This is a genomic window from Streptomyces sp. NPDC001709, from assembly GCF_053596375.1.
Genome location: NZ_JBSFGB010000025.1, coordinates 1 through 55,882, shown reverse-complemented (window position 1 = coordinate 55,882; position 55,882 = coordinate 1). Strand labels below are relative to the sequence as shown.

Annotated in this window: 55 protein-coding genes and 4 tRNA genes (1 of these 59 cut by a window edge); 17 read left to right on the top strand and 42 right to left on the bottom strand. The window is 69.1% G+C overall.

The annotated features are described in order from the left end of the window. The 9 genes from rplB to ACWC0C_RS31165 form a co-directional block, all read right to left on the bottom strand. Nucleotides 1-639 carry the 5' portion of a 50S ribosomal protein L2 gene (rplB, locus tag ACWC0C_RS31205; RefSeq protein WP_018543909.1) on the bottom strand. Its footprint begins 198 nt before the window's first position, so only the first 639 of its 837 coding nucleotides appear in the window; its start codon is at nucleotides 637-639; its stop codon lies off the left edge, out of view. Nucleotides 640-679: 40 nt separating this feature from the next. Continuing rightward, a complete protein-coding gene (gene rplW / locus ACWC0C_RS31200) occupies nucleotides 680-1,099 on the bottom strand; it encodes a 50S ribosomal protein L23 (protein ID WP_449196274.1) in 420 nt (139 codons plus the stop codon). Further along, nucleotides 1,099-1,752: a 50S ribosomal protein L4 gene (rplD, locus tag ACWC0C_RS31195; protein ID WP_153539286.1), complete on the bottom strand. Its 654-nt coding sequence runs from the start codon at nucleotides 1,750-1,752 to the stop codon at nucleotides 1,099-1,101. The genes rplW and rplD overlap by 1 nt, the downstream gene beginning before the upstream one ends. Before the next feature lie 8 nt (nucleotides 1,753-1,760). Then, nucleotides 1,761-2,405 carry a 50S ribosomal protein L3 gene (gene rplC, locus ACWC0C_RS31190; protein ID WP_014674369.1) on the bottom strand — a complete coding sequence of 215 codons (645 nt, stop codon included), beginning with the start codon at nucleotides 2,403-2,405 and terminating at the stop codon, nucleotides 1,761-1,763. Nucleotides 2,406-2,421: 16 nt separating this feature from the next. Continuing rightward, on the bottom strand, nucleotides 2,422-2,730 hold the full coding sequence (gene rpsJ, locus ACWC0C_RS31185) for a 30S ribosomal protein S10 (RefSeq protein ID WP_003948644.1): 309 nt from the start codon (nucleotides 2,728-2,730) through the stop codon (nucleotides 2,422-2,424). 469 nt (nucleotides 2,731-3,199) lie between these two features. After that, complete coding sequence (locus tag ACWC0C_RS31180) at nucleotides 3,200-4,309, bottom strand: hypothetical protein (protein ID WP_450867400.1); 1,110 nt, start codon at nucleotides 4,307-4,309, stop codon at nucleotides 3,200-3,202. 41 nt (nucleotides 4,310-4,350) lie between these two features. Continuing rightward, nucleotides 4,351-4,590: a hypothetical protein gene (locus ACWC0C_RS31175; RefSeq protein WP_450867398.1), complete on the bottom strand. Its 240-nt coding sequence runs from the start codon at nucleotides 4,588-4,590 to the stop codon at nucleotides 4,351-4,353. Then, entirely contained in the window at nucleotides 4,587-5,573 is a 987-nt protein-coding gene (locus tag ACWC0C_RS31170) for a hypothetical protein (RefSeq protein ID WP_450867396.1), read from the bottom strand. The genes ACWC0C_RS31175 and ACWC0C_RS31170 overlap by 4 nt, the downstream gene beginning before the upstream one ends. A 98-nt stretch (nucleotides 5,574-5,671) precedes the next feature. Next, entirely contained in the window at nucleotides 5,672-6,157 is a 486-nt protein-coding gene (locus ACWC0C_RS31165) for a hypothetical protein (protein WP_450867394.1), read from the bottom strand. 197 nt (nucleotides 6,158-6,354) lie between these two features. Between ACWC0C_RS31165 and ACWC0C_RS31160 the strand changes: the two genes are divergently transcribed. After that, nucleotides 6,355-7,590, top strand: a complete 1,236-nt coding sequence (locus tag ACWC0C_RS31160) for an MFS transporter (RefSeq protein ID WP_450867392.1) — start codon at nucleotides 6,355-6,357, stop codon at nucleotides 7,588-7,590. On the opposite strand, the gene ACWC0C_RS31155 is transcribed toward ACWC0C_RS31160, so the two are convergent. Beyond that, nucleotides 7,568-7,756: a DUF397 domain-containing protein gene (locus ACWC0C_RS31155; RefSeq protein ID WP_449196284.1), complete on the bottom strand. Its 189-nt coding sequence runs from the start codon at nucleotides 7,754-7,756 to the stop codon at nucleotides 7,568-7,570. The two genes, ACWC0C_RS31160 and ACWC0C_RS31155, sit on opposite strands and share 23 nt — an antisense overlap. Beyond that, nucleotides 7,753-8,601 (bottom strand): helix-turn-helix domain-containing protein, encoded by an 849-nt coding sequence (locus tag ACWC0C_RS31150; protein WP_449196285.1) that lies wholly within the window; start codon nucleotides 8,599-8,601, stop codon nucleotides 7,753-7,755. The genes ACWC0C_RS31155 and ACWC0C_RS31150 overlap by 4 nt, the downstream gene beginning before the upstream one ends. Before the next feature lie 137 nt (nucleotides 8,602-8,738). On the opposite strand from ACWC0C_RS31150, the gene ACWC0C_RS31145 reads away from it, so the two are divergent. Further along, nucleotides 8,739-9,158: an ATP-binding protein gene (locus ACWC0C_RS31145; RefSeq protein ID WP_450867391.1), complete on the top strand. Its 420-nt coding sequence runs from the start codon at nucleotides 8,739-8,741 to the stop codon at nucleotides 9,156-9,158. Between the two features lie 122 nt (nucleotides 9,159-9,280). Here the strand turns inward: ACWC0C_RS31145 and ACWC0C_RS31140 are convergent, their stop codons facing one another. From ACWC0C_RS31140 to rpsL, 7 genes are all read right to left on the bottom strand, one after another. After that, nucleotides 9,281-9,964 (bottom strand): hypothetical protein, encoded by a 684-nt coding sequence (locus ACWC0C_RS31140; RefSeq protein WP_449196287.1) that lies wholly within the window; start codon nucleotides 9,962-9,964, stop codon nucleotides 9,281-9,283. After that, nucleotides 9,961-10,410 (bottom strand): hypothetical protein, encoded by a 450-nt coding sequence (locus tag ACWC0C_RS31135; protein WP_450867389.1) that lies wholly within the window; start codon nucleotides 10,408-10,410, stop codon nucleotides 9,961-9,963. The genes ACWC0C_RS31140 and ACWC0C_RS31135 overlap by 4 nt, the downstream gene beginning before the upstream one ends. Before the next feature lie 37 nt (nucleotides 10,411-10,447). Then, entirely contained in the window at nucleotides 10,448-12,874 is a 2,427-nt protein-coding gene (locus tag ACWC0C_RS31130) for a glycoside hydrolase domain-containing protein (protein ID WP_450867387.1), read from the bottom strand. Between the two features lie 584 nt (nucleotides 12,875-13,458). Beyond that, nucleotides 13,459-14,652 (bottom strand): elongation factor Tu, encoded by a 1,194-nt coding sequence (gene tuf / locus ACWC0C_RS31125; RefSeq protein ID WP_449196290.1) that lies wholly within the window; start codon nucleotides 14,650-14,652, stop codon nucleotides 13,459-13,461. Nucleotides 14,653-14,808: 156 nt separating this feature from the next. Further along, entirely contained in the window at nucleotides 14,809-16,935 is a 2,127-nt protein-coding gene (gene fusA / locus ACWC0C_RS31120; protein WP_449196291.1) for an elongation factor G, read from the bottom strand. 39 nt (nucleotides 16,936-16,974) lie between these two features. After that, nucleotides 16,975-17,445, bottom strand: a complete 471-nt coding sequence (rpsG, locus tag ACWC0C_RS31115) for a 30S ribosomal protein S7 (protein ID WP_003992340.1) — start codon at nucleotides 17,443-17,445, stop codon at nucleotides 16,975-16,977. A gap of 2 nt (nucleotides 17,446-17,447) precedes the next feature. Beyond that, a complete protein-coding gene (gene rpsL, locus ACWC0C_RS31110; RefSeq protein ID WP_003948652.1) occupies nucleotides 17,448-17,819 on the bottom strand; it encodes a 30S ribosomal protein S12 in 372 nt (123 codons plus the stop codon). Nucleotides 17,820-18,275: 456 nt separating this feature from the next. Between rpsL and ACWC0C_RS31105 the strand changes: the two genes are divergently transcribed. The 6 genes from ACWC0C_RS31105 (at nucleotide 18,276) to ACWC0C_RS31080 (ending at nucleotide 25,825) form a co-directional block, all read left to right on the top strand. Beyond that, on the top strand, nucleotides 18,276-19,001 hold the full coding sequence (locus ACWC0C_RS31105) for a Crp/Fnr family transcriptional regulator (RefSeq protein ID WP_449196292.1): 726 nt from the start codon (nucleotides 18,276-18,278) through the stop codon (nucleotides 18,999-19,001). A 237-nt stretch (nucleotides 19,002-19,238) separates the two neighbouring features. After that, the gene (locus tag ACWC0C_RS31100; protein ID WP_450867385.1) at nucleotides 19,239-20,123 is read left to right on the top strand and encodes a hypothetical protein; all 885 of its coding nucleotides are present in this window, start codon (nucleotides 19,239-19,241) and stop codon (nucleotides 20,121-20,123) included. Then, nucleotides 20,120-22,306 (top strand): hypothetical protein, encoded by a 2,187-nt coding sequence (locus ACWC0C_RS31095; protein WP_450867384.1) that lies wholly within the window; start codon nucleotides 20,120-20,122, stop codon nucleotides 22,304-22,306. The genes ACWC0C_RS31100 and ACWC0C_RS31095 overlap by 4 nt, the downstream gene beginning before the upstream one ends. A gap of 25 nt (nucleotides 22,307-22,331) precedes the next feature. Next, a complete protein-coding gene (locus ACWC0C_RS31090) occupies nucleotides 22,332-23,702 on the top strand; it encodes a PE-PGRS family protein (RefSeq protein WP_450867383.1) in 1,371 nt (456 codons plus the stop codon). After that, the gene (locus ACWC0C_RS31085; RefSeq protein WP_450867382.1) at nucleotides 23,699-24,193 is read left to right on the top strand and encodes a Pycsar system effector family protein; all 495 of its coding nucleotides are present in this window, start codon (nucleotides 23,699-23,701) and stop codon (nucleotides 24,191-24,193) included. The genes ACWC0C_RS31090 and ACWC0C_RS31085 overlap by 4 nt, the downstream gene beginning before the upstream one ends. Nucleotides 24,194-24,910: 717 nt before the next feature. Further along, nucleotides 24,911-25,825, top strand: a complete 915-nt coding sequence (locus ACWC0C_RS31080; RefSeq protein ID WP_450867380.1) for a M48 family metalloprotease — start codon at nucleotides 24,911-24,913, stop codon at nucleotides 25,823-25,825. 69 nt (nucleotides 25,826-25,894) lie between these two features. Here ACWC0C_RS31080 and ACWC0C_RS31075 read toward each other — a convergent pair whose 3' ends face one another. From ACWC0C_RS31075 to ACWC0C_RS31030, 10 genes are all read right to left on the bottom strand, one after another. Continuing rightward, the gene (locus ACWC0C_RS31075) at nucleotides 25,895-29,794 is read right to left on the bottom strand and encodes a DNA-directed RNA polymerase subunit beta' (protein WP_449196298.1); all 3,900 of its coding nucleotides are present in this window, start codon (nucleotides 29,792-29,794) and stop codon (nucleotides 25,895-25,897) included. Between the two features lie 97 nt (nucleotides 29,795-29,891). Further along, nucleotides 29,892-33,377 carry a DNA-directed RNA polymerase subunit beta gene (gene rpoB / locus ACWC0C_RS31070; protein WP_449196299.1) on the bottom strand — a complete coding sequence of 1,162 codons (3,486 nt, stop codon included), beginning with the start codon at nucleotides 33,375-33,377 and terminating at the stop codon, nucleotides 29,892-29,894. A gap of 593 nt (nucleotides 33,378-33,970) precedes the next feature. After that, on the bottom strand, nucleotides 33,971-34,354 hold the full coding sequence (rplL, locus tag ACWC0C_RS31065; protein WP_449196460.1) for a 50S ribosomal protein L7/L12: 384 nt from the start codon (nucleotides 34,352-34,354) through the stop codon (nucleotides 33,971-33,973). A 107-nt stretch (nucleotides 34,355-34,461) separates the two neighbouring features. Then, a complete protein-coding gene (gene rplJ / locus ACWC0C_RS31060; protein WP_449196300.1) occupies nucleotides 34,462-34,992 on the bottom strand; it encodes a 50S ribosomal protein L10 in 531 nt (176 codons plus the stop codon). Nucleotides 34,993-35,291: 299 nt separating this feature from the next. Next, nucleotides 35,292-36,245, bottom strand: a complete 954-nt coding sequence (locus ACWC0C_RS31055) for a hypothetical protein (protein ID WP_450867379.1) — start codon at nucleotides 36,243-36,245, stop codon at nucleotides 35,292-35,294. 164 nt (nucleotides 36,246-36,409) lie between these two features. Beyond that, nucleotides 36,410-37,135, bottom strand: a complete 726-nt coding sequence (rplA, locus tag ACWC0C_RS31050; RefSeq protein WP_449196302.1) for a 50S ribosomal protein L1 — start codon at nucleotides 37,133-37,135, stop codon at nucleotides 36,410-36,412. A gap of 101 nt (nucleotides 37,136-37,236) precedes the next feature. After that, a complete protein-coding gene (gene rplK, locus ACWC0C_RS31045; protein ID WP_449196303.1) occupies nucleotides 37,237-37,671 on the bottom strand; it encodes a 50S ribosomal protein L11 in 435 nt (144 codons plus the stop codon). A 168-nt stretch (nucleotides 37,672-37,839) separates the two neighbouring features. After that, nucleotides 37,840-38,706 (bottom strand): transcription termination/antitermination protein NusG, encoded by an 867-nt coding sequence (nusG, locus tag ACWC0C_RS31040; RefSeq protein ID WP_449196304.1) that lies wholly within the window; start codon nucleotides 38,704-38,706, stop codon nucleotides 37,840-37,842. A gap of 80 nt (nucleotides 38,707-38,786) precedes the next feature. Further along, nucleotides 38,787-39,074 carry a preprotein translocase subunit SecE gene (gene secE, locus ACWC0C_RS31035; protein ID WP_450867376.1) on the bottom strand — a complete coding sequence of 96 codons (288 nt, stop codon included), beginning with the start codon at nucleotides 39,072-39,074 and terminating at the stop codon, nucleotides 38,787-38,789. A gap of 106 nt (nucleotides 39,075-39,180) precedes the next feature. Continuing rightward, a tRNA-Trp gene (locus ACWC0C_RS31030) sits at nucleotides 39,181-39,253 on the bottom strand. Nucleotides 39,254-39,517: 264 nt separating this feature from the next. On the opposite strand from ACWC0C_RS31030, the gene ACWC0C_RS31025 reads away from it, so the two are divergent. Both ACWC0C_RS31025 and ACWC0C_RS31020 read left to right on the top strand, forming a co-directional pair. Beyond that, nucleotides 39,518-40,744, top strand: coding sequence for a pyridoxal phosphate-dependent aminotransferase (locus ACWC0C_RS31025; RefSeq protein ID WP_450867375.1), 1,227 nt, complete (start codon nucleotides 39,518-39,520; stop codon nucleotides 40,742-40,744). Between the two features lie 128 nt (nucleotides 40,745-40,872). Then, entirely contained in the window at nucleotides 40,873-41,913 is a 1,041-nt protein-coding gene (locus tag ACWC0C_RS31020; protein WP_450867373.1) for an adenosine deaminase, read from the top strand. A 130-nt stretch (nucleotides 41,914-42,043) separates the two neighbouring features. Here ACWC0C_RS31020 and ACWC0C_RS31015 read toward each other — a convergent pair whose 3' ends face one another. Further along, complete coding sequence (locus tag ACWC0C_RS31015; protein WP_450867372.1) at nucleotides 42,044-42,655, bottom strand: TetR/AcrR family transcriptional regulator; 612 nt, start codon at nucleotides 42,653-42,655, stop codon at nucleotides 42,044-42,046. A 104-nt stretch (nucleotides 42,656-42,759) separates the two neighbouring features. Here ACWC0C_RS31015 and ACWC0C_RS31010 point away from each other — a divergent pair, with 104 nt between their 5' ends. Continuing rightward, a complete protein-coding gene (locus ACWC0C_RS31010; RefSeq protein ID WP_450867371.1) occupies nucleotides 42,760-43,392 on the top strand; it encodes an NAD(P)-dependent oxidoreductase in 633 nt (210 codons plus the stop codon). A gap of 36 nt (nucleotides 43,393-43,428) precedes the next feature. Here ACWC0C_RS31010 and ACWC0C_RS31005 read toward each other — a convergent pair whose 3' ends face one another. From ACWC0C_RS31005 to ACWC0C_RS30965, 9 genes are all read right to left on the bottom strand, one after another. Beyond that, entirely contained in the window at nucleotides 43,429-44,484 is a 1,056-nt protein-coding gene (locus tag ACWC0C_RS31005) for a UDP-N-acetylmuramate dehydrogenase (RefSeq protein WP_450867369.1), read from the bottom strand. 533 nt (nucleotides 44,485-45,017) lie between these two features. Beyond that, nucleotides 45,018-45,407 carry a DUF3291 domain-containing protein gene (locus ACWC0C_RS31000; RefSeq protein ID WP_450867367.1) on the bottom strand — a complete coding sequence of 130 codons (390 nt, stop codon included), beginning with the start codon at nucleotides 45,405-45,407 and terminating at the stop codon, nucleotides 45,018-45,020. 35 nt (nucleotides 45,408-45,442) lie between these two features. Further along, nucleotides 45,443-47,029, bottom strand: a complete 1,587-nt coding sequence (locus ACWC0C_RS30995) for a DHA2 family efflux MFS transporter permease subunit (RefSeq protein WP_450867365.1) — start codon at nucleotides 47,027-47,029, stop codon at nucleotides 45,443-45,445. Nucleotides 47,030-47,141: 112 nt separating this feature from the next. Then, nucleotides 47,142-47,711, bottom strand: a complete 570-nt coding sequence (locus ACWC0C_RS30990; protein ID WP_449196313.1) for a TetR/AcrR family transcriptional regulator — start codon at nucleotides 47,709-47,711, stop codon at nucleotides 47,142-47,144. A gap of 145 nt (nucleotides 47,712-47,856) precedes the next feature. Further along, nucleotides 47,857-48,285, bottom strand: coding sequence for a MaoC family dehydratase (locus ACWC0C_RS30985; protein WP_449196314.1), 429 nt, complete (start codon nucleotides 48,283-48,285; stop codon nucleotides 47,857-47,859). A 7-nt stretch (nucleotides 48,286-48,292) separates the two neighbouring features. After that, nucleotides 48,293-48,745: an FAS1-like dehydratase domain-containing protein gene (locus ACWC0C_RS30980; RefSeq protein WP_449196315.1), complete on the bottom strand. Its 453-nt coding sequence runs from the start codon at nucleotides 48,743-48,745 to the stop codon at nucleotides 48,293-48,295. A 164-nt stretch (nucleotides 48,746-48,909) separates the two neighbouring features. Continuing rightward, complete coding sequence (rpmG, locus tag ACWC0C_RS30975) at nucleotides 48,910-49,074, bottom strand: 50S ribosomal protein L33 (protein ID WP_003948671.1); 165 nt, start codon at nucleotides 49,072-49,074, stop codon at nucleotides 48,910-48,912. 90 nt (nucleotides 49,075-49,164) lie between these two features. After that, a tRNA-Met gene (locus ACWC0C_RS30970) sits at nucleotides 49,165-49,237 on the bottom strand. A gap of 46 nt (nucleotides 49,238-49,283) precedes the next feature. Then, nucleotides 49,284-49,356: transfer RNA gene (locus tag ACWC0C_RS30965), tRNA-Thr, on the bottom strand. 301 nt (nucleotides 49,357-49,657) lie between these two features. Between ACWC0C_RS30965 and ACWC0C_RS30960 the strand changes: the two genes are divergently transcribed. The 3 genes from ACWC0C_RS30960 to ACWC0C_RS30950 all read left to right on the top strand — a co-directional run bounded on the left by ACWC0C_RS30960 (nucleotide 49,658) and on the right by ACWC0C_RS30950 (nucleotide 52,211). Then, nucleotides 49,658-49,786, top strand: coding sequence for a hypothetical protein (locus ACWC0C_RS30960; protein ID WP_450867362.1), 129 nt, complete (start codon nucleotides 49,658-49,660; stop codon nucleotides 49,784-49,786). Nucleotides 49,787-49,991: 205 nt separating this feature from the next. After that, on the top strand, nucleotides 49,992-51,257 hold the full coding sequence (locus tag ACWC0C_RS30955; protein WP_449196316.1) for an amidohydrolase family protein: 1,266 nt from the start codon (nucleotides 49,992-49,994) through the stop codon (nucleotides 51,255-51,257). A gap of 297 nt (nucleotides 51,258-51,554) precedes the next feature. Then, on the top strand, nucleotides 51,555-52,211 hold the full coding sequence (locus ACWC0C_RS30950; RefSeq protein WP_450867360.1) for an NAD(P)H-binding protein: 657 nt from the start codon (nucleotides 51,555-51,557) through the stop codon (nucleotides 52,209-52,211). 134 nt (nucleotides 52,212-52,345) lie between these two features. On the opposite strand, the gene ACWC0C_RS30945 is transcribed toward ACWC0C_RS30950, so the two are convergent. The 3 genes from ACWC0C_RS30945 to ACWC0C_RS30935 are packed head-to-tail and all read right to left on the bottom strand — an operon-like array spanning nucleotide 52,346 to nucleotide 53,222. Then, nucleotides 52,346-52,558: a hypothetical protein gene (locus tag ACWC0C_RS30945; protein ID WP_399077419.1), complete on the bottom strand. Its 213-nt coding sequence runs from the start codon at nucleotides 52,556-52,558 to the stop codon at nucleotides 52,346-52,348. Between the two features lie 41 nt (nucleotides 52,559-52,599). After that, nucleotides 52,600-52,824: a hypothetical protein gene (locus tag ACWC0C_RS30940; RefSeq protein ID WP_449196318.1), complete on the bottom strand. Its 225-nt coding sequence runs from the start codon at nucleotides 52,822-52,824 to the stop codon at nucleotides 52,600-52,602. A 44-nt stretch (nucleotides 52,825-52,868) separates the two neighbouring features. Next, the gene (locus ACWC0C_RS30935) at nucleotides 52,869-53,222 is read right to left on the bottom strand and encodes a DUF6233 domain-containing protein (RefSeq protein WP_449196319.1); all 354 of its coding nucleotides are present in this window, start codon (nucleotides 53,220-53,222) and stop codon (nucleotides 52,869-52,871) included. A 173-nt stretch (nucleotides 53,223-53,395) separates the two neighbouring features. Here ACWC0C_RS30935 and ACWC0C_RS30930 point away from each other — a divergent pair, with 173 nt between their 5' ends. After that, entirely contained in the window at nucleotides 53,396-53,878 is a 483-nt protein-coding gene (locus ACWC0C_RS30930; RefSeq protein WP_450867357.1) for a carboxymuconolactone decarboxylase family protein, read from the top strand. A 259-nt stretch (nucleotides 53,879-54,137) separates the two neighbouring features. Next, nucleotides 54,138-54,632, top strand: a complete 495-nt coding sequence (locus ACWC0C_RS30925; RefSeq protein WP_450867355.1) for a hypothetical protein — start codon at nucleotides 54,138-54,140, stop codon at nucleotides 54,630-54,632. A gap of 297 nt (nucleotides 54,633-54,929) precedes the next feature. Here ACWC0C_RS30925 and ACWC0C_RS30920 read toward each other — a convergent pair. Further along, nucleotides 54,930-55,011 (bottom strand) — tRNA-Tyr (locus ACWC0C_RS30920). Between the two features lie 224 nt (nucleotides 55,012-55,235). On the opposite strand from ACWC0C_RS30920, the gene ACWC0C_RS30915 reads away from it, so the two are divergent. Continuing rightward, on the top strand, nucleotides 55,236-55,724 hold the full coding sequence (locus ACWC0C_RS30915) for a YajQ family cyclic di-GMP-binding protein (RefSeq protein ID WP_073940588.1): 489 nt from the start codon (nucleotides 55,236-55,238) through the stop codon (nucleotides 55,722-55,724). Nucleotides 55,725-55,882: the final 158 nt, after the last annotated feature.

Below are 55,882 nucleotides of genomic sequence, written 5' to 3'. Positions count from 1 at the left end.
CCGCTTACGGCCGGCCTTACCCCAGTTGATGTTGCTCTGCTCGGCGTTGCCGACCTCACCGACGGTGGCGCGGCAGCGGACGTCGACGAGACGGATCTCGCCGGACGGCATGCGCAGGTGGGCGTAGGCGCCCTCCTTCGCGAGCAGCTGCACGGAGGCACCGGCGGAGCGGGCGAACTTGGCACCGCCACCGGGACGGAGCTCGATCGCGTGGATCGTGGTACCGACCGGGATGTTGCGGAGGGCCAGGTTGTTGCCCGGCTTGATGTCGGCCCCGGGACCGTTCTCGACGCGGTCACCCTGCTGCAGGTTGCGCGGCGCGAGGATGTAGCGCTTCTCGCCGTCGGCGTAGTGCAGCAGCGCGATGCGCGCGGTGCGGTTGGGGTCGTACTCGATGTGCGCGACCTTCGCCGGCACGCCGTCCTTGTCGTGACGACGGAAGTCGATCACTCGGTAGGCGCGCTTGTGTCCGCCACCCTGGTGGCGAACGGTCACACGACCGGCGTTGTTACGGCCGCCCTTGCTGTGCAGGGGACGGACCAGCGACTTCTCCGGCGTGGACCGCGTGACCTCGACGAAGTCGGCGACGCTGGCGCCACGACGGCCCGGCGTAGTCGGCTTGTACTTGCGGATTCCCATTTCTCAGTCCTCGTCCGATATCGGACGATCCGGACCGCCCTTAGGCGGTCGGACCGCCGAAGATGTCGATACGGTCGCCCTCGGCGAGGGTCACGATCGCGCGCTTGGTGCCCGCGCGCTGGCCGAAGCCCGTGCGGGTCCGCTTGCGCTTGCCCTGGCGGTTGATCGTGTTGACCCCGGTGACCTTGACCGAGAAGACCGCCTGGACGGCCTGCTTGATCTGGGTCTTGTTGGCGTTCGGGTCGACGATGAACGTGTACTTGTTCTCGTCGAGGAGCGCGTAGCTCTTCTCGGAGACGACCGGCTTCAGCAGGACGTCACGGGGGTCCGTGTACGACTTGCTCAGCGGGGTCTCGACGGTGTTCTTGCCCTCGGTGGCGTGGCGCTTCGCCTTGGCGAGACGCGCGGCCTTGGCGGCCTTGGCGGCCTTCGAGGCAATGCTCGGGTGACGCGTAGCCATCAGGCCTCGCTCCCTTCGGTGTCAGCGGCCTTGGGGCCAGACACGAAGGACTCGAAAGCGGCCTGGGTGAAGACCACGTCGTCCGAGACGAGAACGTCGTACGTGTTCAGCTGGCCCGGCTCCAGGATGTGGACCTGGGGCAGGTTGCGGGCGGACAGCCACGCGGCCTCGTCGGCGCGGTCGACGACCAGGAGCAGGTTCTTGCGCTCCGAGATCTTGCCGAACAGCGACTTGGCGGCCTTGGTGCTGGGGGTCTCGCCCTCGACCACGCCGGAGACGACGTGGATGCGGTTGTGACGCGCCCGGTCGGTGAGGGCACCGCGCAGGGCGGCGGCCTTCATCTTCTTCGGGGTGCGCTGCGAGTAGTCACGCGGCTGCGGGCCGTGGACGACGCCACCGCCGGCGAACTGCGGCGCGCGGGTCGAACCCTGGCGGGCGCGACCGGTGCCCTTCTGGCGGTACGGCTTCTTGCCGCCACCACGGACCTCGCCACGGGTCTTCGTCTTGTGCGTGCCCTGACGGGCAGCGGCCAGCTGCGCGACGACGACCTGGTGGATCAGCGGGACGCTGACCTTGGCGTCGAAGATCTCCGCGGGGAGCTCGACGGAACCGGCCTTGTCGCCCGCCGGCGAAAGGATGTCAACAGTGCTCATCGGTTACCTCAGGCCCCCTTGGCCGCGGTGCGGACCAGGACGAGGCCGCCGTTCGGACCGGGAACCGCGCCCTTGATGAGCAGCAGACCCTTCTCCGCGTCAACGGCGTGGACGGTCAGGTTCTGGGTGGTGACCCGCTCGTTGCCCATGCGACCCGCCATGCGGAGGCCCTTGAACACACGGCCCGGGGTGGCGCAGCCACCGATGGAACCGGGGGAGCGGTGCTTGCGCTGGGTGCCGTGTCCGGCGCCGAGGCCACGGAAGTTGTGGCGCTTCATGACACCGGCGAAGCCCTTGCCCTTGCTCTTGCCGGTGACGTCGACCTTGACGCCCGCCTCGAAGACCTCGGCGGTGATCTCCTGACCGAGCGTGTACTCGGAGGCGTCAGCCGTACGGATCTCAACAAGGTGGCGACGGGGGGTGACGTCGGCCTTGGCGAAGTGGCCCTTGAGGGGCTTGTTCACCTTGCGCGGGTCGATCTCGCCGAAGGCGATCTGGACCGACTCGTAGCCGTCGACGTCGTTCGTACGAACCTGGGTGACGACGTTGGGGCCGGCCTTGACGACGGTGACCGGAACAACACGGTTGTTCTCGTCCCACACCTGCGTCATGCCGAGCTTCTCGCCCAGGATGCCCTTGATCTGCTTAGCCATTCTCAGCCCACCAGCCTCAGAGCTTGATCTCGATGTCGACACCGGCCGGGAGGTCGAGTCGCATCAGAGAGTCAACGGTCTTGGGGGTCGGGTCGAGAATGTCGATCAGGCGCTTGTGCGTGCGCATCTCGAAGTGCTCGCGCGAGTCCTTGTACTTGTGCGGCGACTTGATGACGCAGTACACGTTCTTCTCAGTGGGCAGCGGCACCGGGCCCGCGACCGACGCACCAGTGCGGGTCACCGTCTCGACGATCTTCTTCGCCGAGGAGTCGATGACCTCGTGGTCGTAGGCCTTGAGCCGGATGCGGATCTTCTGTCCCGCCATGGCTACTCAGTAGTCCTGTCTCTCTTACGCTCTGGAACCCGGCGGATTCCTTCTGCTGCCTTCGTTTCCTCCGACCCACGCGGTCGGGCGTGTCGCGCTCTCGCTGACATGAATGTCCCTTGTTCGAACATCCCTGCGGGAATGCGACGGCCCTTCCGGAACCGTGGACCGGGGACCTCAGGCCCACCGGGCGCCTGGCCGGTGCCGCGCTCACACTTCCCGGAAGATTCCCGTACGTCCGCCCCAGTGCTGCCATCAGGCAGTTAAGGCGACGAGTACTGTGGGACTCGCTTCCGGTCCTCCCGGCGGGAGGCGCGCAGCATCAACACTCGACCGAGCAACTCCGACAGTCTGCCATAGGGGGCGGGGGGTCCGCCAATCGGGGCGGAGAGAATACCCCTCGGGTGACGTAGGTCAAACCGGGGGTTCGAGGCAGCGGCCGTAGCGTTCCTGAGCGGGCTGCCTCAGGTCAGCCCGGGATCCGGATCTCCAGCGGGCCGCAGCCCAGCCGGCCGGCTTCCGCGGCCACGTAGGCGGGAAAGACCTGGGGGATGAACGTGTACCCGTGAGTACCGTCCTTCTGCTCGGCCATGAACACGACGGACTCATCGCGGCACTTTGCGTACACCACGGCGAGGGTAGGTGCATAGGCTCCGACCGTGCCGCGCCGGCCCGCCGCCCGGATCCCGGGTCCTGTGGACGACTCCAGGCCGGCGAAGGCTCCGCCGAGGCCGTCCCGCCGGATCGTCTCCAGTCGGTACTGAGGGTGATCGTTCTCTCCGGCGACGATGTCGCAGGTGCGGACGGGGCCGTCCGTACCCGACGTCATCCGCATATAGGGGCGCGACCCGACGTCCTTCGGCAGCCGTACTCCGGCGACACCGCAGATCCGGTGGTCCGCACCCACCGGCCGGGGAGCGGGCGCCTGGTCCGGCTCGCCAGGCTCGGGCAGCGAACCGGAGCAGCCCAGTTCCGCCATGCTGCCGTTCGCGACATGGACGGCGGTACGGGCGAGCGCCTTCCGCAGCGTGGTCTGGGTGTCCCCGGACCGGGGGTCCCAGAACCCGTCGTATCCCATGGCCACGTCGACGACGGCATAGCCCGAGAACGCCGAGGGATCGACGCAGCCGGTAGGGAACGCCACCCAGGCGCGCGTGTCCGAGGCCATACCCAGCAGCCCGTGCCCGAGCGGCGTGAGGCTTGCCGACAAGAACGCGTCGGACCAGGGAATGTTGTCCTGCCCCACCCCGCCGGTGAGCCGCTGCACATGGATGTCGAGCTGACGATCGCCGCTCGTGACACGGCACCTGCCGTCCAGTGAGCCGCGCCCCTCCGCCCCGTTCGGAGTCCATGCCGGTCGCACCTCGCTCGCCTCGGTGTCCCCGCCGCCGAAGAGCGCGTCCAGATCGCCGCTGGTCACGGAATCCCAGCAGGGCGAATCGGCGAACGGGAGCGTGTGCGTCCGCCAGGCGATGAGGCCCGCACCGAGGAGGGCGCCGCTGATCGCCAGGGCGAGCGAGCCCAGCAGGCGGCGACGGCTGCCTCGGCGGAGGCGGAAACGCCGGTCACGAAAGGTCACGGAGCGCTCCGGATCGTGCGTGGAACGAGTCGTTCATGCTCTCAGTGGTCGTAGTCGGCGAAGTAACTGACAACGATGAGCAGGCCGAGGACCCCCACGCCGAAGATGCCGAGGATCGTCCAGAGCCCCTTTCCGTCCATCGAGGAGCGCACCCCGCCGGCGAGCCCGCCGACGGACATGCACACGCCGAGGACGAGAGCCCGCGAACCCCGGGGCTTCAGCCAGTGCCGCAGGTCCGGGCGTCGGCGCCCGGGCGGGGGCGGGCCGGCGGAGTGTGTCATTGGTACCTCACCCTTCCCGGTTCCCCCGGGGCCTCGACATGAGTGTCGCCCGGCTTCTTGGGTGCCTCGGGCGTGTAGTAGAAGTCGACTCCGGTCGCGATCACAGCGACCGGGGCGCCGAATATCTTCTCTCCGAACTTGCCGATCGTGTTGATGAACGTGGGGCGGTGGTGTTTGCCGCGCACATCGCTCAGGAGCGCTCCCTTCGAGAGGTGCTTGCTGGCCTCGCCGCCCGCCGCAGAGGGGGTGCCGCCGATCAGGCCCTGTATCGCGCCGTTGATGTCTCCGTGCAGAAGCGCCTCGCCACCGTCCATCCAGGAGCGGTAGCTGAGGAACTCGGCAACGGGCTTGATGGTGCCGCTGCCCCATTTCGCGGGCGGCGTGTACTCCTCCGAATCCGTCTTGTTCTGCAGCTCCATACGGGCATCGGTTTTCGCATCCTTGAGGGAGCCGTAGTACGTGCTGCCGAACTCGTGCTTGTTCTTGGTGAGTTGCCGCAGGCCCCAAGAACAGGTCGAGTCGGCTTCCGCAGCCCGGCCGAGGATGGCATCGATGCGGCGCTGCAGCGCATCGAGGTCGCTCTGCGTCACCACGATCTCTGGATCCCCGTGCGACATGCGAGGGGGCTGTGGGCTGCGCGTCAGCGAGCCGTCGGCGTGGATCGTGATGCCCTCAGGCGGATTCTCACAGAGATTCTTCAGGTCGTCCCTGGCCGCCTTGATCTTGTCGTGCGCGGAACTCAGCAGGTTTCCCATGGACTCCGCTTCGGTGACGGCGTCGGTGAACTCGTCACACACCCGGACGACGAACGCCTTGGTGACGGTGGCGTTCTCGCCCTTCCATTCAGTGCCCTGGGCCAGGCTGCGCATGTCCCCGGCCTCTTTGGCGACTTTCTTCAGCAGGGTCGCCGTGGCGGCCCAGTCGTCGGCCGCCGACTGCAGCGACGAGAGATTGACGTGGAGAAGTTCTTCGAAGGTCGGCACCGGCCCCCCTGTCAGTCACGGCGTCATCGCCGTTGCCTTCTGGAGGGGTTCCCCGGTCCACTTCGGAGTCCCTCCATCCCGCACACACTGGCCAGCCGTCACATAACGGGGCCTTCCGCCTTCGGTACGTGGGGCACCTCGTCATCCGAGGTGGTGGGTGGCACGTCCAGGTACTCGGAGATCTTGGAGGCGCTGACCTGCGCGGCAATGAAATCGTCGTCCCGCCGGGAGGACTTCACCGAGTAGTCGAGGTGGTTGGAGATCTGAGCGCAGGCGTCGAGCAGCACCTGCAACTGTGATCGCCAGCCGGCATCGGCATCGGCCAGTGCGGCGCCCATATCGAACCCGTCGTTTCCCAGGCTCTTCGCAGCGGCCTCGGTGTGTGACTTGGCGTGACTGCCGGCACTCGACAGGTGCTGGTGCAGCAGGAAGGCGCTGTGCCCGATCTTCCCCATGTCGTCGTACTTGACGACCAGGTCCGCGCCACTCGGCGATGGCCCTCCCGGATCCACACCGTCCAGCCGCATCCGGGCCTTCGCCTTCAGTTCCGACCACTCCTGATCGAACGACGCGCTGTCGGACATGACCCCTCGTTCCCCGTGGTCTGACTGGCGTGACCGCGTCACGGTAGCAAACGACTGGGCGTCATAAGACAGTTGAGCAGCCTGCTTTGGCGTTTCCTTTACGGCGGGGCGCCGTCGGCCGATGGGCGGATTGGACCTCTCCCGACGGACAGTATTGGGTCTCGGGATCGGTCCAGGACCGGCCTAGCGTCCATGGCATGACGGTTCCCGCCCCGATCGAGAAGACCGACCCCGACCACTCGCCCGAGCCGACGCCCCGGGCCACGACACCTCCCCCACCCCACCCCCGCCTGATAGGCCTCCTGGCTACGGCCTGTGGTCTGATCGCCGCCTGTCTCTACTACTGCCAGCCCCTGCTCCCCCGGATCGCTGCCACGTACGCCGCCTCGCCGTCCGCGGCGGGAGCGCTGGTCACCACCACTCAGGCCGGTTACACCCTGGGCCTGCTGCTGATCGTGCCGCTCGGCGACATCGTGGCGCGGCGCCGCCTGGTCGGGGTCCTGCTCGGTGCGGCCGGCGCCGGAATGCTCCTGTCGGGAGCGGCGCCCTCGCTGTGGGTCCTGCTGGCCGGAGGCCTGGCCGTGGGCGCCGGGGCGGTCGTCGTACAGATCCTCATGCCGTACGCCGCCTCCGTCGTGCCCGTCGACCAGCGCGGCCGGGCGATGGGCACCCTGCTCACCGGCCTCCTGCTGGGCATCCTGTTGTCCCGTACGGCGGCCGGGCTGCTCGGTGGGGCACTCGGCTGGCGCGCGGTGTTCCTGGCCGCGGCCGGGACGCTGGCGGCCGTGGCCCTGCTCCTCGTGCGCGTACTGCCGTCGTCACCGCCGGACGTGTCGATGGGCTACGGCGCCCAGCTCGCCGCCACGCTCCGACTGGCCGCCGCCGAGCCGGTGCTACGCCGGCGCTCACTGATCGGCGCGTGCTGCTTCGCCGCGTTCAGCGCCTTCTGGGCGACCTCGGCGTTCCTGTTGGCCGGCCCGCACTACGGCTGGGGCGCGTCCGCGATCGGGCTCTTCGCGCTGGTCGGCGCGGCAGGGGCCATCGCGGCCAAGGCGGCGGGCCGACTCGCCGACCGGGGCCGACAGGACGTGGCCACCGGTGTGCTGCTTTCGCTGGGCGTGATCGCGTTCGCGGCGACGTGGCCGGGCGGACGCAGCCTGGCCTGGCTGGTGGCCGGGGTGCTGGTCATGGACGTGGCCGTCCACGGCGTCCACCTGCTCAACATGAGCGTGGTCTACGACCTCCCGGACCACCCCCGGTCCCGGATCGCGTCCGTCTACATGACGTCGTACTACCTCGGCGGCGCGGCGGGCTCCGCCCTCGGCGTCACCGCGTACCGGTTCGGCGGGTGGGGGGCGGTCCCGGCGACGGGGGCCGCGCTGCTGGGGCTGGGCCTGGTGGTGTGGGCCGTCAGCGTTCGGCGGCGTATGTGACGAAGGCGGTCCAGGTGGTGGGGGTGACGGCGAGCCGGGGGCCGTCGGTGTTCTTGGAGTCGCGGATGTGGATCGTGGTGGGGGTGGGGGCGACTTCGAGGCAGTCGCCGGGTTCTGCGCTGCTGCTGTAGCTGCTCTTGAACCAGTGGAGTTCCGCGGTGCTCATAGTCTCCCCAGCGCTCGCTCGATGAAGGCCTGCGACTCCCTCGGCGTGAGAGCCTGCGCCCGGATCATGCCATAGCGCAGCTCAAGGATCCGAAGATCCTTGGGACTTGAGACCGGGCGGCCGTTGAAGGCGCCGTCGGAACGTCCGATCGCCGTGCCGTCGGCGAACTTCAGCACCTCGACCAGGCCCGATGCCGCTCCAGCGTTCTCCTCCCGGTCAGTCGGCATGACCTGGAGCGTGACGTTCCTCAACTGCGCCACCTCCAAGAGGCGTTCCAGCTGTCGGCGCAGCACCATCTTCCCACCGTAGGGACGCTCGAGCGTCACCTGTTCCTGGACGAAACTGAGCGTCGGGGCCGGATCCCGCTCGAAGACGGCCTTTCGAGCCATGCGCGCGGCGGTCTCCCGCTCCACGACGTCTTCGGCAAGCGCGGGCTGCCTCATCTCGTACATCGCTCGCGCGTACTCCGGCGTCTGCAACAGGCCATGGATGTTGTGGTTGCTGTAGAGCAACATCTCCACCGCCCGCCCCTCCAACTCCGCCAGCTCCCGCACCTTCTTCGGATACCGAGCCTTCCGCATGTCCTCCATGAACGCCCTCAAATGCCCCTGCGCCTTCAGGATCTGGTCCGCCCTGTCCAGCGACTCCGGCCGGGGAATCCGCGCCCCGCGCTCGATCTTGCGGATCATGTCCTCGCCGTAGCCCAGAGCCTCCGCCAGCTCGGACACGCTCAGCCCCGCCGCCTCCCGGCAGACCTTGAGCAGGCGTCCCACCGCCTGCACCACCGGCTCGATCTCGTCGCCCGGCTCGACGTCCCAGCCCGCCTCGTCCACACCGTCGTTCATGGCCCCTCCTCCGACGCGCACTCGTACCCGTACAACGCCTGGGACAGCCGAGACAGCCGAGACAAAGCCGGGACAGTCACCGTACGTAAGGGCGTTGTCACTCCCCCACGGAAACACATCCGGCCACGCTGAGTGACGTGATTCAAGAAACCACCATCCCCAACTTCACGGTCCTCCTGTCCCCCACGCGTCGCGGCGCCCGCCTCGCCCGGCTGCTCGCCACCGAACAACTCCGCACCTGGGGACTGCCGTTGGAGGCGGCGCAGCACATCGTGGCCGAGCTGGCGGCCAACGCCGCGACCCACGGCCGGGTGTCCGGACGGAACTTCCGGCTCACGCTCTACGTCGTCGGCGACACACTTCGCATCGAGGTCACCGACACGCGCGGTGACCGCCTGCCCCGGATGCAACCCGCGGACGCCGAGGGCGAGTCGGGGCGCGGGCTGGTCCTTGTGGAGGCGTTGGCCGACCGCTGGGGCGTCTCGCCGGGCCGGACCCCGCGCAAGACCGTATGGGCCGAGATCACCGTCCGGCCCTCGGTCGAATCGGCCCGGTGAGGGGATCGAACCGGATGGCCGACCGGGTGACCGTGTCGGCGGGCCGGCCATAGGTGACCGGCCCACCGAACTCGCCGAGGAAGCGCAGCGCCGCCTCGTGCCGCTCAAGTCCTCACACGGGATCAGCTCGCCGTACGCCGCTCGAACGCGCGGGACACCGTGCGGCGCTTCGGGTCGAAGGCGTCCGTCGCGCCCGCGCCGTGGTTGCCGGGGCCCGTCTGCCAGCCCTGGATCTTGCGGGCCACGCCCTTCAGGCGGGGGTGGCCGGGGCGGACCGTGAGCTCGAAGTGGGACTCCTTCGGTGTCTTGAAGTCGCCGCCCCAGGCCACCGTGCCGTCGAGTTCGCTCAAGATGTCCCGGATGACCACCAGTTCGTTCGGGTAGAAGTTGCCCTTCGCCCCGGTCGGGTAGCACAGGGGGCGGATGGCGATGGCGCTGCCGGAGAGGTAGTTCGACTCGTATGGCTCTGTCACATCGCGGTGGGCGGTCCAGCCGTGCACGTCCCCCGCGCGCAGGGAGTCGATCTCGTAGTGGAAGCGGCGGGCCACGTGGAGGAGGACCACGGCCGCGTCCCCCTCCGCGAGTCTCACCTTCTGGCTGCTGCCCTCGATGAGCTGGCTGGGTGCCTTCGAGAGCACCGGCCAGCCGTTGCGGGACTTCTCTCCCTTCCACCCCCGGGGCTCGTTGCCGGTACCCGGGTCGGCCGCGGCTGTACCCGCCCCGCCGAAGTCGATGAGCGTCGCGGCGGCGGCAGCCGAGGACGTGGCGCCTATGAAGCGGCGGCGTGACAGACCAGTCAGGGTCACGACTGGTCCTCCTTTCTGAACAGGCTGATGACATATGTGGTGGCGAACCACAGAAGAACGGCGGCAGCGGCCGACGCGACGACGGCGCAGATCACGATGGTCGGATTGACCCACGCGGGCACCAGGTCGGCGTGCGGGTTGCACTTGTTGTGCAGCGGGAAGATCTTGCTGAATTCGGCGGCGTGGGACCTCTGGTATGCCTCGTCATAGCGTTCGTGGTGGACGAAGAGGCACGTCTTGCGGGTGTCGAGGCCGGTGGCGAACACTCCCCGGATCCACGTGGCGACGCCGACGAAGAGCGCGACGGAGCACAGGCGCGTCCACCACATGGGGCGCCGCCAGGCGCCGTCCCGCACGCCGGTGCCGATGCGGAAGACATTCCACGCGTTCCACACCAGCCATGCGATGAGTACGGCGACGACCGTGAGGAGTCCCAGTGCCTTCATGCCTTGCTCTCTGCTCCGTTTGCTGCCGGTTCGCGGTTCAGCGGGCGCGCGCCGCCTTCAGGTACCGCTCGTGGTTCTCCTTGTACACGGAGAACTTCTTCTTCTCCGTTCCCATGCGGGCGAGCAGCGCGTCGACGAAGCCCTGCTCGAAGTTGCTGAGCTTGTCGTAGCCGCCCGGCAGGTTCTGGTAGTCGGACGGGAGCACCGCCCCGGCGTAGCTGATGAGGTAGGCCTGGGCGACCGAGAGGGTGCCGTCGACCGCCGTGAGGGCGTTGTGGGCGCTGGTCTTGCAGTCCGTGGCGTTGCCCCAGCGCTGCGTGAAGTAGTCGTTGAAGCGGGTCAGGCCCCCGGCCTGGACTCCGTTGCTGCCGTTGTAGTGCGCCTTCACGGCGTCGACGATGTTCTTGCCGCCGCGCACCGCCCGCGCGAGCAGATAGCCGTCGGCGTCCTCGATGAGGTCGTCGAAGCCGAACGACGAGGCGACGCCGGGAACGGCGAGCTTGTCGTGGGCGAACTTCAGCGGGTCGGCGTACTGCTGCTCGGAGTTGCGCCAGTCGGTCCAGAACGTCATCAGGTCGCCGGCCCAGCCGCCGACGTCACCGCCGTTCGCGGACTTCTTGTTGCCCGGCTGGTCCGTCAGCAGGTGGGCGTTGGCCGTCGCCATCATGTGCTCGGGGCCGAGCTGGTAGCCGGTGAACGGGTCGGTGAAGGTCGTCTTGACGCTCATGCCGTGGCTGTCGCAGTAGTCGACGAACCCGGAGTCGTACGAGCCGATGAGGTACCACCAGCCGAGCTTGTTGGCCGTGTCCCTGTTGCCGTAGGCGGTGTGGCGGATGTACTCCATGACCAACTGGCTGCGCTTCTGCCCACTGGCGCCGTACGCGCCCGCCAGGTCGTACAGCTTCTGGATGTAGGCGATGAAGTCGTCCGCGGGGCCGCCCTTGTCGTTGACCGACGACACACCCCGGTCGATCCCGGAGACGACATCGCGGTCCAGGTCGAAGGAGTCGGAGCCGTCGGTGACCCGGAACTCCTTGATCTGGTTGAACGACCAGTTCCGCGGGATGGGGAAGCCGAGGTTCCCGGAGAAGCCCCAGGACATGCCGGAGACGAAGGAGAAGCGCGCGTACGTCTTGTCGCTGACGCGCGTGCACACGTTGCGCGAGCCGTACACACCGTGCGTGTACTTCTTCCCCTGGCTGGCCAAGGCCGCCTGCACACCCTGGAAGTACGGGACGACCGCGCTGTCGATCTCCTCGCCCGTCGCGTCGTAGTCGACGGCGAAGTAGATGGTGGTGCCCCGGTTGAAGCCGTGCTCGGACGCTTTCTTGTGCGCGTTGAGCCCGTGCTGGTAGCCGTTGGTGTACGTGAAGTCGGACAGCTTGCGGGCGTTGTCCTGGTAGATCGGGAACACCTTCAGGCCGGCGCCGAAGATGGTGTCGAGCTCGCCCGGCTTGATCTCCTTGTCGAGCGTCGACCCCGGCGGGTCGAAGATGTAGCGGCCGACGTACCGAAAGTTGTTGGCGTACAGCCACTTGGCGCGCGAGGCGGTGATCTCGAATCGGGTGTCCGAGGCGGTCGCGGGCCGGTCCGGGTCGCCCATCGACACGAGGAGCTGGGCCCAGGTCTCGTAGTCTCCCTGGCCGTTGACGGTCAGCCGGTTGAACTTCTGGAAGTCCGTGACCCAATGGGCGAGTCCCGAGTCGAAGCTGGACCCCCAGGTCATGGTGACCGGGTTGTCGTTGCTGTCGTACGTCGGCGAGTTGAACAGGCAGGCGGCGGAGAACAGTTGGACGAAGACGCCGGAGTCGCCCTGCGCGAGGGTGTGGGACTTCACGGCCGTCTGGGTGGCGGGGCCGAAGTTGCCGTTCGGGTCCGAGATGCCCATCTCGTACTGGAGGGCGATCATCAGCGACTTCTGGACGTCGCGCGAGTAGATGCCGTCGCAGGGGCCGATGCTGTAGGCGCTGCGGTTCCAGTAGCGGCCGTTGAGCCACTGCTGGATGGAGCGGATGCCGTCGGTGCCGCCGGCCACCACGACGTAGGCGTCCATGTTGAGGATGGCCTTGGCCAGCTTGGCGTTGATCACGCCGTCGCCGCCGATGCCCATGTTGTCGCGGAGCTTCTTGACGGCGTCGCGGGTGACGCCGGTGAACCAGCCCTCGCTGCCCGGCTCGACCGCCCAGTAGCCCTTGCACCACATGCCGAACTGGAGGATGGCGACGATGTTGCGGTTCTTGTCCCACTGGAAGCCGATGTCGCCGAGGGCGTCGAACTTGGCGTAGGTGCCGGGGCCGAACGATGCGACCGGGCTGAGGCCCAGCTCGTGCTGGAGGCCCATGATGAGGGAGTACACGGTCCCCCAGCCGGGGTGGCCGTCCTCCGGACAGGCGACGTAGCCCGCGACGCCGCGGTAGGTGGAGTTCACCCACTTCTGAGCCCTGAGAACTTGTTCGTCTGCCACGACTGGTTCCTCTCGTGCCGTATGAATACGTAGGCATTCGTGCGCTTTTGGGTGCGCGGATAAGGGGGTGTCGACGCGGGGTGTCGATAGGGGTGTCGCCGACGACGGCGAGCATCCTGACTTCAGAGCACCGGAAAACGCAGCCGAGCCATGCCGGGAACGGCATGGACGCACAGGTGGGTAAAGCCCGATGAATTCGAAATGCACGGCCCACGCGAGCGCGTGGCCGGGGAATCAATGCGCCGGCGACCGTAGGTCACGGCCGGAGCCGGAGGTCGCACTCAGCGCGCGGCGAGGTCAGCCGTCTTCGCAGCCATAGAGACAGGCGCGGCACAAACAGACACAAATCCCCCTGAAATATTCCGTGTCAACACAGGGTCTCCAGCCTTCGGGGGAGGTCAGGCCCCTACAAGTGAAGACGGCGGAACTTTAACACTCAATTCTTCACAGGCAACACCCAGGGGTGATGATCACAAGGGCGTGACATGCGCCACGAACGCAAAAGGGCATGCGAAAAGGCCCGCACGACCGAAGTCGTACGGGCCTTCTCTGAGGTCAGTCAGTGACCCTCAAGCAAGCGGAACTTACTTGGTGATCTTGGTGACCTGGCCGGCGCCCACGGTGCGGCCACCCTCACGGATGGCGAACTTCAGGCCCTCCTCCATGGCGACGGGCTGGATGAGCGCCACCGACATCTCGGTGTTGTCACCCGGCATGACCATCTCGGTGCCCTCGGGGAGGGTCACCACGCCGGTCACGTCCGTCGTACGGAAGTAGAACTGCGGGCGGTAGTTGTTGAAGAACGGCGTGTGGCGGCCACCCTCGTCCTTGGACAGGATGTAGGCCTGGGCCTCGAACTCCGTGTGCGGGGTGACCGAGCCCGGCTTGATGATGACCTGGCCGCGCTCGACGTCCTCGCGCTTGATGCCACGGAGCAGCAGACCGACGTTCTCACCGGCCTGGCCCTCGTCGAGCAGCTTGCGGAACATCTCGATGCCGGTGACCGTGGTGGTGGTCTTCTCGGTCTTGATGCCGATGATGTCGACGGTCTCGTTGACCTTCAGGACACCACGCTCGATACGGCCGGTGACGACCGTACCGCGACCGGTGATCGTGAAGACGTCCTCGATCGGCATGAGGAACGGCTTGTCGACGTCGCGCTCCGGCTGCGGGATGGCCTCGTCGACGGCGTTCATCAGGTTGAGGACGGAGTCCACCCACTCCTTCTCGCCCTCGAGGGCCTTGAGAGCGGAGACCTTGACGACCGGAACGTCGTCGCCCGGGAACTCGTACTCGGAGAGGAGCTCACGGACCTCGAGCTCGACGAGCTCCAGGATCTCCTCGTCGTCCACCATGTCGGCCTTGTTCAGGGCGACCACGATGTACGGAACGCCGACCTGGCGGGCCAGGAGCACGTGCTCCTTGGTCTGCGGCATCGGGCCGTCGGTGGCGGCGACCACCAGGATCGCGCCGTCCATCTGCGCGGCACCGGTGATCATGTTCTTGATGTAGTCCGCGTGACCCGGGCAGTCGACGTGGGCGTAGTGACGCGCCTCGGTCTGGTACTCGACGTGCGCGATGGAGATGGTGATACCGCGCTGACGCTCCTCAGGAGCCTTGTCGATGTTGTCGAACGGGGTGGCCTCGTTCAGGTCCGGGTACGCGTCGTGCAGCACCTTGGTAATGGCGGCCGTGAGGGTCGTCTTACCGTGGTCGATGTGACCGATGGTGCCGATGTTGACGTGCGGCTTAGTCCGCTCGAACTTCGCCTTCGCCACTGGGGTCCTCCTGTGGAGTGGTTCTGTACGCCTTACTTCATCGGCGCCAGGTGATCTTTGCTGTAAAGGCCCGGAACCGGGGGCAAACATCCGGGTTTACGGCTGTTTGCCCCTTGAGGCTCCGGAGTCAAGCCTACGGCGTGTGAACGCGGTGCGTTACTCGCCCTTGGCCTTCGCGATGATCTCCTCGGCGACGTTCCGCGGAACCTCGGCGTAGGAGTCGAACTGCATGGAGTAGCTCGCACGGCCGGACGTCTTGCTGCGCAGGTCGCCGACGTAACCGAACATCTCCGAGAGGGGCACGAGGCCCTTCACGACGCGGGCACCGGCCCGCTCCTCCATGGCCTGGATCTGGCCACGGCGGGAGTTGATGTCGCCGATGACCTCACCCATGTAGTCCTCGGGCGTGGTGACCTCGACGGCCATCATCGGCTCGAGCAGCACGGGCGAAGCCTTGCGCGCGGCCTCCTTGAAGGCCTGCGAGCCGGCGATCTTGAAGGCGAGCTCGGAGGAGTCGACCTCGTGGTAAGCACCGTCGTGCAGGATCACGCGGACACCGGTCATCTCGTAACCGGCGAGGATGCCGAACTGCATGGCCTCCTGCGCACCGGCGTCCACCGAAGGGATGTACTCCTTCGGGATACGACCACCAGTCACCTTGTTCACGAACTCGTACGAGGTGTCGCCACCCTCGAGCGGCTCGATGCCGATCTGCACCTTCGCGAACTGACCGGTACCACCGGTCTGCTTCTTGTGGGTGTAGTCGACGCGCTCGACGGCCTTGCGGATCGTCTCGCGGTACGCGACCTGCGGCTTGCCGACGTTGGCCTCGACCTTGAACTCACGGCGCATACGGTCGACCAGCACCTCGAGGTGCAGCTCGCCCATACCACCGATGATGGTCTGGCCGGTCTCCTCGTCCGAGTGAACCTGGAAGGACGGGTCCTCCTCGGCCAGGCGCTGGATCGCGACGCCCAGCTTCTCCTGGTCGCCCTTCGACTTGGGCTCGATGGCGACCTGGATGACCGGCGCCGGGAAGTCCATGGACTCCAGGATGACCGGGTTCTTGTCGTCGGACAGCGTCTCACCGGTGGTGGTCTGCTTCAGGCCCATGACGGCGACGATGTCGCCGGCGCCCACCGAGTCGATCTCCTCACGCTTGTTGGCGTGCATGCGGTAGATCTTGCCGATGCGCTCCTTCTTGCCCTTGACGGAGTTCAGCACCGAAGAGCCGGACTCCAGGCGGCCCGAGTAAACCCGGACGAAGGTGAGCTTGCCGAGGTGCGGGTCGCTCATGATCTTGAACGCCAGCGCGGACAGCGGCTCGTCGTCGGACGGCTTGCGCTTGACGACCGTCTCCGGGTCCTTGACGTCGTGGCCCTCGATGGCCTCGATGTCAACCGGGGAAGGCAGGTAGCGCACGACCGCGTCGAGCAGGGGCTGGACGCCCTTGTTCTTGAACGCGGTGCCGCAGAACACCGGGGTCACGGTGGTGCCGGTGCCCTTGCCGGACGCGATGGTGATACGACGGATCGCGGCGTACAGCTGCTCCTCGGTGGGCTCCTGGCCCTCCAGGTACAGCTCCATGATCTCTTCGTCGTTCTCGGCCACGGCCTCGACCAGCTTGCCGCGGTACTCCTCGGCAGCCTCGGTGTGGGTGTCCGGGATGTCGACGATGTCGTACATCTCGCCCTTGGTGGCCTCGGCGGACCACACGAGCGCCTTCATGCGGACCAGGTCCACGACGCCCTTGAAGTCGGCCTCGGCACCGATCGGGAGCTGCATGACGATCGGCTGAGCGCCCAGGCGGTCAGTGATCATGTCGACGCAGCGGTGGAACTCGGCACCGGTACGGTCGAGCTTGTTGACGAAGCAGATACGCGGAACGCCGTAGCGGTCCGCCTGACGCCACACGGTCTCGGACTGGGGCTCAACGCCGGCGACGCCGTCGAACACCGTCACGGCACCGTCGAGCACGCGCAGGGAACGCTCCACCTCGACGGTGAAGTCGACGTGGCCCGGCGTGTCGATGATGTTGATGGTGTGGTCGACGTCTTCCAGCGGCCAGTGACAGGTGGTGGCAGCAGAGGTGATCGTGATGCCACGCTCCTGCTCCTGCTCCATCCAGTCCATGGTGGCAGCGCCGTCGTGGACCTCACCGATCTTGTACGAAACGCCGGTGTAGAACAGGATCCGCTCGGTGGTGGTCGTCTTGCCCGCGTCGATGTGGGCCATGATGCCGATGTTGCGCACCTTGGCCAGGTCAAGCGAAGTGGTAGCCATAAGGCTTCAGTCTTCTCTCGGTCTCGATGTGGACTGCGACTACCAGCGGTAGTGCGCGAAGGCCTTGTTGGACTCGGCCATCTTGTGCGTGTCCTCGCGCTTCTTGACGGCCGCACCGAGGCCGTTCGAAGCGTCGAGAAGCTCGTTGAGCAGACGCTCGGTCATGGTCTTCTCGCGACGGGCGCGGGAGTAACCGACGAGCCAGCGCAGCGCGAGGGTGTTGGCACGACCGGGCTTGACCTCGATCGGAACCTGGTACGTCGCACCACCGACACGGCGGGACTTGACCTCGAGGGTCGGCTTGATGTTCTCCAGCGCGCGCTTCAGCGTGATGATCGGGTCGTTGCCCGTCTTCTCACGCAGACCCTCCATGGCGCCGTAGACGATGCGCTCGGCGGTGGAACGCTTGCCGTTCAGCAGCACCTTGTTGATGAGGGAGGTCACCAGAGGAGAACCGTAGACCGGGTCGATGATGACCGGGCGCTTCGGGGCGGGGCCCTTACGAGGCATTCTTACTTCTCCTTCTTGGCGCCGTAGCGGCTGCGGGCCTGCTTGCGGTTCTTGACACCCTGGGTGTCGAGCGAACCGCGGATGATCTTGTAGCGAACACCCGGGAGGTCCTTCACACGGCCGCCGCGCACGAGCACGATGGAGTGCTCCTGCAGGTTGTGTCCCTCACCCGGAATGTAAGCGGTGACCTCGATGCCGCTGGTCAGACGCACACGCGCGACCTTACGCAGGGCCGAGTTCGGCTTCTTCGGGGTGGTCGTGAACACACGCGTGCAGACGCCACGACGCTGAGGGGAACCCTCGAGTGCGGGCGTCTTGTTCTTCTCGACCTTGTCCTGCCGGCCCTTGCGGACCAGCTGCTGGATCGTAGGCACTACTTCTCCGGTTTCTGTGTGCCGATGAGTACAGCTAACCTGGAACGTCGCCGACCCACGCGGTCGGGTGTGTCGAATCCGGCGGACTCTCGCCTGAAGGCGAAAAGAGCACAGATTACGGTGGCCGCTCGCGGCTCGCCATGCGGTCTGAAGGCACGCACGAGAGCCAGGGCACACCCCAGGCACAAGGTCTGAGCGTACCTACCTCACGGACTTCGGTCAAAACAAATGGAGCGGGCACCGACACGCCGGACTTCTCACCTCGTGGGCCGGGTTTCGGCCCAGTTGTCCGACGGCCGCCAAGGACTCGCCCCGGCACGGTGTCAGGGCTGGTCGGACCCACCGGAAGCGGCCTTCGCTCGCGTCTGGCTGGTTTCCGCTCTTGCCGCGGATATGCCCGATGCGCTTTCAGTACGTTGATCCGTCCGCTGCGGGTGAACAATTCGGGGGACCGGCATGACGACCACCTGGACGGCCGCCTACTCACGGGACGACGGCGGCCTGGACGACCGGGTGCCCTTCCTGGCCCGGCTGGAAACCGAGGACCGCGAGGCGCTGCTCGCCCTCGGCCGGGAGCTGGCCTTCACCGCCCGCACCGTGCTGATCCACCAGCACGAGCCGTCCTCCCACGTGATCTTTCTCGTGCAGGGCTGGACCAAGGTGACCGCGGCGGCCGCCAACGGCTACGAGGCGCTGCTCGCGCTGCGCGGTCCCGGTGACATCGTCGGCGAGTCGGCGGCGCTCACCGGGCGGCCGCGGTCGGCCACGGTGACCGCGCTGGAGCCGGTGCGCTCGCTGGCCGTCGAGCACGAGCGGTTCCGGGACTTCCTCCGGGGCTCCCCCGCCGTCTCCTTCGCGCTGCTCGGCCTCACCGCCGACCGCACCCGCGCGGCCGACCGCCGCCGCCTGGAGTTCGCCTCCATGAACGTGCGCGAACGGCTCGCCGTCCTGCTGCTGGACCTGGCCCGCACGCACGGCCGGCGCACCGCCGAGGGCATCGAGGTCTCCGTCCCGCTGAGCAAGCAGGAACTCGCGGGCTCGGTGGGGGCCTCCCGCGAGGCCGTGCAGCGGCTGCTGAAGGAGTTGCGGGAGCGTGACGTGGTCCGCACCGGCCGACGGGCGCTGGTGATCGTACGGCCGGACGTGCTGCGCAGGATCGCGCGGGCGGAGGCGCCGCGGTGACGCGGGCGGAAGCGCCGCGATGACGCGGGCGGAAGCGCCGCAGTGACGCGTGCGGAGGCGCCGCGGTGAGAGGCGCGCACGCCGTGCCGTGCGCGCCACCCGTGAGCCGAGGCGCCTTCTGTGCACACGGTCACAGTCCGAGTGGTTCATCCGTCCTCACGTCCCTCCGTTCCCCCGCGCCACTCTGCTGATCGGCGGCGCGACCCGACCCAGTACGGCAACCACCGAGAGGCGATCATGAACGACCCCGTGAGCCGGACGATGCTCCTGCTCGACATCGAGAGGTACAGCGACCGGGACGACGTGGAGCAGGCGTATCTGCGACGCGTTCTCTACGACATCGCCGACCGGGCCCTGGATCACGCCGGGATCGACGAGACACGGCGCCTGCGGGCCGACCGGGGCGACTCCGTCATGGAGCTGATCGACGCGGACGCCTCCGTACCGGCCCTGCTGCGGGCCCTGCTCACCGAGGTGCCGGCCCAGCTGCACGGTTACAACCGGCTGGCGTCGAGTTCGGCCCAGATCCGGCTGCGGGGCGTGGTCGCCACCGGGTACGTGGCCGTCGACGAGCACGGCGGCTGGGTCGGCTCCGACCTGAACCACGCCTGCCGGCTGCTCGACGCCCCGCTGCTGCGCACCGCCCTGCGGGAGCGGGCGGACGGTTTCGCCCTGTGCGTGTCGGAGGGCGTGCACACGGGGATCGTGCGCCACGACCACCACGGCATCCGGGCCGACGACTTCCATGCGGTGACATTGGCCGGCAAGAACGGACCGCTGCGCGCCTGGCTGCACGGGCCGGTACCACGCGGCACCGCGAACCACGGTGACACGGGGGCGGGGGAAACCCCGGTGCCGGGAACGTCGGGGGACGTCCCGGCACCGGGGGCGCCGACGGCACCGACGGGCGACGCCGACGCGGGTACGAACGCCGCCGCAGGAGCGGGCGGGGCCAGCGCGGCTCCGCAGCAGCAGGCGCCTTCCGGCGGTGTCGTGTTCAACTTCGGCGGTGGCTCGCCCCGCTTCGGCGGCAGCCTCGTCGCCGGTGACCAGCACGGCGTGTCCGGCGGGCAGGTCACCGGAGACGTGCACCTCGGCGGAACGGGGGGTGCTCAGTCGTGACGGCAGCACCCGGCACCGCACCCGCCTTCGACGGCGCCTCTCCCGGCGCCGCTCCTCCCCCGCAGTCCCCGCCCGGACCGTCACCGCAGGGACAGCCGGGGCCCGCCGAGGACCCACCGCAGGACACCGCCGGCGCGGAGCCGGAGGCGGACGGCACCCAGGAGGCCCGGGCCGCCCAGCGGGAGCTGTTCGCGCACACCCCGGGCTTCTTCCTCGGCGACGAGGCCCGCTTCGGCGGCAGTCTGGTCGGCGGCGCCCAGCACGGCGTGTCCGGCGGCCGGGTCGACGGCGACGTCTACCTGGGCGGACGTACCGAGATCCACCACCACGGCGGCGCGGGCGTCACGCCCGACGCCTCCGGCGAGATACCCCGCGAGCGCATCGAGGAGCTGGCGGCCGGCTACGCCGACGGACCCGCCTTCGCGTCCGCGCTGAAGCGGTTACGCGAGGAGAGGGTGCTGGTCCTCTCCGGCGCCCACGCCACCGGCCGCAACGCCGCCGCCCTGATGCTGGTGCACCGTCTCGGTGTCCCCGCCGTACACGCGCTCAGCCCCGAGACCACGCCCGCCGCCCTCAGCGGCCTGCTCGGCAGGCCCGGCGGCCACGTCCTGCGCGACCTGCCGCTCAGCCGCAACCGGCCACTGCGCGACACCCATCTGTTCGCGGCCCGCGAGCAACTCGTCAGCTCCGGCGGCTATCTCGTCGTCACCGTCGAGAACTCACCCCATCTGCCCGGCGTCACCCCCTGCCCGTGGACCCCGCCGCCCGCCGAGGACGTCGTACGGGCCCTGCTCGCCCGGCGCAGACCCGCTGACGCCGATGCCCTGCTCGCGCTGGAGCCGGTGGCCGGCTTCCTTGCCGCCGACCGCCATCCGGCCGAGGCCGCCGCGTTCGCCGAGGCACTGACCGCGTACGACGGCAGCCCGGAGGCGCTGGCGCGGCTGGCGGACTTCGGACAGGCCGCCGTGGAGAAACAGTGCCGGGACTGGCTCGGCGACCCGGAGACCGATCTGCGCGACAAGGCCTTCCTCATCGCGCTCGCCGTCTTCGACCAGGCGCCGTACGTCCTCGCCGCCGAGCTGGCCGACCAGCTGTTCGTGCACTTCGAGCGGTTGCAGCACCCCGACAGGCCGCCGACCATCCCGGTGTTCGGGCCGGCCGCCGAGGACCGCCTCGCGCTCGCACGGGCCGACGGGGAGGTGCGGCAGGAGCAGACCGACTGGGGTCCGGTGCCGCAGTTCATGGCCGCCTTCCGTGACGAGCGCACCTCCCAGGTGCTGCTCACCGAGGTGTGGACCAGCCACCCTTCGGCCCGTCCGGCCCTGGTCCAGTGGCTGCGGCAGCTCGCCCGCGACGGCCGTCCGCTGGTCCGTACCCGCGCCGCCGCGGCCGCCGCGCTGCTCGCCGCCGCCGACCTGCCCTCCACGATGGCGCTGCTCGTCGACGGCTGGGCGACCGCACGCGCCGTCGGGCCGCGTGTCACCGCCGCCAACACCCTCACGCTGGCCCAGCTGCTCGGCGCTCCGGTCGTTCTGCGGCTGCTCACCCAGTGGTGCAACGACGGCCGGTGGGAGCGCCGTTGGACCGCCATCCGCGCCCTCGGGCTGCTCGCCCCGCTCCGCCCCGACCTGGCCGGGCCGGCCCTGGACGCGCTGGCCTCCCGTGCCCGGGTCGACGCCAGCAGCCAGGCCGAGCAGAACAACCTCACCGAGTCCGCCGCCCTGCTGCTGTCCGCGGGCCAGCGCCGCGGCGAGGTGCTCGCCGAGTTCGTACGGCTGCTGTACCGGGACACCCCCGCGGTCCGCGACCTCGCCCTGGCGGCCTTCGCCCGCGCCTGCGACAACGCCGAGGAGGGCGCCCTCGTCGGCTGGTACGCCGAGACCGGCATGTACCAGGCGGACGCGGCCCGCGACACGGCCACCCTGTGGCGCACGGCGCTGGGCGACCGCACTCACACCCGGCCCGCGCTGAACGCCCTGCAGACCTGGGTGCACGTCGCCGCCCGCCGCGCGGATGCGGCACGGGCCCTGGAGCTGTTGCTGCCCGCACTGGTCGTCACGGCGGAGGACCGCAAGCGCCTCGACCACGAACTGCGCACCATGCGCGCCGAGGACGGCAGCCCCCACCCGCCGATGGCCGAGCGCCTGCTCTCGGTGCTGCACCCGGCGTCGGCCGCGCACTGAACCCAGGAACAAGAGGAGTTGAGCCATGTCGGACTTCCGCCGACCGCCGGAGTGGACGCAGAACGCCGACCGGCACACCGCGCTGATCGACCCGGTGCTGACCGTGCGTCCGATCTCACGGTTCGACTACACCGCCCGCCGGCAGGTCGGGGCGATCGACCACGCCCTGGTCTTCGTCACCGCGAGCGGCTCGTACGACGTCTACCTGCCGCCGCACCGCCCGAGCCGCACGGAGGCCGCGACCCGTCGCTACACCTCGGTGTACGAGGTGGACATGGGCAGCCACCCGGTCCAGCTGGAACTCGAACTGCCCAGTGACGACGACGCGTTCTCCTTCGGCGCGACCGCCGACCTCACCTGGCGGGTGGCCGATCCGATCGCCCTCGTGGCGAGCGGCGAGCGGGACGTGCCGACCCGGCTCACCAGCGAACTGCAGCAGGTGGCCCGCCCGGTGACCCGGCGCTACCCCATCGAGGACAGCCCCGCCGCCGAGCGCGCCGTACAACGGGCGGTCGAGGACGTCTCGTTCGCCACGGGCACCGGTCTGAAGGTGACGTGCGTGGTGCGGCTGCGGCTGGACGACGACGCGGTCGCCCACCGCCGGCGCAAGCGCGCCCTGCGCTACGAGTCGGAGATGCTCGACCCCGAGCACGAGTACCTGATGCGCCAGGCACAGCTCGAGCACCAACGGAACGTCCTGCGCGAGCAGCAGTCCCAGGAGCTGGTCGCGCAGAAGATCGCCTTCTACCAGTACTGGCTCCAGCACGGCGGTGTCGCCGCCTGGGCCCTGCACCTGGCGGCCCACCCCGGGGACACCCGGATGGTCGTCGGCACCCTGCAGAAGGACCAGCTCGGCGCCATCCGCAAGGAACTCGAACTGATCGCCGGGGACACCCTGGAGGACTATCAGAAGGCCGAGTCGGCCCGCACCGTCCTGCGTTCCGTCGACGACCTCATGCGTGAGGAGGCGGCACCGCCCCAGGCCCTGCTCCCGGGCACGCCGCCGCAGCAGCCGTACGTCCCACCGCAGCCGTACGCACCGGGCCCGCCGCCCGCCCAGCCACCGGCCCCGTACGCAGCCCCCGGCGCCGCCCCGGCCCCGTACGGGCAGCCGCCGCAGGCACAACCGCCGTACGGACAGGCGCCGTACGGACAGGCGCCGTACGGACAGCCGTCGTACGGACAGGCGCCGTACGGGCAAGGCCACCGCGACCAGGCGTCCTACGTCTCCCCGACCTCCCCGACCTCCCCGACGCCTCCCCCGCCCCCCGCACCGCCGGTGCCGCCCGCGCCAGGCGTGCCTCCGCTGACGCTCGTCTCCGACGGGCCCGCGCCGGCCGTACCGCCCGCGCCCGGAACGGCCCAGGACGATTCCCCCGAGGCGGGGTCGGCATGACCCTCCCCCACCCCGCGTCGGAACGGCTGCTGACCGAGCTGCGCGAGGAGATCGCGCGGGCCGACACCAAGGCCTCCGTGCTGGTGGCGGCGCTGGGCATGACAGCCGGGGTTTTCACCGGGTTGGTCGCAGGCAAGAACTGGTCGCCGGGCCGGCTCTCCGCTCCCGGCACCGGTCTGTGGTGGGCGGGGGCGACGGCGCTGGCCCTGTCGCTGGTCGCGCTGCTGTTCGCGGTCCTGCCCCGCTTCCGCTCCGGGACGTGGGCCGAGGGACGACCCCTGTGCTACTTCGGCGACATCCAGCAGGCGGTACGGCAGGGCCGGCTGGCGGAGGCGCTCGCCGACACCGACCGGGATCCCACCGCCGCCGTGCTGGCCGCGCTCGCCGAGAAGAGCCGGATCGCCGCGTCCAAGCACCGGTGGATCCGTACCGGCCTGATCGCCTTCTGCGTCGGTGCCCTGCTGCTGCCCGCCGCCGCGCTGATCGGCTGACGTCCCCGCACTCGCTCAAGGAGCCCGCTCATGTCCCAGCCGCCGGACCCGTCCGTACCGCCCCAGTACCCCGAGCCGTCGTACCCCCGGGCCACGATCCCGGCGCCGCCCGGCCCGCCGCGGTACCCAGCCGAACCGTCCTACCCGGAAGCATCGCGTCCGACCCCACCCGCCGGCCCCCCGCCCTATCCAGGCGAGTCCCCCTCCCCCCAAGCCACCGTTCCCACGCCGCCCACTCACCCCGCTCCACCCGTCGGCCCGCCGTCGTATCCGGGCGAGCCGGCGCACCCGGCCGCCGCGCCGCCGTACCCGCACCCTGTTCCGGGCCATGCCTTCGCTCCCCCGGCCCACCCGGCCACGACGCCACCATCGCACCCGGGCCCGCCCCCGCAATACCCGGCCGACACACCAACCACCCCAGGCCAGCCCCCGCAATACCCAGCCGGCACACCGACGATCCCCGGCCCACCCCTGCACTACCCGACCAGCGCACCAACCACCGCAGGCCCACCCCCGCACTACCCGGCCAGCACACCGACGATCCCCGGCCCACCCCCGCACTACCCGGCCAGCGCACCAACCACCGCAGGCCCACCCCCGCACTACCCGGCCAGCACACCGACGATCCCCGGCCCACCCCCGCACTACCCGACCGGCACCGCTCCGGAACCCGCTCCCGACGACCTCGACTACCGGCACCGCGGCGCCCGTCTGCATGTGGCCGAGCATCAGCGTGGGGCCGACGCGACGGCGATCGGGCGGCTGGCGGTGCAGCTGCCGGGCGCCCTGGTGAGCCTCGCGCTGGTCAGCTCCATAGCCCTCGGCCTGTTCGGAAGCGTCGTGGGAACGCTGGTGGTCGTGGCCTGGGTCGCCTCCGGACTGCTCGTCTTCCACCGGCCGACCGAGCTGGCCTTCGCCCGGTACGTGCTCAAGCTCCGCCCGCCCACGCAGGATGAACGGGCCCGGCTGGAGCCGATCTGGAACGAGGTGACCGCCCGGGCGGGCATCGAACCGGGCACGTACGAGCTGATGGTGGAGAACAGCGACGAGCTGAACGCGGTGGCGGTGGCCGGCCATGTCGTCGGCGTCACGACCTACTCCCTCAACCGGATCCCGACCAGCAACCTGGCCGCCGTACTCGCGCACGAGCTGGGGCACCACACCGGTGGCCACGCCTGGGCCGGTCTGCTCGGCTACTGGTACTCGCTGCCCGGCCGGATCGCCTGGGCGGTGACCAGAGGGCTGGCACGGTTCGCGATCGCGGTCGCCGGTGTCTTCTCCATGGCGGCGACCGGGTTCCTGATCCTGTTCATGGCGTTGGTCGCGGTCGCCGCGTTCTTCGCCGCCTGGTACCTCACGATCCCGCTCGTGCTCGCTCCCTATCTGCTGGCCTACGCGGGCCGGCGCGGCGAGCTGCGCGCGGACCAGCAGGCCGCCGAGCTGGGCTTCGCCCGTCAGCTGGCGGAGGTGCTCCACCACTCCCAGGCCGAGGAGGCGGCGACGAAGGCGGCCCTGGCCGCGACCGGCCGGAAGCTGAAGGAGCCCGGCACCCTGGACAGGCTCCTGTCCTCCCACCCGGACCACGTCACCCGGTTGAACGCCCTGCAGCCCTACCTCGGCCTGCATCGCTGACGCTCACCGGACACGCCGAAGGGCGGCCACCCCAGGAGGGGTGACCGCCCTTCAGTTCAAGCTGCTCGCTTACTGGTTGTACGGACCGTAGTCGTAGTCCTCCAGCGGGACGGCCTGGCCGGAGCCGGTGCCGAACGGCGAGTAGTCGATGTCGTCGTAGCCGACGGCCGAGTACATCGCGGCCTTGGCCTCCTCGGTCGGCTCGACCCGGATGTTGCGGTAGCGGGACAGACCCGTACCGGCCGGGATGAGCTTACCGATGATGACGTTCTCCTTGAGGCCGATGAGGCTGTCGGACTTGGCGTTGATCGCCGCGTCCGTCAGGACTCGGGTCGTCTCCTGGAAGGAGGCGGCCGACAGCCAGGACTCCGTCGCCAGCGAGGCCTTGGTGATACCCATCAGCTGCGGACGACCGGAGGCCGGGTGACCGCCCTCCTGGACCACACGACGGTTCTCGGTCTCGAACTTCGAGCGCTCGACCAGCTCGCCGGGCAGCAGCTCGGCGTCGCCGGACTCGATGATCGTCACACGGCGCAGCATCTGCCGGATGATGATCTCGATGTGCTTGTCGTGGATCGACACACCCTGCGAGTTGTAGACCTTCTGGACCTCGCCGACCAGGTGGACCTGGACGGCACGCTGACCCAGGATGCGCAGCACGTCGTGCGGGTTGGTGGCACCCACGGTGAGCTGTTGGCCCACCTCGACGTGCTCGCCCTCGCTGACCAGGACCTTGGCACGCTTGGAGATCGGGTACGCCGTCTCGTCGCTGCCGTCGTCCGGGGTGACGACGAGCTTCTTGGTCTTCTCGGTCTCCTCGATGCGGACGCGGCCGCTCGCCTCGGAGATCGGGGCGACACCCTTCGGGGTACGGGCCTCGAAGAGCTCGACGACACGCGGCAGACCCTGGGTGATGTCGTCACCGGCCACACCACCGGTGTGGAAGGTACGCATCGTCAGCTGGGTACCGGGCTCACCGATGGACTGGGCGGCGATGATGCCGACCGCCTCACCGATGTCGACCAGCTTGCCGGTGGCGAGCGAACGGCCGTAGCACATCGCGCAGGTGCCGACGGCGGACTCGCAGGTCAGGACCGAGCGGGTCTTGACCTCCGCGACGCCGTTCTTGACCAGCTCGTCGATGAGCACGTCACCGAGGTCGGTACCGGCCGGGGCCAGCACCTTGCCGTCGACGACGATGTCCTCGGCGAGGCAGCGCGCGTACACGGACGTCTCGACGTTGTCCGTCTTGCGCAGGACACCGCCCTCGCCACGCTCGGCGATCGCCAGCTTGAGGCCGCGCTCGGTGCCGCAGTCCTCCTCGCGGATGATGACGTCCTGCGAGACGTCCACCAGACGACGGGTCAGGTAACCCGAGTCGGCGGTACGCAGGGCGGTGTCCGCCAGACCCTTACGGGCACCGTGCGTGGAGATGAAGTACTCCAGCACGGACAGGCCCTCACGGAAGGACGCCTTGATCGGACGCGGGATGGTCTCGTTCTTCGCGTTCGACACCAGACCACGCATACCGGCGATCTGCCGCATCTGCATCATGTTTCCTCGGGCACCCGAGTCAACCATCATGAAGATGGGGTTGGTCTTGGGGAAGTTCTCGTTCATCGCCTCGGCGACCTCGTTGGTCGCCTTGGTCCAGATCGCGATGAGCTCCTGAGTGCGCTCTTCCTTGGTGATCAGACCGCGCTCGTACTGCTTCTGGACCTTCTCGTCCTGCGCCTCGTAGCCGCGGACGATCTCCTTCTTCGCCTCGGGAACGACGACGTCGGAGATGGCGACGGTGACGCCGGAACGGGTGGCCCAGTAGAAGCCGGACGCCTTCAGGTTGTCGAGCGTCGCCGCCACGATGACCTTCGGGTAGCGCTCGGCGAGGTCGTTGACGATCTCGGAGAGCTGCTTCTTGCCCACCGAGTAGTCGACGAACGGGTAGTCCTCGGGCAGCAGCTCGTTGAAGAGCGCACGGCCCAGGGTCGTCCGCAGGCGGAAGGTGTCACCCTGCTGCCACTCGGGCTCGCCCTCCTCGCGCGCCGGCGGGGTCCAGCCGCGCGGCGGGATGGTGCCCACCGGGAAGCGGATGTCCACGGGCGACTGGAGCGCCAGCTCGCCGGCGTCGAACGCCATGATCGCCTCGGCCGTGGAGCCGAAGGACCGGCCCTCGCCCTTGGTGTCACGCAGCTCGCCGTCGGTGGTGAGGAAGAACAGACCGAGGACCATGTCCTGGGTCGGCATCGTCACCGGACGGCCGTCGGCCGGCTTGAGGATGTTGTTCGAGGACAGCATCAGGATGCGGGCCTCGGCCTGCGCCTCCGCGGACAGCGGCAGGTGCACGGCCATCTGGTCACCGTCGAAGTCCGCGTTGAACGCGGTGCAGACGAGCGGGTGGATCTGGATGGCCTTGCCCTCGACCAGCTGCGGCTCGAAGGCCTGGATGCCGAGGCGGTGCAGGGTGGGAGCACGGTTCAGCAGCACCGGGTGCTCGGCGATGACCTCTTCGAGGACGTCGTACACGACCGTGCGGCCGCGCTCCACCATGCGCTTGGCGCTCTTGATGTTCTGCGCGTGGTTCAGGTCGACCAGGCGCTTCATCACGAACGGCTTGAACAGCTCCAGCGCCATCGCCTTCGGCAGACCGCACTGGTGCAGCTTCAGCTGCGGGCCGACGACGATCACGGAACGCGCCGAGTAGTCGACACGCTTACCGAGCAGGTTCTGACGGAATCGACCCTGCTTACCCTTCAGCATGTCGCTGAGGGACTTCAGCGGGCGGTTACCGGGGCCGGTCACCGGGCGACCGCGACGGCCGTTGTCGAAGAGGGCGTCAACAGCCTCCTGAAGCATGCGCTTCTCGTTGTTGACGATGATCTCCGGGGCACCGAGGTCCAGGAGCCTCTTCAGACGGTTGTTGCGGTTGATCACACGGCGGTACAGGTCGTTCAGGTCGGAGGTCGCGAAGCGGCCACCGTCCAGCTGCACCATCGGACGCAGGTCCGGCGGGATGACCGGGACGCAGTCCAGGACCATGCCCTTGGGGCTGTTGGACGTCTGCAGGAACGCGGAGACGACCTTCAGCCGCTTGAGGGCACGGGTCTTCTTCTGGCCCTTGCCGGTGCGGATGATCTCGCGGAGCTTCTCGGCCTCCTCCTCGAGGTCGAAGGACTCCAGGCGCTTCTGCAGCGCCGCGGCACCCATCGAGCCGTCGAAGTACGTGCCGAAGCGGTCACGCAGCTCGCGGTAGAGCAGCTCGTCGCCCTCGAGGTCCTGGACCTTGAGGTTCTTGAACCGGTTCCACACCTCGTCGAGGCGGTCGATCTCGCGCTGCGCACGGTCGCGCAGCTGCTTCATCTCGCGCTCGGCACCCTCGCGCACCTTGCGGCGCACATCGGCCTTGGCGCCCTCGGCCTCCAGCTCGGCCAGGTCGGACTCGAGCTTCTTGGCGCGGCCCTCGAGGTCGGCGTCGCGGCGGTTCTCGATCTGCTGGCGCTCGACCGAGACGTGCGCCTCCAGGGAGGACAGGTCGCGGGTACGGCGCTCCTCGTCGACGTACGTGATCATGTACGCGGCGAAGTAGATGACCTTCTCGAGGTCCTTGGGAGCCAGGTCGAGCAGGTAGCCCAGACGGCTCGGGACACCCTTGAAGTACCAGATGTGCGTGACGGGCGCGGCCAGCTCGATGTGGCCCATCCGCTCACGGCGCACCTTGGCGCGCGTGACCTCGACGCCACAGCGCTCGCAGATGATGCCCTTGAAACGGACGCGCTTGTACTTGCCGCAGTAGCACTCCCAGTCCCGGGTCGGACCGAAGATCTTCTCGCAGAAGAGTCCGTCCTTTTCGGGCTTCAGGGTGCGGTAGTTGATGGTCTCGGGCTTCTTGACCTCACCGTGGCTCCACTGGCGGATGTCGTCAGCGGTGGCCAGGCCGATCCGGAGCTCGTCGAAGAAGTTGACGTCGAGCACTATGCGTCAATCCCTCTCAGGGTCGTAAGTCTGTGGTCTGAAACGGGGGCCTGGGGGTCGGCGGGGCCCTGTGGGTGAGGGCCCCGCCGGACTCCCGTCAGACCTCTTCGACGCTGCTCGGCTCGCGCCGGGACAGGTCGATGCCGAGCTCCTCCGCAGCGCGGAAGACGTCCTCGTCGGTGTCACGCATCTCGATGGACATACCGTCGCTGGACAGCACCTCCACGTTCAGGCAGAGCGACTGCATCTCCTTGATGAGCACCTTGAAGGACTCGGGGATGCCGGGCTCGGGGATGTTCTCGCCCTTGACGATGGCCTCGTAGACCTTCACGCGGCCCGTGACGTCGTCGGACTTGATCGTCAGCAGCTCCTGGAGGGCGTACGCGGCGCCGTAGGCCTCGAGGGCCCACACCTCCATCTCACCGAAGCGCTGGCCACCGAACTGCGCCTTACCACCCAGCGGCTGCTGGGTGATCATCGAGTACGGACCGGTCGAACGGGCGTGCAGCTTGTCGTCGACCAGGTGGTGCAGCTTCAGGATGTACATGTAGCCGACCGAGATCGGGTCCGGGAACGGCTCACCGCTACGGCCGTCGAACAGCCGCGCCTTGCCGGACGGGAGCACCATGCGCTCGCCGTCGCGGTTCGGGATGGTGTGCTGCAGCAGACCCGCCAGCTCGTCCTCGCGGGCACCGTCGAAGACCGGGGTCGCGACGTTGGTGCGCGGGGCGACCTGGTCGGCGCCGATGGCCTGCAGGCGCTGGGCCCACTCGTCCGCGAGGCCGGAGACGTCCCAGCCGCGGCTGGCGAGCCAGCCGAGGTGGATCTCCAGGACCTGTCCCGGGTTCATTCGGGACGGCACACCCAGCGGGTTGAGGATGATGTCGACCGGGGTGCCGTCCTCCAGGAACGGCATGTCCTCGATCGGCAGGATCTTGGAGATGACACCCTTGTTGCCGTGCCGGCCGGCGAGCTTGTCACCGTCGGTGATCTTGCGCTTCTGCGCGACGTAGACGCGGACCAGCTGGTTCACGCCCGGCGGCAGCTCGTCGCCCTCCTCGCGGTCGAAGACGCGCACACCGATGACCTTGCCGGTCTCGCCGTGCGGCACCTTCAGCGAGGTGTCACGGACCTCACGGGCCTTCTCACCGAAGATGGCGCGCAGCAGGCGCTCCTCGGGGGTCAGCTCGGTCTCACCCTTCGGGGTGACCTTGCCGACGAGGATGTCACCGGCGATGACCTCGGCACCGATACGGATGATGCCGCGCTCGTCGAGGTCGGCGAGGACCTCCTCGGAGACGTTCGGGATGTCCCGGGTGATCTCCTCGGGGCCGAGCTTGGTGTCACGGGCGTCGACCTCGTGCTCCTCGATGTGGATCGAGGAGAGGACGTCGTCCTGCACGAGGCGCTGCGACAGGATGATCGCGTCCTCGTAGTTGTGACCCTCCCACGGCATGAACGCCACGAGCAGGTTCTTGCCGAGGGCCATCTCGCCGTTCTGGGTGGCCGGGCCGTCGGCCAGCACCTGGCCGGTGACGACGCGGTCGCCCTCGTTGACGATGACCTTCTGGTTGACCGAGGTGCCCTGGTTGGACCGGGAGAACTTGGCCAGGCGGTACGTGATGTACGTGCCGTCGTCGTTGGCGGTGGTGATGTAGTCCGCGGAGACCTCCTGGACCACACCGTCCTTCTCGGCCTTGACCACGTCGCCGGCGTCGACCGCGGAGCGGTACTCCATGCCGGTGCCGACGAGCGGGGCCTCCGACTTAATCAGCGGCACGGCCTGGCGCATCATGTTCGCGCCCATGAGGGCACGGTTGGCGTCGTCGTGCTCGAGGAAGGGGATCATGGCGGTCGCGACCGACACCATCTGGCGCGGCGAGACGTCCATGTAGTCCACGTCCTCGGGGCCGACGTAGTCGACCTCGCCGCCACGGCGGCGGACCAACACGCGGGCCTCGGCGAACCGCATCTCGTCGTTCAGCGGGGCGTTGGCCTGCGCGATGACGAAGCGGTCCTCCTCGTCGGCGGTCAGGTAGTCGACCTCGTCGGTGACCTGGCCGTCGACGACCTTGCGGTACGGCGTCTCGATGAAACCGAACGCGTTGACCCGGCCGTAGGAGGCGAGCGAGCCGATCAGACCGATGTTCGGGCCTTCCGGCGTCTCGATCGGGCACATACGGCCGTAGTGCGACGGGTGGACGTCACGGACCTCGAAGCCGGCCCGCTCACGGGAGAGACCACCCGGGCCGAGGGCGTTCAGACGACGCTTGTGCGTCAGCCCCGACAGCGGGTTGTTCTGGTCCATGAACTGGGACAGCTGGCTGGTGCCGAAGAACTCCTTGATGGAGGCGACGACCGGCCGGATGTTGATCAGGGTCTGCGGCGTGATCGCCTCGACGTCCTGGGTGGTCATGCGCTCGCGCACGACGCGCTCCATACGGGCGAGACCCGTACGGACCTGGTTCTGGATCAGCTCACCGACGCTGCGGATACGGCGGTTGCCGAAGTGGTCGATGTCGTCGGTCTCGACCATGATCGTGCGACCGGACTCGGTCACCGTCTCGGTCTCGCCGGCGTGCAGCTTCACCAGGTACTTGATGGTGGCGAGGACGTCCTCGGTGGTGAGCACGCCGGCGTCCAGCGGCTCGTCCGCACCGAGCTTCTTGTTCACCTTGTAGCGGCCGACCTTGGCGAGGTCGTAGCGCTTGGGGTTGAAGTAGAGGTTCTCCAGCAGCGTCTGCGCGGCCTCACGCGTGGGGGGCTCGCCCGGACGCAGCTTGCGGTAGATGTCGAGCAGCGCGTCGTCCTGGCCCTGAGTGTGGTCCTTCTCCAGGGTGGCGCGCATGGACTCGTACTCGCCGAACTCCTCGAGGATCTGCTCGGTCGTCCAGCCGAGCGCCTTCAGCAGCACGGTGACCGACTGCTTGCGCTTGCGGTCGATGCGGACACCGACCATGTCGCGCTTGTCGATCTCCATCTCCAGCCAGGCACCCCGGGACGGGATGATCTTGGCGGAGAAGATGTCCTTGTCGGACGTCTTGTCGATGGTGGAGTCGAAGTAGACACCGGGGGAACGGACCAGCTGGGACACCACGACACGCTCGGTGCCGTTGATGACGAAGGTGCCCTTGTTCGTCATGAGCGGGAAGTCGCCCATGAAGACCGTCTGGGACTTGATCTCACCGGTCTCGTTGTTGGTGAACTCGGCGGTGACGAAGAGCGGGGCGGCGTACGTGAAGTCGCGCTCCTTGCACTCGTCGATGGAGTTCTTCGGCGGCTCGAAGCGGTGGTCCCGGAACGTCAGGGACATCGACCCGGAGAAGTCCTCGATCGGGGAGATCTCCTCGAAGATCTCCTCCAGACCGGACTTGGTGGGGACGTCCTGACCGTTCTCCAGAGCCTCCTCGACCCGACTCTGCCAGGCGGTGTTGCCGAGCAGCCAGTCGAAGCTCTCGGTCTGCAGCGCGAGCAGGTTCGGAACCTCGAGAGGCTCCTTGATCTTTGCAAAGGAGATGCGCAGCGGGGCGGTGCTGGCGCCGTTGTTCGTATTCGCGGTCGAGGCATTGCGCGAGGCGGCCAAGAGGGGGTCCTTCCGAGGGCTCGGACTCACTACGCGCGTGCCGGCCCCTCGCCCATACACAGAGACACAAACCCCAGGTCAGGGGAGCTTTTGTCGTCAGTGCTCGAGTGAGGGCAGACCCCTGGTGACGGGCAGGGGACAGCTAACAGGCAGCGCAAAGGGTCAGTGTAGCCACTTGGCACACTGATGTCCAGTGCGGGTTTTTCGAGACCCTCGCTGTGCTCACCGCTCTTGTCAACGCCCTCGGCATGCCTGCCCTCAACGCACGTTCATACTGCCCTCTTCGTCGTCGATCCATGCCTCGGATTCGGATCCTTGTGACGACGCGTCCTGAGAATTGCGCGCTGCGTGCGGTTCGTCAAGGCCCCCCGGCCCTGAGCGGACCGTGGCGGAGACACGACGAAGATCACCATACCCCTCGCCGTCCCGAGTGCAAGGCAACCGTGGTCGGGCCCGCCGGAGACGCCGAAGAGCGACCACCCGGATGGATGATCGCTCTTCGGTGCGTTCGCGTTACAGCCCTACGGGGCACTTTTCACGGTGCCACGAGACTGCGGTCAGCGCGCGTTCGAGTCCCTGGGACCCGGAAGGTCTTACTTGACCTCGACGGACGCGCCGGCGCCCTTGAGGGCCTCGGCAGCCTTGTCGGCGGCCTCCTTGTTGACCTTCTCGAGGACCGGCTTCGGGGTGCCGTCGACGAGGTCCTTGGCCTCCTTCAGACCCAGGGAGGTCAGCTCGCGCACGACCTTGATGACCTGGATCTTCTTGTCGCCGGCGCCGGTGAGGATGACGTCGAACTCGTCCTTCTCCTCCTCGGCCTCGGCCGGGGCGGCCGGGCCGGCCGGGCCCGCGACGACGGTCGCGGCGGCGGCGGTGACGTCGAACTTCTCCTCGAACGCCTTCACGAACTCGGAGAGCTGGATGAGGGTCATGCCCTCGAACTCGGCGAGCAGTTCGTCCTGGGTGAGAGCCACGATGGCTTTCCTTCCACTAATTCGGCAGGTGCCGGATGTACATGACTGGCGGGCGTACGTTCGGCCCGCTACGACCGCTGCCTCAGGCGGCGGTCATGATGCGAGCCGAATTACTCGGCACCGCCCTGCTCGGCCTGCTTGGCGCGCAGCGCGTCCACGGTGCGGACGAGCTTCGACGGGAGCGCCTGGAAGAGCTGGGCAGCCTGCGTCTGCTTGCCCTTCATGGCGCCCGCCAGCTTGGCGAGCAGAACCTCGCGGGACTCGAGGTCCGCAAGCTTCTTGATCTCGTCGGCGGTCAGCGCCTTGCCGTCAAGGACACCGCCCTTGATGACGAGATTCGGGTTTTCCTTGGCGAAGTCACGAAGACCCTTCGCCGACTCCACCGGGTCACCGGTGACGAAGGCAACAGCCGTCGGACCAGCGAAGAGCTGGTCGTCCAGCGTGATCCCGGCCTCGTTGGCCGCAATCTTGGTCAGCGTGTTCTTCACCACGGCGTACTGGGCGTTCTCACCGAGCGACCGGCGCAGCGTCTTGAGCTGCGCCACGGTGAGACCGCGGTACTCGGTCAGCACGGCGGCGTTGGAGCTGCGGAACTTGTCCGTCAGCTCGGCAACCGCGGCAGCCTTTTCGGGCGTCGCCATAGAGCCTCGGCCTCCTTCCGGGTGATTCGGACCGCGCGGACCCGAAGGAGGACTGGGCAAAACGAAACGCCCCGGCGCAGGCGCACGGGGCGGACTCGACCGGTCGCACACACGCTCGGCGCGCGCACTCCGGGAGTTCTTCCACTGTCACCTGCGCGGGTCGTCCACTTTTCAGCGGATCCTTCGGCCACCGCACCCTCGTTCGAGAGCGCGGCAACGACCAGCGGTCTTTGGCTTCTGTAGGAGAGTACGGGACCGGGGCGCGGTCGAGCAAATCGGGCCCCGGCCGCTCAGCGGGGTCAGGAACCGGTGCCGGAGCCGAGCCCGGAGGTGCCGGTGGTGGAACCGCTCGACGTGTTCCCCGACCCGGGGACCCCGAGGGACTTCATCAGGTCCTTGAAGTCCTTGGTGTCACTGGCCGGCGGGGCCTCGGCGGAGACCGGCACGCCGTAGTCGCTGTAGTAGGCGGTGCTGCTCAGGGCGCCCTTGGCGGTGTCCGCCTTCTCGGTCTTCTTCACCAGCAGGTTCTGGTCGTTGACCCAGATGTCGATGGTGTCCGTGGTGATGCCCGCCTGGTCGAGCTGCTTCTTCAGGGCGGACAGCTGGTCCGCGCTGAGGTTGCTGCTCCTGCCCGCGAGGTCGGCGACGTTCACCGTGCCCGCGTAGTGCTCGGTGCGGACGCCGGAGACCGTCTCCTGCCCGACCTTCTTCACGTCACCGGAGGCCAGCAGCATCTTCACGGCCTGGTTCGGCGTGGAGGTCTGGGCCTGGTCCTTCAGGTACGAGCCGGAGGCGCCGGCGAACTTGGCGAGGTCGTCGTACGCATACCTGACCCAGTGCTTGCCGCCCGTCTGCTGGGCGAACGCGGCGCCCATCTTCACGTAGTAGCCGTCCGGCAGATAGCGGGCCTGCATCGACGTGGTACCGGACTTGCGCATCATCTCGGCCATCTGGCCGCCGGTGTACGTGATGGTGAGGTCGCCCTTGAGGCCGTGGCCCCAGGCGAGGGCGCCGCTCCCGGTCGCCGACATCAGGTTGCCCATGGACATGGTGGAGCGCACCTTCGCCGAGTCCGCCTTGTCGGTGGACTGCTCGGCGGTGCGCAGCGCGGCGATGGGGCTGACGTGGATCGCGGCGCCGCCGGCCGCCTTGTCGCCCTTCCCGGAGTCCGAGGAGCCGCAGGCGGCCACCCCGGTCAACGCGGCCACCACCGCCACGGAAAGGGTCATCCGGCGCGCCGTCGTGCTCTTCATCTCGTCCTACCCCCATGCAAGTCGCGTGCCTGCACCGTAAACCAGGCCACTGACAGTCATACGAAAGCTCGCACAAAGAAAGGACGGGCCCCGCACCTGGAAGGTTGCAGGGCCCGCCCTCTACTTACGCGTACCTGACGCGGCTACCGGGGTGAGCGGACGGCTCAGACGGCGGCCGGGTCCTCCTCGACGAGGAGGTTGCGGGTGCGGTTCGGGTCGACCGGGATGCCGGGGCCCATCGTGGTGGTGATGGCGGCCTTCTTGATGTAGCGACCCTTGGCGGCGGACGGCTTCAGACGGAGGATCTCCTCCAGCGCGGCGCCGTAGTTCTCCACCAGCTTGCTGTCGTCGAAGGACACCTTGCCGATGATGAAGTGCAGGTTCGAGTGCTTGTCGACGCGGAACTCGATCTTGCCGCCCTTGATGTCGGTGACGGCCTTGACAACGTCGGGGGTGACGGTGCCGGTCTTCGGGTTCGGCATCAGACCACGCGGGCCGAGGACGCGGCCGAGGCGGCCGACCTTGCCCATGAGGTCCGGGGTGGCGACGACGGCGTCGAAGTCCAGACGGCCCTTCGCAACCTCGTCGATCAGTTCGTCGGAGCCGACGATGTCGGCGCCCGCGGCCTCTGCGGCCGCAGCACGGTCACCGGTCGCGAAGACCAGGACCCGGGCGGTCTTGCCGGTGCCGTGCGGCAGGTTCACGGTGCCACGGACCATCTGGTCGGCCTTGCGCGGGTCGACACCCAGACGGAAGGCGACCTCGACGGTGCCGTCGAACTTGGTCGTGGAGGTCTCCTTGGCGAGACGGACGGCCTCGAGCGGGGCGTAGAGCTTCTCCCGGTCGACCTTGGCGTCCGCAGCGCGGAGAGCCTTGCTGCGCTTGCTCACAACTTGCTCCTGTGTGTTCGTTAAGGAGTCGTGGTCCTTGGGCCGAGCAGGCCCTGCCACGTGCGACCGGCGACGGCCGCATGACTGCTAGGGGGGTGAGGTCAGCCCTCGACCGTGACGCCCATGGAGCGCGCGGTGCCGGCGATGATCTTCGCGGCCGCGTCCAGGTCGTTCGCGTTCAGGTCGGGCATCTTGGTCTGGGCGATCTCGCGGACCTGCGCCTGGGTGAGCTTGGCGACCTTGGTCTTGTGCGGCTCGCCGGAGCCCTTCTCGATGCCCGCGGCCTTGAGGATCATCTTCGCGGCCGGCGGCGTCTTGGTGATGAAGGTGAAGGAGCGGTCCTCGTAGACCGTGATCTCCACCGGGATGACCCAACCGCGCTGCGACTCGGTCGCGGCGTTGTAGGCCTTGCAGAACTCCATGATGTTGACACCGTGCTGACCCAGCGCGGGGCCGACCGGCGGGGCCGGGTTGGCGGCACCGGCCTGGATCTGGAGCTTGATGAGCCCCGTGACCTTCTTCTTCTTGGGAGGCATAGCTCTCCGGGTCCTTTCATTCGGGTCCATGCGCGCGTGAGGATCGCGATCCTGACGCAGGCATACCGCACAACGATAACGGGTATGGATGCGCGGCCAAAAACCGAGCAGGTCAGACAAGCTGTGACAGCTCGTCTGACCCGGTCGGTGGCTTTATCGCCGAAGGTGTCAGTTCTTCTGGATCTGGTCGAAGGACAGCTCGACCGGCGTCTCGCGACCGAAGATCTCCACCAGGCCCTTGACCTTCTTCGAGTCGGGGTTGATCTCGTTGATGGTCGCCTGCAGCGTGGCGAACGGGCCGTCGGTGACGGTGACCGAGTCGCCGACCTCGAAGTCCAGCACCTGGACCTCGACCTTGCGCTGCGGGGCGGGCTTGCCCTCGGCCTCGGCGGCCTCGCGGGCGGCCTTCTCCTCGGCCTCCGGGGCGAGCATCTTGACGATCTCGTCCAGCGTCAGCGGGTACGGGTCGTAGGCGTTGCCGACGAAGCCGGTGACGCCCGGGGTGTTGCGGACGACGCCCCAGGACTCGTTGGTCAGGTCCATGCGGACCAGGACGTAACCGGGCAGCTTGTTCTGCTTGATCGTCTTGCGGTCGCCGTTCTTGATCTGGACGACCTCTTCCTGCGGCACCTCGGCCTGGAAGATGTAGTCCTCGACGTTCAGCGAGACGGCGCGCTGCTCCAGGTTGGTCTTCACGCGGTTCTCGTAACCGGCGTAGGTGTGGATGACGTACCACTCGCCGGGCAGGGTGCGCAGTTCCTCGCGCAGGGCCTGGACGGGGTCGACGGGCGCGGCCGGCTCTTCCTCGGCGGCCTCGGCGGCGGCCTCCTCGGCAGCCTCTTCGGCCTCTTCCTCGGCCTCGTCGTCCTCGACGTTCAGGGCAGCCTCTTCGGCCGGCTCCCCCGCCTCGGCCTCGGCAGCCTCGAACTCGTCCTGCTCGTCCGCGCCCTCGACGATGTCGCGCTCGTCGTCCACCATCTCGGCAGCGGTCCCGCGAGGCTCGATGGCGTCGTCGTTCAGGTTCGGGTCAGACACGATGGCTGCTTCTTCCTGGATACATAGGGGTGGAACATGCGAAAACGGGCGCCGGTGCCACGGCGCCCTTCGCTCTTGGCTCAGCCGAAGACGTACTTGGCCGCGTGGTTGAGCCCATAGTCAATCACGGTCACCAGCGCGATCATGATGGCCACGAAGAAGATCACCACGGTGGTGTACGACGTCAGCTGATTGCGCGTCGGCCAGACGACCTTGCGGAGCTCCGCGATGACCTGGCGGTAGAAGGTGGCGAGGCGCTTCAGCGGGCCCTTCTTGGCGCGCTTACCGCCCTTGCGGGCCTTCTTTTTGGACTCGGATACCTCGTCCTGGGCATCAGGCGTGTCGATGGAGCCCACGGCGTCCGTCATAGTCCTCACCTGATCCCGGGTCATGGCCGTGCCGCGCCCGGTTCCAGAGCCGCACGGCGGTGCATTGCAGTACGTACATGCGCACACATCCTGGCGGTGTGTGTAGCAGGGCCGGAGGGACTTGAACCCCCAACCGCCGGTTTTGGAGACCGGTGCTCTACCAATTGAGCTACGACCCTTTGTGTGTCCCCCCAAACGTACCGCATCCGGACGGGTGCGCGGTGTGCACCCATTTCGGCGGCGGCTGCTGAAGGCCAACGAGGTGTGAGTGTACGTGGTCCACGGCCCGGCGTCGAACAGAAAGCGCCCCTCCGAAGCCACTTGACCAAAGATCGTCCTGGCCGCGGGCCGAATTCGGACCCGTGTTCATGCCTCGACCCCTGACTGTTCAGTCTGTGAAACCCGCGTGCCGGGGGTATTTCCGGTCTGGAACGATGGGCTCCATGAGCGCTGCAACCTCTCCCACCGAGCGCCGGGTCTCCGCCCGAGTCGGCGCGATCTCCGAGTCCGCCACCCTCGCCGTGGATGCCAAGGCCAAGGCCCTGAAGGCCGCCGGGCGTCCGGTGATCGGCTTCGGCGCCGGCGAGCCCGACTTCCCGACCCCGGACTACATCGTCGAGGCGGCCGTCGAGGCCTGCAAGAACCCCAAGTACCACCGCTACACCCCGGCCGGCGGCCTGCCCGAGCTGAAGGCCGCGATCGCCACGAAGACGCTGCGCGACTCCGGCTGGGAGCCCGACGTCTCGCAGATCCTCGTCACCAACGGCGGCAAGCAGGCCATCTACGAGGCGTTCGCCGCGATCCTCGACCCGGGCGACGAGGTCATCGTCCCGGCGCCGTACTGGACGACGTACCCGGAGTCGATCCGCCTCGCGGGCGGTGTCCCGGTGGAGGTCGTCGCCGACGAGACCACCGGCTACCGCGTCACCGTGGAGCAGCTGGAGGCGGCGCGCACGGAGAAGACGAAGGTCGTGCTCTTCGTCTCCCCGTCCAACCCGACCGGCGCGGTGTACTCCGAGCCCGAGACCGAGGCGATCGGCCGCTGGGCGCTGGAGCACGGCCTGTGGGTGCTCACCGACGAGATCTACGAGCACCTGGTCTACGGGGACGCCGCCGCCGTGTCCCTGCCGGCGCTGCTGCCCGAGCTGCGCGACAAGTGCATCGTGGTCAACGGCGTGGCGAAGACGTACGCCATGACCGGCTGGCGCGTGGGCTGGGTCATCGGCCCGAAGGACGTCGTCAAGGCGGCGACCAACCTGCAGTCGCACGCCACCTCGAACGTCTCCAACGTGGCCCAGGTGGCCGCCCTGGCCGCCGTCTCCGGTGACCTCGAGGCCGTGGCGAAGATGCGCGAGGCCTTCGACCGGCGCCGCAAGACGATCGTGCGGATGCTCAACGAGATCGACGGCGTGCTGTGCCCGGAGCCCGAGGGCGCCTTCTACGCCTACCCGTCGGTCAAGGCCCTGCTCGGCAAGGAGATCCGCGGCAAGCGCCCGCAGGACACGGTCGAGCTGGCCGCGCTGATCCTGGAGGAGGCCGAGGTCGCGGTCGTCCCGGGCGAGGCCTTCGGCACGCCGGGCTATCTGCGGCTGTCGTACGCGCTCGGCGACGAGGACCTCGTCGAGGGCGTGAGCCGGATGCAGAAGCTGCTGGCGGAGGCGCGGGACTGAGCGGTCCATTTTTGGACGAGGGGCCACCTACGAACGTTCGTAGGTGGCCCCTCGTTCGTTCGTGCGAGCAAGACCACGTTCAGGGAAACGGCTACCGGGAATTCGGGGACGTACGGCAGGATCCTCCAATGGAGCGTGTACGTGATGTCTCTGAGCTGCCGAAAGCCCATCTGCACCTGCACTTCACCGGCTCGATGCGACCGGGCACCGTGCTGGAACTGGCCGACAAGTACGGCGTACGACTGCCCGACGCCCTGACGGACGCACTGACCAGCGGCGAACCGCCGAAGCTGCGGGCCACGGACGAGCGGGGCTGGTTCCGCTTCCAGCGGCTCTACGACGCGGCGCGCTCCTGCCTGCGCGCACCGGAGGACATCCAGCGCCTGGTCCGGGAGGCCGCCGAGGAGGATCTGAAGGACGGCTCGGGCTGGCTGGAGATCCAGGTGGACCCGACGTCGTACGCGCCCAGGCTGGGCGGTCTGATCCCGGCCCTGGAGATCATCCTGGACGCCGTGGACACCACGTCCCGGGAGACCGGGCTCGGCATGCGCGTGCTGGTCGCCGCCAACCGCATGAAGCACCCCTTGGACGCCCGCACCCTGGCCCGCCTCGCCGTGCGGTACGCGGACCGGGGCGTAGTCGGTTTCGGGCTCTCCAACGACGAGCGGCGGGGCATGGCGCGGGACTTCGACCGGGCCTTCCACATCGCGCGCGAGGGCGGTCTGCTGTCGGCCCCGCACGGCGGCGAGCTGACCGGCCCGGCCTCGGTGCGCGACTGCCTGGACGACCTGCACGCCTCGCGGATCGGGCACGGGGTGCGCGCGGCGGAGGACCCGCGGCTGCTGAGGCGGCTGGCCGACCGGGGGGTGACCTGCGAGGTGTGCCCGGCCTCGAACGTGGCGCTCGGCGTGTACGAGAAGCCCGAGGACGTGCCGCTGCGCACGCTCTTCGAGGCGGGCGTCCCGATGGCCCTCGGCGCCGACGACCCGCTGCTGTTCGGCTCCCGGCTGGCCGCGCAGTATGAGATCGCCCGGCACGCCCACGGCTTCTCGGACGCCGAACTCGCCGAGCTGGCTCGGCAGTCGGTGCGGGGGTCGGCCGCCCCGGAGGCGGTCAGGGCGCGGCTGCTGGCCGGGGTCGACGACTGGCTGACTCGCCCGGCCGTCTGAAGAGCGCATACGTGGTGTGCCGCAGCTCGGGCCACTGGCTCGTACGGACCTCTCCCGAGCCGGATCTCGCGCAGTGTCGGCCGCATACGGGTCCGGCCCGGAGGCGCTTGTCATGACCCCGGCGTAAAGCTCATGCGGATGCGGGCGCAGCGGAGATTCCGGCCAGCAGCGTCCTGGCGAGCCGCGCGGCGAAGTCGTCGACCGGCGGCCGCTCCCCCGTCTCCGTCGCGTCGTAGGCGAACGCGCGCTGTGCGCACGCGCCCAGCAGCAGGGAGGCGGCCGCGAAGGTGTCGGTGTCGGCGCGGACGCGGCCGGCGGCCTGTTCGGCGCGGAGGTAGGCGTCCAGGTCCTGGATGGGCCGGTGCGGGCCGGAGCCGAGCTTGCGCAGGGCGTCGTAGTGGCGCTGCTTGAGCTGGGACTCGGCGTACAGGGAGGCGGCGATCGGGAAGCTCTGCTCGTAGAAGAGCGCGGCCTGGCGGGCGATCTCGGTGAGGTTACCCTCCACGGTGCCCTGCCCCGGTTCGGCGGCAAGGCTGTTGAGCAGCGGGGTGAGCCGGGGCAGCCGCTCGCGGAGCACGCGCACGAACAGCTCCTCCTTGCTGTCGAAGTACTTGTAGAGGGCCGCTTCGGAGCACCCGGCCGCGCGGGCGATCTCCTTGGTGGTGGCGCGGGCGAGTCCGACGGTGAGCATGAGCTCGTGTGCGGCATCGAGGATGCGGACACGCGCCGGCTTCGACTCCATGGGATGTCCAATCGGGCTTGACGGGTGGGTGAGTGCTTACCCACTCTAGAGGGAGCAGGGGTGAGTGAATACTCACCCACCAACCCGAGCCCGGGAGCACACTCATGAACCTCACCGTTTTCGGCGCCACCGGCGGCATCGGCCGGGAGATCGTGCGGCAGGCGCTCGGCGCCGGCCACCGGGTGACCGCCGTGGTCCGCGATCCGGCCCGGCTCGATGTCACGGGCGACGCGCTGGAGGTGTTCCGCGCCGACCTGAGCGACCCGGAGGAGCTGCGTGCCGCCGTCAGGGGCCGGAACGCGGTCCTCTCCGGCCTGGGCGCACGCACCCGCAAGGACGCCGGGGTCGCCACCCGGCTGACCCGTACGGTCCTGCGCGCCATGGAGGCGGAGGACGTACGACGGCTGCTCGTGGTCAGCGCCGGTCCGGTCGGCCCCGCCCCCGAGGGCGACGGCGCCCTGGACCGCACCGTGCGCGGCCTGGTGGGGGCCATCCTCAAGGACGTCTACACCGACCTGGGCGAGATGGAGGCCGAGCTGGCCCACAGCACCACGGACTGGACGTCCGTACGGCCGCCCCGCCTGCAGGACAAGCCGCTCACCGGCCGCTACCGCACCGTGGTCGGAGGCTTCCCGCGCAAGGGCCGCTTCATCGCCCGCGCGGATGTCGCCCACGCGATGCTGGCGATGATCGACGACGACGGGACGGTGAAGCAGGGGGTGGGGGTGGCGTACTGACCGGGTACGGCCGGGCGCCGCACCCGGTGGCTACGGCTACAGGCTGACGCCGACCGTCACCGGCTCGTTGACGAGCGTGATCCCGAAGGCCTCGCGGACGCCGGCGACCACTTCACGGGCCAGCGCCAGCAGGTCCTCGGTGGTGGCGCCGCCCCGGTTGGTGAGGGCGAGGGTGTGCTTGGTGGAGATACGGGCCGGCCCGGTGCCGTAGCCCTTGGTGAAGCCCGCCCTGTCGATCAGCCAGGCCGCCGAGGTCTTCGTACGGCCCTGACCCGCCGGATAGGCGGGCGGCTCCACGCCCTCCCCCAGCCGCTCACGCACGCGCGTGTGGAACGCGGCGAACTGCTCGTCGGTGAGGATCGGGTTGGTGAAGAAGGACCCCGCCGACCAGGTGTCGTTGTCCTCGGGGTCGAGGACCATGCCTTTCCCGGCGCGCAGCTTCAGCACGGTCGCGCGGGCCTCCGCCAGCGGCACCCGGTCGCCGGGCTCGACGCCGAGCGCGCGGGCCGCCTCGGCGTACTTGACGGGTGCGGACAGCCCGCCCGCCTCCTCCAGCGCGAAGCGGACGCGCAGCACGACGTAGCGCTCGAGGTCCGCCTTGAAACGGCTGTGGCGGTACGAGAAGGCGCACTCCTCGTTCGTCAGCGTGACGGTCTCCCCGGCGCGCCGGTCGTAGGCGATGACCTCGGTGATGGTGGAGGAGACCTCCTGGCCGTAGGCACCCACGTTCTGGATCGGCGTGGCGCCCGCGGATCCCGGGATGCCGGCCAGGCACTCGATGCCGGCGAGCCCGGCCTCGACCGTGCGGGTGACGGCGTCCGTCCACACCTCGCCGGCCGCCAGCTCCAATGTCGTGCCGCGCAGTTCGACACCACGCGTGGCGATGCGCAGGGCTGTGCCGTCGAACCCCTTGTCGCCGATGACCAGGTTCGATCCGCCGCCGATGACCAGCAGCGGCGTCCCGCTGTCATCGGCCTCACGGACGGCGGCGATCACCTCGGCATCGGTCACCGCGGTGACCAGCCGCGTCGCGGGACCGCCGAGACGGAAGGTGGTCAGCGGGGCAAGGGGGGCGTCGTGGAGTACCTGCACGCGCCCAAGACTACGAGACGGCTCCGACAGCACCCCATCCGCACGGGGGCGGCTGCGGAGCCGTGCGGCGGCGATTCCGCGCTGTGCCGGGGGCGATTCCGCGCTGTGGCGGGGGCGCGGTGAAATTCCTCGCCTCGTTGGGAGGGCGCCGGGCCCTTGCCCGGGTGGGCGAGCGCGGGGGCCTTGCGCGGGTGGGCGGGCGCGCGGGCCTTGCCCGGGTGAGCGGGCGCGGGGTCTCGTCTGGCCAGGCGGACGCAGGGGGCGGGGCCTCACTAGGCGAGGCGGGCGCGAGGCTTCTCCGCCGGAGGGACGGGGCGGGTCGACGGGGAGTCGTTGCGGCACGGTGCCGCCCTCGCTCCGGGCCGAGCCGTCCGTGGGGCGACGAGAGCGCCCTTGCGGCGTGCCGCCCTGGGCGGCCCCTGCCGGCACTCCTGACCGGCTGTACGCGCGTGGACGCCTGACACACGTGTACGCGCGCGTGGACGAGTCTCGAAGTCCACGCGCGCGTACAGGGCGTACAGCCGGCCGGCGGTCTACGTCAGCCGCCGTTCCGCCTCCTCCCACCTCACCGGCAGCTGGTCGCCGAAGGTCTGCCAGGTGGCGAACTTGGCGTCGCGCATCTGGGAGGCCAGTGCGCGGGAGGTGGGCCGGTGGGCACCGGAGTGGGCGAAGGACTTCAGCGCGTCGGCGGACTCCCAGGCGGACAGCGTCCAGAAGGTCCGCCGCAGGGGCTGTGCCTTGAGGGAGGCACCGTAGGCGCCGGGCGCCCGGCCGATCTGCCGCCACACGGCCGGGGTCCGGGCGAGGAAGCGGAGGGCGCCCCACAGGGACCGGGTCTCGAAGCGCGAGGCGAAGACGTGCACCTCGGCGCCCTGCGGCGGAGTGTTCGGCACGATCCAGGGAAGAGCGGGAAGGGCGGGCATCACGACCTCCTTGTGGCGAGGTTCCGGCTCGGGCTTCAGCGGGCGGTGGTCTCCAGAGCGGCGGTCGCCGAAGCGGCAGCCGTCGAAGCGCCGGTCTCCAGGGCACCGGCCTCAGCGGCGTCGGCCTCGAAGGCCCGAGCCTCAGCGGCGTCGGCCTCGAGGGCCCCGGCCTCGGAAGTACCGGCCTCAGGTGCGTTTGCCGGAGCCTCCCCGTCCACCACGGCGACCTGGGCGGCCGCCCGCCGGGCCGGGATCACCAGGGCCGCGACCGCGGCGAGGGCGACCACCGCCGAGCCGGTGACCAGGGCGGGCCGCAGGCCGTCCACGAAGCTCTGCGCGCTCTCGTAGCCGCCCTGCGCGGAGAAGATCGACGACATCACCGCGATACCGAGCGCACCGCCCACCTCGCGCAGCGCGTTGTTCGCACCGGAGGCGATGCCCTGCTCCTGCGGGCGGACGCTGGACATCACCAGATTGGCGGCCGGTGCGAAGTACAGGGCCATGCCGACCCCGCTGATGATCAGGGCGGGCAGCTGGACGACGTAGGAGGCGTCCGCGGTGGCCACGGCGGCCATGTAGCCGAGACCGACGGCCTGCAGGAACAGGCCCACGGCGACGACCGGGCGGCCGCCGATGCGGTCGGAGAGGATCCCGGCGACCGGCGCGACGAGCATCGGCATACCGGTCCACGGCAGCATCCTGAGGCCCGCCTCGGTCGGCGAGTAGCCGAGCACGCCCTGCATGTACTGGCTGAGCAGGAAGATCGAGCCGAACATGCCGACGAACATCAGCAGACTGGCCGCGTTGATGCCGGAGAAGGCGCGGGAGCGGAACAGCCGCATCGGCAGCATGGGGTTGGCCGCGCGGGAGCTGTACAGGATGAACCCGACCAGCAGCGCGGCGCCCGCGAACAGCGCGGTCAGGACCAGCGTGGCGGTCCAGCCGTCGGCGGGGCCGCGGACCAGGCCGTACACGATCCCGAAGAGTCCGCCGCTGGCGAGCAGCGTGCCGGGGATGTCGAGCCGGGCGCCGGTGCCGTAGGACTCGGCGAGACGCAGACGGGCGAGCGGCAGCACGATCAGGCCGAGCGGAACGTTCAGCCAGAAGATCCAGTGCCAGGAGACATGCTCGGTGAGGCTGCCGCCGATGAGCGGTCCGGAGGCGACCGCGAGGCCGTTGACGGCGCCCCAGATTCCGTACACCATCCCGCGCTTGGCGGCGGGCACGGCCGCGGTCAGCAGGGTCAGCGTGAGCGGCATCATCACGGCCGCGCCGACGCCTTGGACCGCGCGGGCGGCGATCAGGGAGCCGATGCCGGGTGCCATGGCCGCGGCGGCGGAGGCGCCCGTGAAGACGGCGAGCCCGGCGATGAAGAGCCGCCGGCGCCCGAAGCGGTCGCCGAGCGCGGCACCGAACATCAGCAGGACGGCGAAGGTGAGCGTGTAGGCGCTGACGGTCCACTCGAGGTCGTCCAGCGCGCCGCCAAGATCCTTGCGTATGGAGGGCAGGGCGGTGGTGACGACGAGGTTGTCGAGGGCCGCCATGAATCCGGCGACGCTGGTGATGACGAGGGCCCAGGCGGCGCTTCCGCGCGGTGTGTCCGGTCCGGTCTGCTGTGACATGTCTCCCCCAGAGAGCGATCTCTAGTTAGTTATTGATGACTAACTTTTACGGCCATGCTTTTGCGGCCACGAAAGAGGCCATGAACGGAGGCGGGGCAGCCGCCTCGTCGCGCTACTTCTCCAGCCGCCCGGTGTTCCGGGCCGACGGGTACATCCCCTGCCAGACCCGGTGTTCGGGCGGAAACCCCATGGCGGCGAGGGTGTTGATGAGCATTCCGTACGCCAGGAACGTCGTGGTCTCGCCGTCGTCCGCCCCCAGCGGCAGGTGAACGGTGTCCCAGAGCTTCATCCAGGCGGCCCGCACGGCCTCGCCGAACTCGTGGTCACCCTCCGCCTCGGCCGCCGCGACCGTGATGTACGTCTGCATCTGCATCTGCAGCTTCTCGGGCTGCTCCGTGATCAGCCGCACATAGGCGTTCGCCATGGCATGCAGGGCCTCCTCGCCCTCCATCCCCTCCGCCGCCTCCTCGAAGACCCGGCAGGTGTCCTCCACGCACCGGAGCGACGCGGCTGCGAAGATCGCCTTCTTGCCGGCGAAGAGCCGGAAGAGGTACGGCTGCGACACACCCACGCGGGTCGCGATCGCCTCGGTGGAGGTGCCGTAGAAGCCCTTCTGCGCGAACTCCGCGATCGCCGCGCGAATGACGCTCTCGCGTCGCTCTTCTGCGCTCATCCTGACCATGGGAAGTAAGTTAGTACTCAATCACTAACTTCGCAAGCCCTCTGGGCGCCGACAGACAAGAGGCCCCACCAGGGAGGCGCCGGGCATAGGTAAGGGGCGCTCCGCCATGGAGGACGCCCCTTACCTTGGCACGTTGTGCGGGCCGTCAGGCCAGTCGTACGACCGCCCGGGACATGCCCAGCACCTTCTGGCCGGCGCTGGTCGCCGTCAGGTCCACGCGCACGGTGTTGTCGTCGAGCTTGGCCGCGACCTTGCCGCTGACCTCGATCAGTGCGCCCTGGTCGTCATTCGGCACGACGACGGGCTTGGTGAAGCGGACGCCGTACTCCACGACCGCCCCCGGGTCCCCGGTCCAGTCGGTGACCACGCGGATCGCCTCGGCCATGGTGAACATGCCGTGCGCGATGACGTCCGGCAGCCCGACCTCCTTGGCGAACTTCTCGTTCCAGTGGATCGGGTTGAAGTCCCCGGAGGCACCCGCGTAGCGCACGAGCGTGGCACGGGTCACGGGGAAGGTCTGCGCCGGCAGCTCGGTGCCGACCTCGACGTCGTCGTACGCGATCTTCGCCGTCATCAGGTCCTCACGCCTCCTCGGCCGCGCGGGCCACGAGCTTGGTCCAGGCGGTCACGACGAGCTCGCCCGCCTCGTCGTGCACCTCACCGCGGATGTCCAGGATGTCGTTGCCCGCGAGGGACTTGATCCCCTCGATGGTGGAGGTGACCGTGAGCCGGTCGCCGGCGCGCACCGGGCGGCCGTAGGCGAACTTCTGGTCGCCGTGGACCACGCGGCTGTAGTCGAGGCCGAGCTGCGGGTCCTCGATGACCAGACCCGCGGCCCGGAAGGTGATGGAGAACACGAACGTCGGCGGGGCGATCACATCGGGGTGGCCGAACTCCTTGGCGGCCTCGGGGTCCGTGTACACCGGGTTGGTCTCACCAACCGCCTCGGCGAACTCACGGATCTTTTCCCGGCCCACCTCATAGGGCGCGGTGGGCGGGTAGGTCCGTCCAACGAAGGACTGGTCGAGCGCCATGGCCCGGCACCTCCTGATGTCTGTTGCGATGGCCCCAAATTAGCCGGAGCCCGACCCGGAAATGTGCCAGGGCGGGTGGGGACCCAGCCGGTGAGCCGGTGAAACGCCGCGAGGCCGCCCCCTCGGAAGGGGACGGCCTCGCGTACGAGCCTGTTTAGCCCTGTTTAGCGCGTCTCGCGATGCGCAGTGTGCGCGTTGCAGCGCGGGCAGTGCTTCTTCATCTCAAGACGATCCGGGTTGTTACGCCGGTTCTTCTTGGTGATGTAGTTCCGCTCCTTGCACTCCACGCAGGCCAGCGTGATCTTCGGGCGGACGTCGGTGGCAGCCACGTGAGTGCTCCTAAGACGAACGGATGGACTAATTCAACGCAAGAAAGAGTAGCCGATCGAAGGACCGACCCCGCAATCGGCTACTGTGTGTAGCGGTGACCGGACTTGAACCGGTGACACAGCGATTATGAGCCGCTTGCTCTACCGACTGAGCTACACCGCTGTGATGCGATCGGGTCCCGCCCTTCGACGGGAACCTCTCACACCAGAGCCCCAAAACGGAATCGAACCGTTGACCTTCTCCTTACCATGGAGACGCTCTGCCGACTGAGCTATTGGGGCGAGCGATGAAGACATTACACGGTCCGCCGCCGTTCACCCAAATCCGTATCCGGCGGCCCATCGCGACCTCCACCCCAGCCTTCGCAGCGGCCTCGTGAGCCGCAGGGGTGGGCGGCCGGAGGCCAGTTGGAGGAGGCCGGGCCGGACAGGTCCGCTCGCGTGCGTAGCGCAGCACCGGACCGGGTGCGCGCGGCGGGGCACGCGCGCGTGAGCGTCGTCGGGGACGTCGTCGGGGAGAGGGAAGCGGGGGGCACGCGCGCGTGGGCGTCACCGGGGAGAGGGGGAGCGGGGGCACGCCCGCGTGGCCGTCGCCGGGGAGGAGAAGGGCCGGGGGCACGCCCGCGTGGCCGTCGCCGGGGAGGAGAAGGGCCGGGGGCACGCCCGCGTGGCCGTCGCCGGGGAGGGGGAAAGCGGGGGCACGCCCGCGTGAGCGTCGTCGGGGAGGGCGTGTGGCCACGCGGGTGGGCGACACGTGTACCACCAAGGGCGGACCACGCCGGTACGACTATTGCGCTCCTGCGCACCCCGTGCGGCTCGCCACCCTAGGCTCGACTTGCTCTGTGTGATCTTGGGGTGCACGCGCCCCGGTTCCTCACGCGGGGCCCCGAGCCAACGAGCCCCGATCCTGGAGCGCGATGCCAGACAGCCAGCCGCAGCCCCACCAGCCGTCGGAGTCCTCGGGATCCTCGGGACAGTCCGACCCGGCCGCCCTGCTGCTGTGCGGGGCGCGGCTGACCGACGGCCGGACCGTGGACGTGCGGCTGGGCGGCGGACGCATCGAGGCGGTGGGCACGGCCGGCAGTCTGGCGCCGGGCCCGGCCCGGACGGGCGCCACGCGCGTGGACCTGAGCGGCTACCTGCTGCTCCCGGCCCCGGCCGAACCGCACGCCCACAGCGACACCGCGCTGTCCGCCGAGCGCCCCGGCCCGGTGTCGTACGCCCCCGAGGACGTCCAGCGCCGGGCGACGGAAGCGGCTCTGCTGCAGCTCGGGCACGGGGCGACGGCGGTACGCGCGCACGTGCGCGTGGGTGACGTCCAGGGGCTCGGCGCACTGAGCGCCGTCCTCCAGGCGCGGCGCTCGCTGCGGGGGCTCGCGGAGCTGACGGCGGTGGCGATGCCACGGCTGCTGACCGGCGCGGCGGGGGCCGACGGGCTGGCGATGCTGCGCGACGCGGTCAAGATGGGCGCCTCCGTGGTGGGCGGCTGCCCGGACCTGGACCCCGATCCCACGGGCTATGTGGAGGCGGTCCTGGAGGTCGCCTCCGAGCACGGCTGCCCGGTGGACCTGCACACGGACGCCTCCGACCCCACCCGGTTGTCCCGGCTCGCGGCCATGGCGGGCGGCTTGCGCCCCGGCGTGACGATCGGGCCGTGCGCCGGTCTCGCCCGCCTGCCCGCCGAGGCCGCCTCACGCGCCGCCGACCAGCTCGCGGCGGCCGGGGTGACGGTCGTGTGCCTGCCCCAGGGCGGGTGCTGCGGCGCCGACCGCCGGGGCACCGCTCCGGTACGGCTGCTGCGCGCGGCCGGGGTGCGCGTGTCGGTCGGCAGCGGCTCGCTGCGCGACGTCTCCAACCCCGTAGGCCGGGGTGACCCCCTGGAAGCGGCCTACCTCCTCGCCTCGGCCCACGGCCTGCGCCCGGAGGACGCGTACGACGCCGTGAGCACCTCGGCCCGCGCGACGCTGGGCCTGCCGGAGATCCGCGTGGAGGCCGGCTTCCCCGCCGACCTCCTGGCCGTACGCGGAGACCGTCTGGCCGGCGCCCTGTCCCTGGCCTACAGCCGGATCGTGGTGCACCGGGGCCGGGTGGTGGCCCGCACGAGCGCGGTGCGCGAGTACTGCAACTCGGTGGCCGCGGCGGAACTCGGATTGCCGCGGCAGGGGCGGGGCGAGTTGTCGTAGGAGGCAGGACGGTTGTCGTGGGGTGGTCCGGGGTGTTGGGCGGTGGGCCCGGGGCTCACACCACACCCGTGCGCCGGGCTTGCGCCTACGTCCGCCCGCCGGGCGCGCGGCCGCGTTTGTGCGCCGAGCGCATGACCCTGAGTGCGCGCCCCGCGCGTGCCCGCGTGTGCCCGCGCATGCTGGGCGCGTGTTGATGTGCCTGAGCCCGGCGCACTGCGGCCATGCCGGTTAACCCGCTGCGGCCATGCCGGTTAACTCGTGCGGCGGATGCGCCCCTCCCGGCGTACGGTCGGAATCATGCGCATTGTCATCGCTGGTGGTCATGGTCAGATCGCGCTGCGGCTGGAGCGCCTGCTCTCCGCGCGCGGGGACGAGGTCGCGGGGATCATCCGCAAGTCCGAACAGGGCGACGATCTGCGGGCGGCCGGTGCCGAACCGGTGCTGCTCGACCTGGAGTCCGCCTCGGTGGAGGAGGTCGCGGCGCACCTGCAGGGCGCCGATGCGGCGGTGTTCGCGGCCGGCGCGGGCCCGGGCAGCGGAGCGGCCCGCAAGGAGACGGTGGACCGCGGCGCGGCGGTGCTGTTCGCGGACGCGGCCGTCCGCGCGCGCGTGCGCCGTTTCGTGGTCGTGTCCTCCATGGGCGCGGATCCCGCGCACCAGGGCGATGACGTCTTCGACGCGTACCTGCGCGCCAAGGGCGAGGCGGACGCGTATGTGACCCGCCAGGAGGCGCTGGACTGGACGATCCTGCGCCCCGGCTCACTGACGAACGACGCGGGTACGGGCCTGGTCCGGCTGGAGGCGCACACCGGGCGGGGCGCGATCCCGCGGGACGACGTGGCCGGTGTCCTCGCGGAGTTGGTGGACACCCCGGCGACGACCGGCCTGACGCTGGAGCTGATCAGCGGATCGACGCCGGTGTCGGTCGCGGTGAAGTCGGTGGCCGGGAACTGAGGCCGGGAGCTGAGGTCGGGAACTGAGGCCGGCCACCGGCCGTTGAACGGTCGAACCCGCCGCCAACCCCTGCGACACCACCCGCTGTCACACCGTCAGACTCCGCAAGCCGCCTCCCCGCACCTCTCCAGGACTCAGAACAGGGGCAGCTGCCCGGGAAACTCCGGTACGGCGTAACCGTCCAACGCCGGCTGGACCGCCCCGAGTTGCGCCTGCTGCCGCGACCCGGCGCAGGAGACGAGTTCCCCGTTCTCCCGTGCCCCGGGCGGGTCGTGCCGTGCGAAGCGGCCCGCGACGACGGCGATGTCACGGCGGCACACGGGACAGGTTCTGCGTCGGGAGGACATGCCGTCAGTGTGCCCGCATCGACGCGGCGGCGACACCGCCGTCAGGTTCGGGTCTCGGCTTCCCAGCGGTCGGGGCCCACCCCGCGCCAGTCGATCAGCGGCGAGTCGGCCACCTGCTCCGGCTCGAGCTCCAGCCCCGCACGGCGCAGGAACTCCACCAGGTCCCGCACGTTGTACGCCAGGCCGAGGATCTCGCCGTCCACCCGGACCCGGCGGCCGCCGGTAGGGGACGGCAGATGCACGACGATGGGGCGCTTCCCGGCCATGGCTCCAGCATCGTCCGGACCACCCGGACCCGCACCCGGACCGTTCATTCCAGAACCCCCAGCATGGTGTCGGGGCGGCACAGCGGGCACGCGGCGACGCCTCCTTCGGTGAGCGCGCGTACCGCCTCGTCCCGGCCGACGCCCTTGGCGCGCCCGCCGGCGCCGGCGCAGCCGCCGGCGTGCACGTACACCGCGCTACGGCCGTTCAGGCCGCGCTCGATCAGCCACTCCGGCGCGGCCTGCCGGGTCGCGAGGCGGTGCTGCCGTTCGGCCTCCCTGCGTTCTTCGTCCGCGATCCACCGGTCCATCAGGGCGAGCTGCCGCGCGGCCTGGTGTTCGACGACGCGGCGGGCGAAACGCAGCATGTCGAGACGCGTCAGCGGACGGTCATCGTTCACACGTTCGATTCTAGTGGTGGGACCGGAAAGTGCGACCAGCAGGATGTGAACGGCGGAGATTGAACGAACCGTCCCGCCCCTTTGAGACGCAGGTCACATTCGCGCCTGTCACAGGATGCGGCGCTGCCCTGTCCAAGAGGGCGTAGCCACCATCGACGACACAGGAGTACACCGTGGAAGCTCGTCTGAACGTCATGGCCAGCCCGGTCGCCGCCAAGGCCATCAAGCACATCATCGCCGCGGGCAGGGCGCTCTCGGAATCGACCGTGCCGGCCTCGACGCGCGAACTGATGATGCTCCGCGCCAGCCAGATCAACGGCTGCGCCGGATGCATCGACATGCACACCAAGGAGGCCACCGCGGCCGGAGAGACAGCGGTACGCCTCCACCTGGTCGCCGCCTGGAGGGAGGCCAAGGTCTTCACCGACGCCGAGCGCGCCGCCCTGGAGCTGACGGAGCAGGGCACCCGCATCGCGGACGCGGCCGGCGGCGTCCCGGACGAGGTCTGGGCGAACGCCGCCAAGTACTACGACGAGGACCAGCTCGCCGACCTGGTGGCCCAGATCGCCGTCATCAACGCCTTCAACCGCGGCAACGTCATCACCCAGCAGCCCGCGGGCGACTACGAGGCCGGCATGGCCGCCAAGTTCCACTGATCGCCCGCCCGCCCACCTGACGCAACGTCAGATCGTGTCGCAGTCAACTCCCTGAGGCGCGGGGCCTGCACGGTTCACCTTTCCGGCCCGCCCACGGGCCACGAACGGCGCAGGAAAAGAAGTCGTAAAGCTCGGCGGCCTGTAAATGTTGAGATGCCCGACGACGGACGAATGTTCCAAAGTCGAACTTCAGCACTAAAGGGGCGGAAGTCCGCGAGGGTGAGATCCGGTACCCGAGCAAAAAGGAGGATTCCCCAGCATGCAACTGGCTGCCCGAACAAGGAAACAGGGGCGACGAGCAAGATGGGGAGCGCGGCTTGCCTGCGCCGGCCTGACCGCTGCGGCGGCAATGGGCGTCGCCGCCGGCCCGGCGTTGGCCGCGGCGGTGTCACCCATGTTCGTGAGCGACAACCCCGACGCCGTCTGCCCCGACGGCTCGGCCGCGGTCCGCCTCGACCCTTCGCAGACCCCGCAAACGTTCACACACAGCATCTCAGGCAACGGAAGCGGCAACGTCACCGTCACCTTCAGCAGCGACCAGACGACGGTCGGCTTCAGCGTCGACCCGAACGGATCCATCGCGGTGGGCCAGGCCACCGTCAAGGGCGGCCCCGACGCCAACCGCTACGTCTACGACAGCGCGGCCGGCTTCAGCAATGGCATTACGTCCGACTCGGGACTCGTCTCCCCCAACAACCCTGGCGGGCAGGTGCCGACAATCAGCCACGTCGACCTCTGCTTCGTCCCCTGCTGAACATCTGACAGCGGCGGGCCCTTAATGCCGATAATGCAGAAGCGGCCCGCCCGCACAGATATCCGCTCCCCCTGATCGCCGAATAGGCCGTGCCCTCCGGCGCACCCCGCGACGCCCGCGGGCCGAAGTGGCAACCGGAGCGCACCCACCCCGCAGTGGTACGGTTCTCCGCTCGGCGCACGCCTTTATGATCTAGGTCACGCCTGCGCCCCACCGCGAGATCACTGCACGATCCCCCTGAACGCCGAAAGGGTCCGCGTCCAGCACTCTCGCTGGTCGCGGACCCTTTCAGTCCAGTGGCGGCGCCAGGATTCGAACCTGGGAAGGCTGAGCCGGCAGATTTACAGTCTGCTCCCTTTGGCCGCTCGGGCACACCGCCTGGTTTTGTTGCCTCGAACCCCGCTCTCGGCGGTGCTCCCCGGCAACGACGTAAACAATACCCGATGCACGGGGGTGCTTCGCCACCCGGTTGATCTCCAGCCCTCGGCTCGTGGGGTGGCTAGGCTGGTGCGGATGCGGCCCGGCACGATGCCGGGCCCGGCGGCCGCCGCCGCGCACGCCGGCACGCACCCGATCCGCACCCGATACAAGGAGCCACAGGACATGGCCGACTCCAGTTTCGACATCGTCTCGAAGGTCGAGCGGCAGGAGGTCGACAACGCCCTCAACCAGGCCGCCAAGGAGATCTCGCAGCGCTACGACTTCAAGGGCGTGGGTGCCTCGATCTCGTGGTCCGGTGACAAGATCCTCATGGAGGCGAACTCCGAGGACCGGGTGAAGGCTGTCCTCGACGTCTTCCAGTCCAAGCTGATCAAGCGCGGTATCTCGCTGAAGGCGCTGGACGCGGGCGAGCCCCAGCTGTCCGGCAAGGAGTACAAGATCTTCGCGTCGATCGAGGAGGGCATCTCCCAGGAGAACGCGAAGAAGGTGGCGAAGATCATCCGTGACGAGGGCCCGAAGGGTGTGAAGGCCCAGGTCCAGGGTGACGAGCTGCGCGTCACCTCCAAGAGCCGTGATGACCTGCAGGCCGTGATCGCGCTGCTGAAGGGCAAGGACTTCGACTTCGCGCTGCAGTTCGTGAACTACCGGTAGGTGAACGCCCAGGACCGCCGCCGGTAGGAGATCGGTGAGAGCGAGGAGGGGGTGGGTGACCCGGCGCCGGGCCGCCCCCCCCCCCCCCCGGGGAAGAGCCCCCCCCCGACGAAGAGACCCACGGTGAGCGACAGGAAGAGGGGAAGAAAAAAAGAAAC

Coding starts and splice junctions, on each gene's coding strand:
- ACWC0C_RS31155 (WP_449196284.1), bottom strand. CDS start 7,756: ATGAGCACCGCGGAACTCCACTGGTTCAAGAGCAGCTACAGCAGCAGC.
- ACWC0C_RS31055 (WP_450867379.1), bottom strand. CDS start 36,245: ATGAAGAGCACGACGGCGCGCCGGATGACCCTTTCCGTGGCGGTGGTG.
- ACWC0C_RS31105 (WP_449196292.1), top strand. CDS start 18,276: ATGACGACCACCTGGACGGCCGCCTACTCACGGGACGACGGCGGCCTG.
- ACWC0C_RS30945 (WP_399077419.1), bottom strand. CDS start 52,558: ATGTCCTCCCGACGCAGAACCTGTCCCGTGTGCCGCCGTGACATCGCC.
- ACWC0C_RS30940 (WP_449196318.1), bottom strand. CDS start 52,824: ATGGCCGGGAAGCGCCCCATCGTCGTGCATCTGCCGTCCCCTACCGGC.
- ACWC0C_RS30950 (WP_450867360.1), top strand. CDS start 51,555: ATGCGCATTGTCATCGCTGGTGGTCATGGTCAGATCGCGCTGCGGCTG.
- ACWC0C_RS30955 (WP_449196316.1), top strand. CDS start 49,992: ATGCCAGACAGCCAGCCGCAGCCCCACCAGCCGTCGGAGTCCTCGGGA.
- ACWC0C_RS30925 (WP_450867355.1), top strand. CDS start 54,138: ATGCAACTGGCTGCCCGAACAAGGAAACAGGGGCGACGAGCAAGATGG.
- rpsG (WP_003992340.1), bottom strand. CDS start 17,445: ATGCCTCGTAAGGGCCCCGCCCCGAAGCGCCCGGTCATCATCGACCCG.
- rplK (WP_449196303.1), bottom strand. CDS start 37,671: ATGCCTCCCAAGAAGAAGAAGGTCACGGGGCTCATCAAGCTCCAGATC.
- ACWC0C_RS31010 (WP_450867371.1), top strand. CDS start 42,760: ATGAACCTCACCGTTTTCGGCGCCACCGGCGGCATCGGCCGGGAGATC.
- ACWC0C_RS31135 (WP_450867389.1), bottom strand. CDS start 10,410: ATGAAGGCACTGGGACTCCTCACGGTCGTCGCCGTACTCATCGCATGG.
- ACWC0C_RS31015 (WP_450867372.1), bottom strand. CDS start 42,655: ATGGAGTCGAAGCCGGCGCGTGTCCGCATCCTCGATGCCGCACACGAG.
- ACWC0C_RS31000 (WP_450867367.1), bottom strand. CDS start 45,407: ATGCCCGCCCTTCCCGCTCTTCCCTGGATCGTGCCGAACACTCCGCCG.
- rplD (WP_153539286.1), bottom strand. CDS start 1,752: ATGAGCACTGTTGACATCCTTTCGCCGGCGGGCGACAAGGCCGGTTCC.
- ACWC0C_RS30915 (WP_073940588.1), top strand. CDS start 55,236: ATGGCCGACTCCAGTTTCGACATCGTCTCGAAGGTCGAGCGGCAGGAG.
- ACWC0C_RS30980 (WP_449196315.1), bottom strand. CDS start 48,745: ATGGCGCTCGACCAGTCCTTCGTTGGACGGACCTACCCGCCCACCGCG.
- ACWC0C_RS30995 (WP_450867365.1), bottom strand. CDS start 47,029: ATGTCACAGCAGACCGGACCGGACACACCGCGCGGAAGCGCCGCCTGG.
- ACWC0C_RS31165 (WP_450867394.1), bottom strand. CDS start 6,157: ATGTCCGACAGCGCGTCGTTCGATCAGGAGTGGTCGGAACTGAAGGCG.
- ACWC0C_RS31085 (WP_450867382.1), top strand. CDS start 23,699: ATGACCCTCCCCCACCCCGCGTCGGAACGGCTGCTGACCGAGCTGCGC.
- ACWC0C_RS31100 (WP_450867385.1), top strand. CDS start 19,239: ATGAACGACCCCGTGAGCCGGACGATGCTCCTGCTCGACATCGAGAGG.
- ACWC0C_RS31160 (WP_450867392.1), top strand. CDS start 6,355: ATGACGGTTCCCGCCCCGATCGAGAAGACCGACCCCGACCACTCGCCC.
- rplJ (WP_449196300.1), bottom strand. CDS start 34,992: ATGGCGACGCCCGAAAAGGCTGCCGCGGTTGCCGAGCTGACGGACAAG.
- secE (WP_450867376.1), bottom strand. CDS start 39,074: ATGACGGACGCCGTGGGCTCCATCGACACGCCTGATGCCCAGGACGAG.
- ACWC0C_RS31090 (WP_450867383.1), top strand. CDS start 22,332: ATGTCGGACTTCCGCCGACCGCCGGAGTGGACGCAGAACGCCGACCGG.
- rplW (WP_449196274.1), bottom strand. CDS start 1,099: ATGGCTACGCGTCACCCGAGCATTGCCTCGAAGGCCGCCAAGGCCGCC.
- ACWC0C_RS31150 (WP_449196285.1), bottom strand. CDS start 8,601: ATGAACGACGGTGTGGACGAGGCGGGCTGGGACGTCGAGCCGGGCGAC.
- fusA (WP_449196291.1), bottom strand. CDS start 16,935: ATGGCTACCACTTCGCTTGACCTGGCCAAGGTGCGCAACATCGGCATC.
- rplC (WP_014674369.1), bottom strand. CDS start 2,405: ATGGCTAAGCAGATCAAGGGCATCCTGGGCGAGAAGCTCGGCATGACG.
- ACWC0C_RS30985 (WP_449196314.1), bottom strand. CDS start 48,285: ATGACGGCGAAGATCGCGTACGACGACGTCGAGGTCGGCACCGAGCTG.
- ACWC0C_RS31175 (WP_450867398.1), bottom strand. CDS start 4,590: ATGACACACTCCGCCGGCCCGCCCCCGCCCGGGCGCCGACGCCCGGAC.
- ACWC0C_RS31020 (WP_450867373.1), top strand. CDS start 40,873: ATGGAGCGTGTACGTGATGTCTCTGAGCTGCCGAAAGCCCATCTGCAC.
- ACWC0C_RS31025 (WP_450867375.1), top strand. CDS start 39,518: ATGAGCGCTGCAACCTCTCCCACCGAGCGCCGGGTCTCCGCCCGAGTC.
- rpsJ (WP_003948644.1), bottom strand. CDS start 2,730: ATGGCGGGACAGAAGATCCGCATCCGGCTCAAGGCCTACGACCACGAG.
- ACWC0C_RS30990 (WP_449196313.1), bottom strand. CDS start 47,711: ATGGTCAGGATGAGCGCAGAAGAGCGACGCGAGAGCGTCATTCGCGCG.